Raw genomic sequence first — 46889 nt, 5'->3', positions numbered from 1 at the left:
AAGGCGTGCGCATCTACACCATTGGCATCGGCGCCAACCCCGAGGCCAGCGGCACCCCGGGCCTGCTCGGGCTGAACCCGAGCCTGGACCTGGACGAAGCGTCGCTCAAGGAAATCGCCGACATCACCCACGGCGCCTACTTCCGCGCCCACGACGGCGCCGAACTGGACGCCATCGGCGACACCCTCGACCAGCTCGAACCGGTCGCCCAGCAGCCGACCCAGGCGCGTACCGCCAAAGCCCTGTACGCCTGGCCCTTGGCCCTGGCGCTGCTGCTCAGCGTGCTGCTGGTGGCCGCCGTGCAGTGGCCGGACAACCTGCTGCAACGCGCGCTGCGCCGGCCGCGCTTCCTGCAGCCGCACCCGCAATGGCGCGAGCGCCTCAAACGGCTACGCCTGAGGAAGCGCCGATGATCGACCTCTGGCCACAATGGCTGCGCCCCCTCTGGCTGCTTGCCGTGCCGCTGCTCGCCTGGCTGCTGTTCAAGCTGTGGCACCGGCGCAAACGGGCCGGGCGCTGGCAGATGATCCTGCCGGCGGCCTTCCACCCGGTGCTGCTCGGTGGCGGCAGTGGCAGCAACAGCAAGCTACCCTGGGTAGCCCTGGGCCTGGCCTGGCTGCTGGTGGTGCTGGCCCTGCTCGGGCCGAGCTGGCAGCGCCTGGAAGAAACCCGCCAGCGCCCGGCCGACCCGCTGGTGATCCTGCTCGAGCTGACCCCGCAGATGCTTGCCGAGGACGTTGCCCCCAACCGCCTGGAACAGGCCCGGCGCAAGATCCTCGACCTGCTCGAACACCGTAGCGAAAGCCAGACCGCCCTGGTCGTCTATGCCGGCAGCGCCCATACCCTGGTGCCGCTGTCCGACGACCTGGGCACCACGCGCAACCTGCTCGAAGCGATTGACCCCTCGATCATGCCGCAGCCCGGCCAACGCGCCGACCTTGCCGTGCAAAAGGGCCTGGCGCTGCTGGCCCAGAGCGGGCTGGGCCAGGGCCGCCTGCTGCTGATCGGCTCGGAGCTGAGCGCGCCGGAGCGCCAAGGTATTGTCCAGGCCCTCGGCCGCCAGGGGCCAAGCCTGCTGATGCTGGGCATCGGCAGTGCCGAAGGCGCACCGGTGCGCCAAGCCAATGGCGAATTCCTCAAGGACCCGCAAGGCGGCATTCTGGTGCCGCGCCTGGACAGCCCGGGGCTCAAGGCCTTCATCAGCGGCACGGGCGGTCGCTACCGCCATGCCCGTATCGACGACCTCGACCTGCGCGGCCTGGGCCTGTTCGACAACCCGCGCAGCCTGCGCAACGACGGCCACAACGTGCAGCTCGACAGCTGGGCCGACCAGGGTTACTGGCTGCTGATCCCCCTGCTGCTGCTGGCGGCCTGCGCCGGCCGGCGGGGCTGGCTGTTCTGCCTGCCACTGCTGCTGGCGCTGCCGCAGCCCAGCCAGGCGTTCGAGCTCAACGACCTGTGGCTGCGCCCCGACCAGCAGGGCCAGCGCCTGCTCGAGCGCAATCGCCCAGCCGACGCCGCACGCCACTTCCAGGACCCGCAATGGCTGGGCATGGCTCTGTACCAGGCCGGTGACTACGCCGGCGCCGCCAAGGCATTTGCCCAGGGCAACAGCGCCGAGGCCCACTACAATCGTGGCAATGCCCTGGCCCGTGACGGCGAGCTGGAAGCGGCCCTGGACGCCTACGAACAGGCCCTGGAGCGCCAGCCTGACCTGCAGCCGGCCCTGGCCAACCAGGCGCTGGTGCAGCAGTTGCTGCAGCAGCGCGAGGCGCAAGCCGAGGAACAACCGACCAACAGCGATGCCCAAGGCACGCCCGGCAGCGAAACCGAGGGCAACAGCAGCTCGGCCAGCAGCCCGGCCCAGGGCACACCCGGTCAAGAGCAACAGGCCAGCGCCGAACAACCCGGCGAAGGCAACAACGACAGCCAGGCAAGCCCCGGCAACCAGGCAGGCGACGACGACAGCGTGACCCAGCCGCCCCAGCGGCCGGTCTCGACCAGCCTCGATGCCGAACAACGCCAGGCCCTGGAACAATGGCTGCGGGAGATCCCGGACAACCCGGCCGAGCTGCTGCGGCGCAAATTCTGGTATGAACAGCAATTGCATCAGGAAACCCCACGATGAGTCGCCTCGGCGTCTTGCTTCTCAGCCTGCTGTGGGCCGCCCTCGCCCAGGCCGAACCGACCCTGCAGGCCAGCGTCGACCGCTCCCGCCTGGAAGCGGGCGAAACCCTGGAACTGACCCTGGAAAGCCAGGACGTCACCCAGTTCGGCAAGCCCGACCTGCGCGCGCTGGAAGGTGACTTCGAGGTGCGCGGCACACGCCAGCTCAACAGCCTGCACACCCTCGACGGTGAAACCCGCGCCAGCACCCGCTGGATCATCACCCTGCTGCCACGGCGCAGCGGCACCCTGCGCATCCCTGAGCTGCAGCTGGGCCAGTCGCACAGCCAGGCCATCGAGCTGCAGGTGCTGCAGGCCGATGCCAACCGCCAGGACAGCGCCTCGCAGGTGTTCGTCGAAGCCACCCTGGACAGCAATGAGGTGTACGTCCAGGCCCAGGCCGTGCTGACCCTGCGCATCTACCATTCGGTGTCGCTGTACGACGACAGCAGCCTCAGCCCGCTGCAGCTGGAGAACGCCAAGGTCGAGCCACTGGGCGAGTCGCGCACCTATGAAAAGGAAATCAACGGCGTGCGCCATGGGGTGATCGAGACCCGCTACGCGCTGTATCCACAGCAAAGCGGCAGCCTGGGAATCCCGCCCCTGACCTTCACCGCCACCGCCGCCGACAACCCTCAGCCGTCCGCCGGCAGTGGCCGGCAGACCGGCCGCCAGGTGCAGGTCAGCTCGCTGCCGCTGCGCCTGGCGGTGCGCCCCATCCCCGCCGACTGGCCGGCCGGCGCGCCCTGGCTGCCGGCGCGCAGCCTGACCCTCGAAGAACACTGGAGCCCCGACCCGAGCACCCAGCAACCGCAGATCGGCGACTCCCTGACCCGCAGCATCACCCTGCGCGCCAAGGGCCTGTCGAGCACCCAGCTGCCGCAGTTGCCGGCCACCGAGATCGTCGGCCTGCGCCGCTACCCGGACCAGCCGCTGCTGCGCAACGAAATCAGCGAGCGCGGCATGACCGCCAACCGCGAGGAGCGCGAGGCGCTGGTGCCGACCCACAGCGGCAAGCTGGCCCTGCCGGCGCTGGAAGTCACCTGGTGGAACACCCGCGAAGACCACCTGGAACACAGCAGCCTGCCCGCGCGTACCCTGGACGTGCTGGACAACCCGGCCCTGAGCGCGGAATCCCCCGCCGACGACAGCGCCGGCGTCAGCCACCTGCTCTGGCCCTGGCAGCTGGCCACCCTGCTGTTCGCCCTGACCACCGCGCTCGGCTTCGCGCTGTGGTGGCGCGCCCGCTCGCAACCGGCCGTACTGCGCGCCGCGCAGAATGGCCCAAGCCCCCGCACTCTGCTCGACGACCTCAAGCGTGCCTGCCTGGCCAACGACCCGCAGGCCACCCGCCAGGCGCTGGATGCCTGGGCGCGCCAGCAGCCGGAAACCCTGGCCGAGATGGCGGCGCGCTTCGTGCCGCTGTCCGATGCGCTGGATGGGTTGAACGGGGCGCTGTACAGCGAGAGTGGGCAGTTTTGGCAGGGCGAGGATCTGTGGCGAGCGATCGGCACCATTCCACCGGCAGAGCAGGTGCTGTTGCCGGCGGGTGAGAGTGGCAGCTTGCCGCCGCTTTATCCCAAGTAACGCACTGCCTGTTCGAGCCTGATCGCCGGCGATCGGGCCCGGGCAAACTGCACAACCTCCAGGGTTGGGTTACCATACCCGCCTTCGCGAAGCCCACCCTTCAAGTCAAGCCCTGCGCTTGCCTGACTCGACACCAACAGGTCATCCATGCGTCTGTTTCACACCTCCGACTGGCACCTGGGCCAAAGCCTGCACGGCCAGGAACGCGACTTCGAACACGCCTGCTTCCTCGACTGGCTGCTCGGCCAGCTGCGCCTGCGCCAGCCTGATGCGCTGTTGATCGCAGGCGACATCTTCGACACCGTCAACCCGCCGGTCAAAGCCCAGGAGCGGCTCTACGACTTCATCGTCCAGGCCCACGAGCAACTGCCGAAACTGGACATCGTGATGATCGCCGGCAACCACGACTCCGGCTCGCGCATCGAACTGCCCGCAGCGCTCATGCGCCGCCTGCGCACCCACGCGCTGGGCCGGGTGCACTGGCTCGACGAAGGCCAGCTGGACGCCGAACGCCTGCTGATCCCGCTGACTAACGGGCGCGGCAAGGTCGCGGCCTGGTGCCTGGCCCTGCCCTTCCTGCGCCCGGCCGAGGTCACCGGCCCACAGCTGGGCGACGACTACCTGCAAGGCATCACCCAGGTGCACCAGCAACTGATCGGCGCCGCGCAAAAAAAGCGCAAGAAGGACCAGGCACTGATCGCCATCAGCCATGCGCACATGGCCGGGGGCGCGGTGTCGGAGGACTCCGAGCGCAGCCTGATCATCGGCAATGCCGAAGCATTGCCGGCCAAGCTGTTCGACAAAGACATCAGCTACGTCGCCCTGGGCCACCTGCACAAGCCGCAGAAGGTCAACCGCGAAGCGCGCATCCGCTACAGCGGCTCGCCGATTCCGCTGTCGTTCGCCGAAATCAACTACCCGCACCAGGTGCTGGAAGTTGAACTGCAAGGCAGCGAGCTGCTCAGCGTCGAAGCGCGCCCGGTGCCCCGCGCCGTGGCCCTGCAGCGCCTCGGCCCGGCGCCGTTGGGCGAGCTGCTCGTAGCGCTTGCCGAGCTGCCGGTGATCGACCTGCTGGAAGACCCCAACCGGCAACCCTGGCTGGAGGTGCGCGTGCAACTGGACGAACCGCAACCGGACCTGCGCCAGCAGATCGAGACGGCCCTGCAAGGCAAGGCGGTGCGGCTGGTGCGCATCAGCGCCGAGTACGCCGGCCGTGGCGGCCAGGACGATGACGAGCAGGCCTTCGTCGAACTGTCGCAGATGACCCCGCAGGACCTGTTCAGCCGCGCCTGGGAGCAGGCCTACGGCAACCCCGCCGACGAGCAGGCCCTGGCCGACTTCGCCCTGCTGCTGCAGGACGCCCAGCAGCAAGAGGAGCAGCCATGAAGATTCTCGCCATCCGCCTGAAGAACCTGGCATCCCTGGCCGGCCCGGTCGATATCGACTTCACCGCAGAGCCCCTGGCCAGCGCCGGCCTGTTCGCCATCACCGGGCCCACCGGCGCCGGCAAGAGCACCCTGCTCGACGCCCTGTGCCTGGCCCTGTTCGGCACCGTGCCGCGGCTCAATGACATCGGCCGCGAAGCCAAGGTACCGGACGCCGACGGCGACATCCCCACCTACGACCCGCGCAACCTGCTGCGCCGCGGCACCGGCAGCGGCTTTGCCGAGGTCGATTTCGTCGGCATCGATGGCCATCGCTACCGGGCGCGCTGGGAAGCCAACCGCGCCCGCGACAAGGCCAATGGCAAGCTGCAGAACAGCCGCCAGAGCCTCTATGACCTGGACAGCGAACAGTTGCTGGGCAGCGGCAAGCAGGAATACAAGCAGCTGGTCGAGGCGCGCCTGGGCCTCAACTTCGAGCAGTTCACCCGCGCGGTGATGCTGGCCCAGAGCGAATTCGGCGCTTTCCTCAAGGCCGACGACCGGGAGCGCAGCGAGCTGCTGGAAAAGCTCACCAACACCGCCATCTACACCCGCCTGGGCCAGCGTGCCTTCAGCAAGGCGCGGGAAACCGGCGAGGCCCACAACGCCCTCAAGGAACGCGCCAGCCACCTGCTGCCGATGCCCGCCGAGGCGCGTGCCGAGCTCGACCAGCGCCTGGAGCAGGCGCTGGCGCAGTTCAAGGCCGACCAGGCCAACGAGCGCCAACTGGAACAGCAACGCAACTGGCTGAACGAGCAGTGCCAGTTGCAGGCCCAGCATGCCGAGGCCGGCCAGGCCCTGGCGGCAGCCGAGCAGAACTGGCAACAGCTGGCCGAACAGCGCCTGGACCTGCAGCGCCTGGAACGCCTGGCACCCCAGCGCCACCAGTTCCATCGTCAGCAGCTGCTGAGCGCGCAACTGGCCCCCTTGGCCGCGACCATCAGCGAACAGCAGCGCCAGCAAACCGAGCTGCAGGCACGTACCGGCGAACTGGAGCAGGCGCTGGAGGCGGCGCGCCAGGCACTCGTTCAACACCAGGCCGAACACGGCGAACAGGCCCCGCGCGTGCGCCAGGCCTTCGCCGCCCAGGACAGCCTGGTGCGCCTGGCGCAAGAGCAGCAAGCGCAACACAGCGCCAGCGCGCAGGCCGACCAGCAGGTGGTCGACGGCCAGCAGCAACTGCAGCAACTCGAAGAACACCAGCAGCGCAGCCTGCAGCAGCTCGCCCAGATCGACAGCGCCCTGGCCGACAGCCAGCACCTGGAAGGCCTGGCCAATGCCTGGCAGGCCTACCTGCCGCAACTCAAGCAGGTGATGCTCACCGGCGGGCGCCTGGCCAAAGGCCGCGAAGAGCTGCCCGGCTTGCAGGCCCAGGCCAGCCAGGCCAATGCCAAACTGCAGGCCGAGCGCGACGCCTTCGAGCTGTTGTTCCAGGAAGCCGGGGCCGAGCCCCAGGCCCTGGCCGAGCAGATCGACCTGCTCGGCAACATGCTGCAGGACAACCGCAAGCAACAGCGTGCCGTCGAGGAGCTGTCGCGCCTGCATGGCCGTGAACTGGAATTGCGCCAGCAGTTCGAGGCCCTGCGCCAGCGCCAGCAACAGGCCATGCAGCAGCGCCAGCAGCTGATTGGCGAAGGCACCGCGGCCAAGGCGGACCTGGAAGCCGCCGAGCAGGCGCTGAACCTGACCCGCCAGTTGCTGGCGCGCCAGCGCCTGGCGCGCAACACCAGCGTCGAGGAACTGCGCGCCCAGCTGCATGACGGCGAGCCGTGCCCGGTGTGCGGCAGTGCCGAACACCCGTTCCACCAGCCTGATGCCCTGCTGCAGAGCCTGGGCCGCCATGACCAGGCCGAAGAAGATGCCGCGCAAAAGCAGGTGGAGGCGCTCAACAACAGGTTGGTGGACCTGCGCACCCAGCTCGGCGTGGTCAACGCCCAGCTCAAGGACTACCAGCAGCAACAGGCCCAGCTCGGCGAGCAGCTGCAGCCGGTTCAGGCCCAGGTGCAGGCCCACGCCCTGTGGCCGGCCCTCGCGGCCCAGGATGACCCGGCGCGCAGCGCCTGGCTCGACAGCCAGCTGCGCCGGCTCTTGGCTGAAATCAGCCAGGACGAGCAGCGCCAGAGCGCCCTGCTCACCCTGCAAAAGGACGCCGCCCGCCTCACCCAGCAGTTGCAGGCGGCGCAGCACGCCCAGCAGCAGGCGCAGCAGCAGCTCGATCACCAGCACCAGGCGCTGGCCAACGATGAGCAGCAACTGCAGCAAGGGCTCAACGACCTCGCCAACGTTCTGCCCCAGGATGTGCTCAAGGCCCTGAGCGACGACCCGGCCCACGCCTTCCTCGCCCTCGACCAGCAGATCGCCCAGCGCTTACAGCAGCTGGAGCAACGCAAGGACGAGCAGCAGGAACAGCAGGCGCGCCAGGTACAGCTGGACAAGCTGCGCGACCAGCAGCAGGTACGCCTGCAGGCGCAACAGCACCTGCAGCAGCAACTCGCCGCGCTGCAACAACAGCACCAGCAGGCCCGCACGGCGCTCGACGAACTGCTTGGCCAGCACAGCAGCGCCGAGGCCTGGCAACAGCACCTGGACACGCAGCTCGAGCAAGCCCGCGCCCTCGATGCCGACACCGCCCAGCGCCTGCAGGACCTGCGTACCCAAGGCGTGCAGCTGGCCAGCGAGCTGAAGGCCAACACCCAGCAGCAACAGGCCCTGGACAGCGAATGCCAGCAGTTGCAGGGCGAAATCGCCCAGTGGCGCGCAGCGCACCCGGAGCTGGACGACGCCGGCCTCGACCGCCTGCTGGCGATGGACGATGCCCAGCTCAATGCGTTGCGCCAGTGCCTGCAAGGCGCCGACCGGGCCATCGAACAAGGCCGGGTGTTGCTGCAAGAGCGCGAGCAGCGCCTGCAGCAGCACACCGCCCAGATGGCCGTGGAAACCTCGGCCGAAGGCCTGGAGCAGGCCCTCGGCGCGTTGCGCGAGCGCCTGGCCGGCCATGAACACCAGTGCGCCGAGCTGCGCGCCCAGCAGGCCGACGACCAGCGCCGCCAGCAGGCGCACCAGGCGCTGGCCGGCGAAATCGAGCAGGCGTACCAGCAATGGCAGCGCTGGGCACGCCTGAATGCCCTGATCGGCTCGGCCTCCGGCGATGTCTTCCGCAAGATCGCCCAGGGCTACAACCTCGACCTGCTGCTGCACCACGCCAACGCGCAACTGCGCCAGCTGGCACGCCGCTACCGCCTCAAGCGCGGCGGCAGTGCCCTGGGGCTGCTGGTGATGGACACCGAAATGGGCGACGAACTGCGCTCGGTGCACTCGCTGTCCGGTGGCGAGACCTTCCTGGTGTCGCTGGCGCTAGCCTTGGGCCTGGCGTCGATGGCATCGAGCACCTTGCGCATCGAATCGCTGTTCATCGACGAAGGCTTCGGCAGCCTCGACCCCGAGTCGCTGCAGCTGGCCATGGACGCCCTCGACGGCCTGCAGGCACAGGGGCGCAAGGTTGCGGTGATCTCCCACGTGCAGGAGATGCACGAGCGCATCCCGGTGCAGATCCAGGTCCGCCGCCAGGGCAATGGCTTGAGTGATGTGCAGGTGTGCGGGTGATTCTGTACTCGTTCCGCCGCTGCCCCTGGGCCATGCGCGCGCGCCTGGCGCTGCGCTATGCCGGGTGCGCGGTGCAGATCTGCGAAGTGGCGATGAAGAACAAGCCAGCCGAGTTGCTGGCCGTGTCGCCCAAGGGCACGGTGCCGGTGCTTGACACCGGCGCCGGGGTGCTGGAGGAAAGCCTGGACATCATGCGCTGGGCACTGCAGCAGCACGACCCGGATGACTGGCGCCTGCAGGCCGACCCCGCTGCCGCGCAGCAGGCCGAGGCACTGATTGCGCGCAACGACACGGCGTTCAAGGCGCAGGTGAACCTGTACAAGTATGCCGAGCGCTACCCTGAGCATTCACGCGAGCAGTATCGCCAGCAGGCCGAGCCTTGGCTGGCGACGCTGGAACAACTGCTCGAAGGCCGGCCTTACCTGCTGGCCGACCACCCAAGCCTGGCCGATGCCGCGTTGCTGCCCCTGATGCGCCAGTTTGCCGGGGTCGAACCGCAGTGGTTCGCCGAGGCAGCTTATCCGCGGCTGCGGAGCTGGCTGGAGGGGTGGTTGGCATCGGAGCTGTTCAAGGGCGTGATGGCGCGCTGAACGCTGTTTGCCGCCTTGGCCCTATCGCCGGCAAGCCGGCTCCCACAGGCACTCCACAGGCTTTGAGCATTGTGCTGTAGCTGTGGGAGCCGGCTTGCCGGCGATAGGGTCATGGCAGGCTTCAATGGCTGTGCTTGGCACTCAGCGCCGCATGGTAATGGGCGCTCTGGCGCAGGTACTGCTCGGTGTAGCTATGGGTGCCGGACGCCTTGGGGCTGGTGTCGGCATGGGCATGGGCCGGCAGCACCACGGAGGCGGAAATGGCGGATGCGGCAATGACCGGGAAGAGATTGAAGTTCATCTGGGCAGACCTCGACGGCGGTGGTTTGACGTGAGCCCCTGTGGGCCTTGGTTCAAACTTACGCCGCTGAGCGCGCCTGCAGAAATTCATTGCGCTGCTAAGGATTATCACGCGTATCGATAGTCACTCGATGAACTTCAGGTCCGATGGGGCGGCCTGGTCCATCGTCTGCACCGTCTCGCCCAGCTTGCCGCTGCGCGGGTCGCGGCGGATGACCACGATCTGGTTGCTCTTCTGGTTGGCCACCAGGAGGAAGTTGTCACTCGGGTCCAGGGCGAACTCGCGCGGGTGGTCGCCCTCCACCGTGCGCCGCTGCAGGAAGGCGAGCCGGCCATCGTCCTTGCCCACGCTGAACACCACGATCTCGTTGGCCGTGCCGCGGTTGCTGACATACAGGAAACGCCCATCGGCCGACAGGTGCAGGCCGCCGGCGGCCTTGGCAGCGGCATCCTGCTGGTCGGTCAGGGGCAGGCGCTGGCGTTCGAGCAAGGCATCGTTCTCGACATCGAACATCACCACTTCAGCGTTCATTTCCAAGGTCAGGTAGGCATGCCGGCCCTTGGCGTCGAACAGCAGATGGCGCGGCCCGCTGCCAGGCGGCAGGTCCACCGCTGCAGGGATTGCCGGGGTCAGCGGGTGGTCGGCGCTGGCGCCGTCGTAACGGTAGATGAACACCTTGTCGGCGCCCAGGTCGCAGGCATAGACGTGCTGGCCGTCCGGCGACAGCACCAGCGAATGCACATGGGCGCCGGCCTGGCGCTCGGGGTTCACGCCACTGGGCTTGTGCCGCAACTGCTGCACCACGTCCTTGAGCTTGCCGTCCTTGGCCACCGGGATCACCACCAGGCTGCCACCGGGGTTGGGCGCGACCGAATAGTTGGCGACGAACAGGTAGCGCTGGTCGCGGCTGAGGCTGGCGTGGGTCGGCTCGTCGCCGCGGGTGGCGACCTGGTTGAGCGGCTTGATCTGGCCGTTGCTGGCGACGCTGAAACTGCTGGCATGGCCTTGCACGCTTTCATTGACCACGAACAGCTGGCGCTGATCGGCCGAAAGCACCAGCCACGACGGGCTGACGCTCTTGACCACTTGCTGCGGCGCAGGGTCGATATGCCCGCTCTTGCTGTCGAACGCGTAACGGTAGATGCCCTGGCTGGCGCCATCGGTGTAACTGCCGACCAGCAGCGTGGCGGCGTTGGCAGTGAGGGTCAGGCTCATCAGGCTAGCGGTCAGCAGGCTCGTCCAGATCCGGTTCATCGTCGTCTTCATCCGGGGCGCGAAAGGCACTCATACAGACTAGACGATGCTCGCCCTGGGAATCGCCCACTTGCCATTCTTCACCTGCGCCGGTGGCGGCGGCGACTTGCTCGGGGGTGAACGACCAGCGGCGCAGCTGGCGGCCATCCATGCATTCGACCGTGAGGCCGGTTTCGTCGTAGGTGAAGTCGAAGGCGTGCAGGCCATCGATCAGGAGCATGTCGCAGGATGCGAGGGCGGTGGCGAGGGAAGACATGGAAGTACTCATCTTGAATGAGCCGGCATTATAGCCTTGGGGCTGCTCTGCGGCCCAATCGCTGGCAAGCCAGCTCCCACAGATACAGCACTATGTTCAGGCTTGTGCGGTACCTGTGGGAGCTGGCTTGCCAGCGATTGGGCCGCAAAGCGGCCCCTGACCCCTCAATGGGCGAAGATCGAGCCCCCTTCCTTGCCCACCATCTTCTCGGGCTTGATCAAAAACCGCGCCAGTGCCGGCAGCAGCCACAGGGCGCCAAACATGTTCCACAGCAGCATGAAGGTCAGCATCAGCCCCATGTCGGCCTGGAACTTGATCGCCGAAAAGATCCAGGTGCACACCCCGATGGCCAGGCACAGGCCGGTGAACAGCACCGCCTTGCCGGTGGAACGCAGGGTTTCGTAGTACGCCTCCTGCAACGGCAGGCCGGCACGCAGGAAGCTTTCCAGGCGGCTGTAGATGTAGATGCCGTAGTCCACACCAATGCCCACGCCCAGCGCCACCACCGGCAGGGTGGCGACCTTCACGCCGATGCCCATGAACGCCATCAGCGCGTTGCCCAGCACCGAGGTCAGGACCAGCGGCAGCACGATGCACAAGGTGGCGGCGAAGGAGCGGAAGGTAATCAGGCACATCACCGCCACGCAGATGTAAACCAGCACCAGGATGGTCAGCTCGGCCGACTTGATCACCTCGTTGGTGGCCGCCTCGATCCCGGCATTACCGGCCGCCAGGAGGAACTGCAGGCCGTCCTTGTTGTGGCTGTCGGCGAACGCCTTGGCCACCTGGGTGACCCGCTCCAGGGTTTCGGCCTTGTGGTCGTTGAGGAACACCAGCACCGGCGCCAGCGAGCAGTCGCCGTTGTACAGGCCGTCGGCGCGGGCGATGGAGTTGTTGAGCACATCCGGGTTGCGCGACAGGGTTTCCCACTTCAGGTTGCCCTCGTTCATGCCCTTGATCACCTGCTTGGACACGGTGACCAGGGAAATCGCCGACTGCACCCCCGGGGTGTTCTCCATGGTCCACATCAGCTCGTCGATCGGCGCCATGGTGGAATGGATCGAACAGCTTTCCGCCGGCGTCTTGACCATGATCACCAGCACATCGGAGCTGGTGGAGTAGTTGCTGATGATGAAGTTGTTGTCCTGGTTGTAGCGCGAATCGGGGCGCAGCTCCGGTGCGCCCTGGTCGAGGTCGCCGATCTTCAGGTTCTGGCTGTACCACAGGCCGCCACCGAACATCACCAGTGCCAGGATGACCGACACCGGCGCCACCTTGGCGCTGGCGAAGTTCGACAGCAGGCGCCAGAACGGGTGCTCGCGGGTGGCGTCCTTCTTGCTGCGCTCGACGGCCTTCTTGCTGATGCCGACATAGGAAATCGCCACCGGCAGCAGAATCAGGTTGGTGAAGACGATCACCGCCACGCCGATCGAGGCGCCGATGGCCAGCTCGCGGATCACGCCGATGTCGATGATCAGCAGGGTGATGAAGCCCACCGCGTCGGCGAGGATGGCGATCATCCCCGGCAGGAACAGTTGGCGGAAGGTGCGCCGGGCGGCGGTCAGGGCGTTGTCGGCGCCACTGGACTGCAAGGCGATGCCGTTGATCTTCTGCACCCCGTGGGAAATGCCGATGGCGAAGATCAGGAACGGCACCAGCATCGAGTAAGGGTCCAGGCCGAAGCCCACGGCATGCATCAGGCCCAGCTGCCAGACCACCGCCACCAGGGTGGTGATGAGCACGGCGATGGTGCTGCGGATGCACCAGGTGAACCAGTACAGCAGGATCCAGGTGATGACCAGGGCCACGCCGAAGAACATCGCCACCATCACCAGGCCGTCGATCAGGTCGCCGACTTTCTTGGCGAAGCCGACGATGTGAACCTTCACGTTGGGGTTCTGCGCCTGGAACTTGTCGCGGATCTGCGCTTCGAGCTGGTGCGAGAACTTCTGGTAGTCGAGCTTGACCTGCATGCCCGGGTCCTGTGGGTCGGGGAAGCTCTCCAGCAACGGGATATCGACGATGCTGGACTTGAAGTTGTTGCCCACCAGGCGCCCGACCTGGCCGGACTTGAGGACGTTGTCGCGCAGGGTGTCGAGGCTTTCGGCCGAGCCGTTGTAGGTATTGGGGATCACCTCGCCGCCGGAGAAGCCCTCCTCGGTCACCTCGCTCCAGCGCACGCTGGGGCTCCACAGCGACTTGAGCCCGGCGCGGTCGACGCCTGGGATGTAGAACACCTCGTCATGGATCTGGCGCAGCGTCTCCATGTAGTTTTTGTCGAAGATATCGCCGTTGACCGCCTCGACCGAGATGCGCACGGTGTTGCCCAGGTTGGCCAGGTCGTTACGGTGCTCCATCATCTGCTCGATGAAGGGGTGCTGCAGCGGGATCATCTTCTCGAAACTGGTCGAAGGGCGGATCTGCGTGGCCTGCCAGAACAGGAAAATGCTCACCAGCAGGCACAGGCCAATGACCACCGGGCGGTTGTTGAAGATCAGGCGCTCGAGCAAGGTGGCCTTGTCCTGGTGGTGCGGGTGCATGGTAATGCTCTCCCTGCTGGTCATGGACGCGGCTCCTTGTTGGCTTGGTCGGCACCTTCGGCGGTGGCCACATGCACGCCACCCTGCCCCACCAGCAACAGGCCGCCATCGGCCAGGCCACTGACCCCGGCCAGGGCGATGCGGTCGCTGCGGTTGTAGACACTGAACGTCTGCCCATCGTCATGGCTGCGCAGCACGCTGCCGCCATTGCCGACCAATACCAGGCTGCCATCCTCCAGAAGCGTAGCGCTTGCCAGGCCGAATTCGAGGTTGCCGCGGGCGGCCTTGAGCTCGATGGGCTGCCAGCTGTCGCCGAAATCGGTGGAGCGGAACAGGTTACCGCGCAGGCCGTAGGCCAGCAGCGTGTGGGCACTGGCGGTGCCGATCACACCGAACAGCGAGCCCTCGTAGGGGCCTTCGAGCCTGGCCCAGGTCTGGCCGTTGTCACTGGAGCGGTACATGCTGCCCTGCTCGCCGACGATGAACAGCCCGGCGTCCTTGACCACGGCGATGCCGTTGAGGTGGAACTGGTCGGGGTTGTCCAGGCGCTCGCCGACGTCTTGCCAGTGCTGGCCGCCATCGGTGGTTTCCAGCATCGCGCCATAGGCACCGACGGCAAAGCCGTGGTGGGCATCGAGGAAGGCGATATCGAGCAACGGCGCTTCACGGGAGAGGTCTTCGAACTGCTTGGTCCAGGTGGCGCCACCGTCGTTGCTGGTGAGCACCTGGGCGTCGTGGCCGACCGCCCAGCCGCGCTTGTCGTCGAGGAAGAACACGGCGGTGAGCAGTTGCCGGGTGGGTACCCGGGCCTGAGTCCAGGTCTTGCCCTGGTCGTCGGAGAACAGGATGTGGCCGCGATCGCCCACCACCACCAGGCGTGAGCCGGCATGGGCGGCTGCGATCAGCAGGCTCTGGCTGGCCCTGGCCGATTCGCTGGAGTATTCGTCGGCGCCCGCCGCTTGCGCGGTGTCTGCCCAGATGCCCAGCGCCAGCGCCAGCATCGCGCCGGCCGCCAATGGCCAGGCGCTGCGCCTGGCCTGCGTCGTTACCCGCTCCCTCATGACCGCCCCCTGTTTGTTCTTGTTAGTGGGTCTGTGCCTTGCAGGTATTGCGAAAAGCTCGTGGTAGAGGCCTGCAATAGCTTGTGGCCATCGTATCGGGGGGGATTGAGAGATTACAACGCACGCTGCGTTATGTTTTGTTAACCAATAAAAAGCTTCGCGGGGCAAGCCCGCTCCCACAGGGCCTGCACTGCTCTCTTGAGCGGTGACGATCCTGTGGGAGCGGGCTTGCCCCGCGAAAGGGCCAGCTCAGGCTAAGCAGAACTCAAGCCAGGCTCTTGCTCACCACTTCATACACATCGCTGGACAGCGCCCCAGACGCCAGAATCCGCTCCAGCTCCGCTTTCATCAGCGCCTGGCGCGCAGCGTCGTACTTGCGCCAGCGCGTCAAAGGCGCCAACTGCCGCGAGGCAATCTGCGGGTTCAGTGCATTGAGCTCGATCACCAGGTCCGCCAGGAAGCGATACCCCGAGCCATCGGCCGCATGGAAGTTGACCAGGTTCTGCCCGGCAAACGCGCCAACCAACGCCCGCACCTTGTTCGGGTTCTTCAAGGTGAACGCCGGGTGCTGCATCAGCGCCTTGACCCGCGCCAGCCCGCCCGGCAAGGCGCTGGCGGCCTGCACGCTGAACCACTGGTCCATCACCAGCGGGTTGTCCTTGAAGTGCTCGGCAAAGCTTTCCAGCGCCTTGGCGCGTTCGGCTTCGAACGGCGAGTTGACCAGCACCGCCAGCGCCGTCAGGCGCTCGGTCATGTTGTCGCACTGGTCGAACTGCTCCAGGGTCGCTTGCAGCACCTGCGCCTTGCCGCTGAGCATCAGGTACGACAGGGCGATGTTCTGCAGGCTGCGGCGGGCGAAGTGCTCGGCGGCGGCCACGTAGGCGGTGTTGCGCGACACCTCGCGGTTGGCCTGGTAGCGCGCCCACAGGGCATCGAACAGTTGCTCGGCGATCTGCCGGCGGGCGAACTCGCGGGCGGCGTGGATGGCATCGACATCCGCCACCTGGCTGATCTCGGTGAGGTAGGCCTCGCCCGGCAGCGACAGCATCTCGGCCACCATGGCCGCGTCCAGCGCCTCATTGGCCAGCACGGTGCCGAGGGCAGTGATCAGGCGCGGGTCGAGCTTCAGCGCTTCACCGCGCTGGTGCTGGCCGATCAGCTCCTGCAGCACCTGCACCGACAACTGCTGCCCCGCTTCCCAGCGGTTGAAGCCGTCGCTGTCGTGCTGCATGAGGAACATCAGCTGGTCGCGGTCGTAGGGGAAGCTCAGCTTCACCGGCGCGCTGAAACCGCGCAGCAGCGACGGCAGCGGCTTGGCACCGATGCCTTCGAAGGTGAAGGTCTGCTCGGCCTCGGTCACCGACAGCACGCGGCTGCTGCCGGCAGCGGCCGATTCACCCACCAGGCGCAGCGGCAGGTCGTTGCCCTGGGCGTCCAGCAGGCCCAGCTCCACCGGGATCACGAACGGCAGCTTCTCGGCCTTGTCCGGGGTCGGCGGGCAGCTCTGGCGGAAGGTCAGGCTGTAGGTCTGCGCGGCGCTGTCGTAGGCCTCGCTGACTTTCAGGCGCGGCGTGCCGGCCTGGCTGTACCAGCGCTTGAACTGGGCCAGGTCGACGCCGTTGGCATCTTCCATGGCCTTGATGAAGTCATCGGTGGTCACCGCCTGGCCATCGTGGCGCTCGAAGTACAGGTCGCTGCCCTTGCGGAAGCCCTCGGCCCCCAGCAGGGTGCGGACCATGCGCACCACTTCGGCGCCTTTTTCATACACGGTCAGGGTGTAGAAGTTGGAGATCTCGATGAAGCTGTCCGGGCGCACCGGGTGGGCCATGGGGCCGGCGTCTTCGGCGAACTGGTGGGTACGCAGGTAGGCCACGTCCTCGATGCGCTTGACCGTGCGCGAGTTCATGTCGGCGCTGAACTCGGCGTCACGGAACACCGTGAAGCCTTCCTTGAGCGACAGCTGGAACCAGTCGCGGCAGGTCACGCGGTTGCCCGACCAGTTGTGGAAGTACTCGTGGGCGACCACCCCTTCGACGCGCTGGTGGGCAGCATCGGTGGCGGTTTCGGCGCGGGCCAGCACGCAGCTCGAGTTGAAGATGTTCAGGCCCTTGTTTTCCATGGCGCCCATGTTGAAATCGTTGACCGCGACGATCATGAAGATGTCCAGGTCGTATTCACGGCCGTAGACCTCTTCGTCCCAGCGCATGGACTTCTTCAGGCTGACCATGGCGTGGTCGCACTTGTCGATGTTCTCGGGCTCGACGTAGATGCGCAGGGTCACGTCGCGGCCGGACTGGCGCACGAACTTGTCTTCCACGCACCAGAGGTCACCGGCCACCAGCGCGAACAGGTAGGCCGGCTTCATGAACGGGTCTTCCCAGGTCGCCCAGTGGCGGCCGTCTTCGGCCGGGCCGCTGCCGATCGGGTTGCCGTTGCTCAACAGCACCGGGTAGCGATGCTGCTCGGCGATCACCGTGGTGGTGAAGGTGCTCATCACATCCGGGCGGTCGAGGTAGTAGGTGATCTTGCGAAAACCCTCGGCCTCGCACTGGGTGCAGAACATCTTGCCGGACTTGTACAGGCCTTCCAGCGCGGTGTTGCTTTCCGGGTGGATCTTCACGCTGGTGTCGAGGGTGAAGCGCTCGGCTTTGGGCTGCACGGTCAGGCTGTCAGCTTCGAGCTGGTAGTCGCTGGCCTGCAGCTCGGCATCGTCCAGCGAAGCGCGCAGCAGCTCCAGCGCCTGGCCATCGAGCACCAATGGCGGCAGGCCGGCACCGCGTGCCGGGTTGCGGCGCATGACCAGTTGCGCATGGACCAGGGTGTGGTCCTCGAACAGCTCGAAGGTCAGGTGCGTCTCGTCGATCAGGTACTCGGGCGCCTGGTAGTCCTTGAGGTAGATCACTCGCGGTTGTTCGGTACGCATGTGCAGGTCCTTTTTACTGGAGTACGGCCAACTGGTAGGCCGTGTACTTGCGAATGTTGATCACGCCGGTGTCGAAGATCAGGTACTGGCCCTTGATGCCCAGCAGCGTGCCTTCCACCACCGGGTCCTTGTCGAGGTTGAAGCTGACGATCTTCTTCGGGTAGGCCTCGACCGGGTATTTCATCTGCACCACTTCGGCGTCCGGCAGCGGCTGGATCGCCTGCAGGCCAAAGCGCCCCTGCAGCTCGCGCAGGCGCTCGGCGCAGGCGTCGAAGATCTGTTCGCGAATGGCCACCAGGTCGAGCACTTCGGCGTCGCCCTTGAGCAGTGCGCGCCAGTTGGTGCGGTCCGGCACCTGGCTGCGCAGCACGTCTTCGACCAGGCCCGATTGCTGGCGGGTGGCCACGCGCATGATCGGCAGCGCCTGGCTGGCACCCTGGTCGAGCCAGCGGGTGGGCAGCTGGGTGGCGCGGGTGATGCCGACCTTGATCCCCGACGAGTTGGCCAGGTAGACCACATGGTCGGTCATGCAGAACTGTTCGCCCCAGGACGGTTCGCGGCAGGTGCCGGCGTCGTAGTGGCATCTTTCCGGGGCCATGATGCACACGTCGCACTGGGCCAGCTTGGTCATGCACGGGTAGCAGTAACCCTGGCTGAAGCTGGTCTTGGTGCGCTTGCCGCAATGGCTGCAGTGGATGGCGCCAAGGTACTCCAGGCGCAGGCGCTGGCCGATCATGGGGTTGACCGGCACCTGGGTGTCATCCAGGCGCAAGTTGTACTGCACCAGCGGCGCCTGCAGGCTGACCGCCATCTTGCTCAAAGAGCCACGAGCGAGTTCGATCAATGTACCGAGTCCGACTTGAACAGGATGTTGGCAATCGGTGCGGACTTCGAGGCGCACTCCTGCGGGCCCATGTAACCGGTGCGCTGGTCTTCGGGCAGGTTCTTCATCTCCCAGGCGATCACCGCCTGCAGCGACAGCTCTTTCTGCTCGGCGGTGAGCTTGCGGCCATCGGACCATTTGCCGATTTCCACCGCCGTTTTCAGGCTCTGGTAGATTTCCGGGGTGATGTTTTCGATCATTTGCGTGAACGTGGACATAGCGTCTCCTAAATCAAGCGGACAGTTTACGCCGGGCCAGCGCCCCGCCCAAGAGGCCCGTCAGGCATCCGATGAGCAGCCCGCCGACGTGGGCGGCGTTGGCGATCTGGCCGAAGCCGAGCTGGCCGACCACACCGGTCAGGCAGATGACCAGCCAGACCAGCATCATCACCAGCACGCCCTTGGGCAGGCTGAACAAACGGTTGGGCGCCAGCCACTGGTACAGCCAGACGTGGCCGAGCAGGCCGTACAGCACGCCGGACAGGCCGCCGAACAGGCTCGGCCCGCTGGTGTAGTGCTGGGCCAGGTTCGACACCAGGCTGAACAGCAAGGTCAGGCCCAGCAGCATCCAGGGGCCCTGGCGCAGTTCGATGCGCTTGCCCAGCTCCCAGTACCACAGGCCGTTCATGGCCAGGTGCAGCACGCCGAAATGCAGCAGCATCGGCGACACCAGGCGCCACCACTGGCCTTCGGCCAGGCTCTGGGCCAGCGGGGTGAAGTGCAGGTATTCGCCCTGGACGCGGAAGTCGAGGAAGGTGAACCAGCTGATGGTGGCGAGGTTGTCGCCCAGGCTGGTGAGGCCGGCGACGACCAGGCAGAGCACCAGGATGAAGGCGGTGACCTTGCAGGCTTTTGCCTGCTCGGCCAGGGTCGGGCCTTGGGCCGGCAAGCCGGCTGCCACAGAGGGCGCAGCGGCTTCGATGTCGGCATTGCCGTCGGGGTAGCGCTGGTACAGCTGGAGCACATCGGCCACCAGGGTGTCCGGGGCCCAGAGCACCTGGACCTCGCCCTCTTCACTGACCCGGTGGGGCACCTGCAGGCGCTGCAGCAGGTGGACGAAGCCGCTGAGGTCAACCGACAGCGGCAGGCGCATCACTTCGACGATATTCATTGGCTGGCCTGTGGGCGGTCAACGTCGACCCAGACGAACTTGTGCGGGTCGATACGGGTTTCATCATCCAGCCGATAGGCCGCCAGCTTGCCGTACAGCACCGCGCTGTAGTCGAGGCAGGCCAGGTTGCCACGAATCGGCGCCGGTCGGCCGCTACGCCAGTAATGGCCGACGAACAGCAGCGGCTCGTCCTCGGCATAGCGTAGCAAGGCATTCTTCTCGGTGTGGCTCAGGGGCGTGCGCGCCACATCGTCCGGCAGCGCATCGGGCTGGAAGACGATGTCGCCATAGGTTTGCGGGTCTTCTTCCCAGAACTTGGTGCGGAAGAAGGCGCGGGTCAGGCCGTCGCCGCCGGTCAGCGTCAAGCCGTCCGGCAGGCGCATGTCGGTGCCGCGCAGCAAGCGGTTGCACACGGTGGCGGCGAAGCTGCCGGGCACTGCCGAGGCCTGGATGAAATGCTCATCGATGCGCCCGTCGGGGTACTGCTGGCGCAACGGCGCGATCAGCCGAGGGTCCCAGCAGGCATGCACCAGGCGGAAACGCCCGGCGTCGACGAACAGCGGCATGTCGTAGAACCACTGGAGGAAATCGTGCCAGTCGCCTGGGTGATGGGCGAACTGGGTCAGGGTTTCGTCGATCAGCCGGGCATGGCGCGGGGTGTGCTCGCGCACGAAGGCCTTGCCGCTGCCGGGCAGCGCCGGGGTGACCCAGCCCAGGGCGTTGTATTCGTGGTTGCCCATGATGCAGAACGCCTGGCCGGCCTCGACCATGTCGTGGACGATGTGCAGCGCCTCGCGGATGCGCGGGCCGCGGTCGACGATGTCGCCGAGGAACAGCGCCTGGCGCCGCGGGTGGCGCCACACGCCGCCGACACGCTTGTAGCCGAGGGCGTCGAGCAGGCGTTCGAGGGTCAGTGCACAGCCATGCACGTCGCCGATGATGTCGAAACTTCGCGCCGGATCGAGCATCAGTCGTCCCTGCCTCCCAGGCGGCTGCCCCAGCCGAGCTTGGTGCGGCAAACCTCGTAGTAATTGTGGTCGAGCGGGTGGATCAGGCGCAGCTTCTGCGGCTTCTTGCTCACCGTGATGGTGTCGCCGGGGGCGCAGGTGAAGTGGTTCTGGCCGTCGCAGGACACTTGCGGGTAGATCTGCAGGTCCTTGGACACCACGATCTTCAGCTCGCTGTTGCCGTCGACCACGATCGGCCGGCCCGACAGGGTGTGCGGGTACATCGGCACGATGACGATGGCGTCGAGCTTGGGATGCATGATCGGGCCGCCCGCCGACAGCGCGTAGGCGGTGGAGCCGGTCGGGGTGGCGACGATCAGGCCGTCGGCCTTCTGGCTGCAGACGAACTGGCCGTCGATGTAGATCTCGAACTCGATCATCCGCGTCGACTTGCCCGGGTGCAGGACCACGTCGTTGAGCGCATCGCCCTGGCCGATGGCCTCGTTGTGGCGGCGCACCTCGGCCTGCAGCAGGAAGCGGTTTTCCACCAGGTAGTGGCCGTCGAGCACCTCGGCGACTTTTTCTTCCAGCTCGTCGGGGCGGATGTCGGTGAGAAAGCCCAGGTTGCCGCGGTTGATGCCGAGCACCGGGATGTTGTGCCGCGCCAGGGCGCGAGCGGCGCCCAGCAGGCTGCCGTCGCCGCCGACGACGATGACCAGGTCGCAGACCTCGCCCAGCAGCTTGCGCGTGGAGGTCTGCAGGCCGTGGCCGGGCAGCACTTCGGCGATGGTGTCCTCGAGGATCACGTGCAGGTGGCGATCGAGGAGGAATTTTTTCAGTCGGCGAATGGTGTCGAGCACCTGGGAGCTGCCAAGGCGGCCGATGATACCGATATTGCGAAATTGCTCCATGGGGCTCCTGGGAGGCTCTGCGGCGGGGTGACAATGCCGGGATTATGGGCGAAACGACCGGCCAGCGGCAAACCGGCTATGCTCGCAGCATGATGCCTTTCGCCGAGCTGCACGCGCTGCCCCGCCAATTGCGCTGCCCGGCCGTGCGCGACCTGGCCTGGGTGCTGTTGTCGCCACCGCTGCTGAGCGCCCCACCCTGCCCCCAGCGCCATCCGCTGGCGGGCAGCGCCTGGGCGGCGGACCCTGGGCGCCTGAAGAGCTGGCTGCAGGCATTGGACAGCGACCCGCAGCCGCTGCGCCAATGGCTGGCCAAACTCACCAGCCGGCGCCTGGGGCTGTACTACGAAAGTCTGTGGCAGTTCGCCCTGCGCCACGCGCCCGGTGTCGAGCTGTTGGCCGCCAACCTGGCCATTCGCGACCAGAGCCGGACATTGGGCGAGCTGGATATCCTGCTGCGCGACGGCGATGGCACCCATCACCTGGAGTTGGCCATCAAGCTCTACCTTGGGCCAGTCGACGGCGCGGGGCATGACCCGGCGCAGTGGCTGGGGCCTGGCTGCCATGACCGGCTGGGCATCAAGCTGGCGCACCTGGCCGGGCATCAGCTGCCGATGTCGGGGCAGGCGCACAGCCGCGAGGCGCTGGCTGGGGTCGGGGTGCAGCAGCAGGTGCAGGCCCACCTGTGGCTTGCGGGTTACCTATTTTACCCCTGGCCCGGGCATGCCCAAGCGCCTGAAGGGGCCAACCCGCAGCACCTGCGTGGGCGCTGGATAAGGCGGCGGGATTGGCTTGTGACCGCGACTGAACATTGGCAGCCACTGCCCCGCCATGCCTGGCTGGCACCGGCGCGGGTCGAGGCGGATGAGTGCTGGGCGCCGCTGCAGTTCGCGCACTGGTTGGCGGAGCTGGATTCGCAGGCGCCGGCGCAGATGCTGGTGAAGCTCGAGCCCGACTCGGCGGGTGATTGGCATGAAGCCGAGCGGGTATTCCTGGTGTCCGATAGCTGGCCGCAATTGCCCGGCTTTTAGGTCGCCTGCCCCGGCCCTATCGCCGGCAAGCCGGCTCCCACAGGTAACTCACCGATCCCTTTTACAAGACTTGGCGCAAAGCTTTATTCACTCCAGGCAGTTAGAGTTGACGATGAGCGCCACCAAGAGCGCCACCCAATGACCTGATGACGAGGACCGCCCATGGTTTCATCCACCTCCGCGAACCACTATTCGCGCCTGTCCATCGCCCTGCACTGGCTGATGCTGGTGCTGCTGGCCGCCGTCTACGCCTGCATCGAGCTGCGCGGCCTGTTCCCCAAGGACAGCGCCGAGCGCAACCTGATGAAGGACCTGCACTTCATGCTCGGCCTCAGCGTGTTCGTGCTGGTGTGGCTGCGCCTGGCCGTGCGCCTGTTGCGCCCTGCCCCGCCCATCGTGCCCAAGCCGCCGGCCTGGCAGACCGGCCTTGCCCACCTGATGCACCTGGCGCTGTACCTGCTGATGATCGGCCTGCCCCTGGCCGGCTGGCTGATTCTCAGCGCCGCCGACAAGCCCGTGCCCTTCTATGGCCTGGAATTGCCGCACCTGATCGGGCCAGACCCGGACCAGGCCAAGTTCATCAAGGGCTGGCACGAGCGCGTGGCCACCTGGGGCTACTGGCTGATCGGCCTGCATGCGCTGGCCGGGCTGTACCACCACTATGTGCAGCGCGACAACACGCTGCTGCGCATGCTGCCCTACAAGTAACCGCGTCGGCCCTGCAGCCCTCCGGTGTGCAGGAAGATCAGGCGAGTACCGGGCGCGAACAGCCCGGCCTCGACCTGATCGCGCAGGGCCAGCAGGGCTTTACCGGTGTAGAGCGCCTCTAGCGGGACACCCGTGTGGGCTTCGGTTTCGGCGATGAACGCCAGCAGTTGCTCATCGACCTTGGCGAAGCCGCCCCGGCACGCCTCATGCAATTGATAGCCACGCGTACCTGCCAGCGCTGTCACCGTCTCGGGCACGCCATGATCCCCTGGCACCGCCAGCGCCCCATGCACGCCATGCGCCCCGGCCTCGGCCAGCACCAGGCCAGCCAAGGTGGTACCGGTGCCAGCGGCCAGCCACCAGGCGTCATAGTCCGCCCAACCCAGCGCCGCCAACTGCGCCCGGGCCTGTTCGACGATCACTGCACACCCCTGCGCCCCCGCCACGCCGCCGCCGCCTTCCGGGATGCAGTGCCATTTGGCGTAGCGCGCCTGCCAGGGCGCCCAGAAGCCGTCCTGGTGACGGGCGCGGTAGCCGCCGTAGCCGAGCCAGTGCAACTCCATGCCCAGTGCCTGCAGGTCACGTACCGTCGGAGTTTGCTGGGGGTGGCCACGCAACAGGCCGACGGTGGCGAAACCGAAGCGCTTGCCTGCGGCGGCCAGGGCGTGAAGGTGGTTGGAGTGATTGCCGCCGAGGCTGATCAGCCCTGGGGCGCCGGCTTCTTGGGCTTGCTGCAGGTGGTGGCGCAGCTTGAACCATTTGTTGCCGCTGATCAGCGGGTCGATCAGGTCCAGGCGCAGGATGGCAGCTTCTATCCCGGCGGTTGCCAGCCAGGGCAGGTTCAAGGGTTGCAGAGGGGCTTGGGGGAGGTCTTGGAAGTGCGTGGTCATGGGCAGCAGTTTACAGGGAAATCCAGGGGGCGCTTTGCGCCCCATTCGCGGGGCAAGCCCGCTCCCACAGGTGGTAAGTACCCTGCAGCTCTTTGAACTGTGGGAGCGGGCTTGCCCCGCGAATGGGCCGCACAGCGGCCCCTGGCTACCTCAAAGCTCGGCTGCCAGTCGCGACCCCTGGTTGATCGCGCGCTTGGCATCCAGCTCCGCCGCCACATCCGCACCACCAATCAGGTGCACCGACTGCCCGGCCGCCAGCAGCCCTTCATGCAGCTCGCGCAGCGGCTCCTGCCCGGCGCAGATCACCACGTTGTCCACCGCCAGCACCTGCGGCTCGCCTTCGCCTACACGAATGTGCAGGCCCGCATCGTCGATCCCCAGGTACTCGACGCTGTTGAGCATCTGCACGTGCTTGTTCTTCAGCCCCGTGCGGTGGATCCAGCCGGTGGTCTTGCCCAGGCCATCGCCGACCTTGGACTTCTTGCGCTGCAGCAGGTAGACCTGGCGCGCCGGCGCATGCGGCTGGGCCTTGACCCCCGCCACGCCGCCGCGCGCCTCCAGTTGGGTGTCGATGCCCCACTCCTTCCAGAACGCCTCGCGGTCCTGGCTGGTGGCCACACCCTGGTGCACCAGGTACTCGGACACGTCAAAACCGATACCGCCAGCACCAATCACCGCCACCGCGTCGCCCACCGGCTTGCGCTGGAGCAGCACGTCCAGGTAACTCAGCACCTTGGCATGCTCGACACCTGGAATGGCCGGCGTGCGCGGGGCAATGCCGGTGGCCAGGATGATTTCGTCGAAGGCGCCATCCACCAGCGCCTGCACGCCCACCCGGGTATTCAGGCGCAGGTCGACCCCAGTACTTTCCACCTTGTTGCGGAAATAACGCAGGGTTTCGAAGAACTCCTCCTTGCCCGGTACGCGCTTGGCGACATTGAACTGCCCGCCGATCTCACTGGCCGAATCGAACAGGGTCACCGCGTGGCCGCGCTCGGCAGCCACCGTGGCCGCCGCCAGGCCGGCCGGGCCGGCGCCAACCACGGCAATGCGCTTGACGCTGCGCACCGGCAGGTAGTTGAGCTCGGTTTCATGGCAGGCACGCGGGTTGACCAGGCAGCTGGTCAGCTTGCCGCCGAAGGTGTGGTCCAGGCAGGCCTGGTTGCAGCCGATGCAGGTGTTGATGGTATCGCTGCGCCCGGCAGCGGCCTTGTTGACGAAGTCCGGGTCGGCGAGGAACGGCCGCGCCATCGAGACCATGTCGGCATCGCCCTCGGCCAGTACCGCTTCGGCCACTTCCGGGGTGTTGATGCGGTTGGTGGTGATCAGCGGGATCTTGACCGCGCCACGCAGCTTGGCGGTGACCTTGCTGAAGGCGGCCCGTGGCACCTTGGTGGCGATGGTCGGAATACGCGCTTCGTGCCAGCCGATGCCGGTGTTGATCAGCGTGGCGCCGGCCTGCTCGATGGCCTTGGCCAGCTGGACGATCTCGTCCCAGCTGCTGCCGCCTTCGACCAGGTCGAGCATCGACAGGCGGAAGATGATGATGAACTCGGGGCCAACGGCCTCGCGCACCCGGCGCACGATCTCCACGGCCAGGCGCATGCGGTTCTCGTAGCTGCCGCCCCAGCGGTCGGTACGGTGGTTGGTATGGGCGGCGAGGAACTGGTTGATGAAGTAACCCTCCGAGCCCATCACCTCGACCCCGTCATAGCCGGCGCGCTGCGACAGCACGGCGCAATTGACGAAGTCGGCGATCTGCTTCTCGATGCCCGCCTCATCCAGCTCCTTGGGCTTGAACGGGTTGATCGGCGCCTGGATCGCGCTTGGCGCCACCTGCCGCGGGCTGTAGGCGTAGCGCCCGGCATGCAGGATCTGCAGGCAGATCTTGCCGCCGGCGGCATGCACGGCCTCGGTGACGATGCGGTGCTTGTCGGCTTCTTCCTCGGTGCTCAGCTTGGCCGCGCCGGAATACACGCCACCTTCATCGTTGGGCGCGATGCCACCGGTGACCATCAGGCCAACACCGCCTCGGGCACGCTCGGCAAAATATGCCGCCATGCGCTCGAAACCACCCGGGCGCTCCTCCAGGCCGGTGTGCATCGAGCCCATCAGGGTGCGGTTGCGCAAGGTGGTGAAGCCCAGGTCGAGCGGGGCCAGCAAGTGCGGATAACGTTCGGCAGCCATGGAAGGGTTCCCCTGGTGGCATGATCACGGAATGCGGGTGCCTCGGCGGGCCCCGTCGTTTATGTCAGCGACATTAAACAGCCGTTTGAATGCGCTCAATGATCGAAACTGACAACTTATTGATCCTCCCGCACAGCAGGACTACCCTAGGAAACCTTTGTACTTACAGGCGCTGTACCGCTGCATGCGAAAACTCCTGGCAGGCGCCCTGGCGCTGGTGATGATTGCCGCTATCTGCGGCTACGGCTTCTGGACTCAACAACGCCCGGAGGGCCACTACCTTTCCGACTTGCGCATCGAACTGGCGCTCAACCACGGCGTGCCTGGCGATCATGGCAACCTGCTCGGCGTCGAGCCGTTACTGTTCCCCAGCGACTACCAGAACCTGCAACGTCTGCACCGCAAGCTTTCTGCCTACCTGGAACAAGCACGCGCCCAGGGCCTGGTTGGCCCGCGCACGGTTGTTGTTCTGCCGGAACACATCGGCACCTGGCTGTGGGCCCGTGGCGAAAAAAAGGAGCTGTACCAGGTCACCCACAGCCGCGAAGCCGAGCAGTGGCTGGAGCTCAGCAACCCGCTGCGCTACGGGCTGGCCATGATGCAGGCCAGCGGCGATGACCGACGCGCCGATGCGCACTTGCGCATGAAGGCCAAGCAGATGGCCAGCGACTACCAGCAGCTGTTCGGCGGCCTGGCCCGGGAATTCGGCGTCACCCTGGTGGCCGGCTCGATCGTGCTGCCGGCCCCCTATGTCGAACAGGGCGTGTTGCATGCCGGCAATGGCCCGCTGTTCAACAGCAGCCTGGTGTTCGCCGCCGATGGCTCGTTGCTGGGCCAGCCCCAGCGCCAGCAGTACCCCGACAGCGAAGTGCGGCGCTACATCCACCACGGCCGGCACTTCCCGCTGCAAGTGCTGCAGACACCGGCCGGGCGCCTTGGCGTGCTGATCGGCAGTGACAGCTGGTACCCGGAGAACCAGCAGCAGCTTGAGCAGCAACAGGTGCAACTGGTGGCCAACCCGGTATTTCTCAGCGGCAAGGGCAGCTGGCAAGCGCCATGGCGTGGCAACCGCCACCAGGACGCCACGGCCGAGCTGGCCCTGCAACGCGGCGAAGTCAGCGAACAGGCCGCATGGCAGCAACTGACCCAAGCGGCCGGCAGCCAGGTGAGCAGCATGAGCGTATTCATGCGCGGGCAGTTCTGGGAACAGGGCAGCGACGGCCAGGGCTTTGCCCACCAGGCCGGCGAGCTGCTGGCGGGCCCGCCCAGCCACGGCGCGCGCCTGCTGAACCTGTGGTTGTAGGGCGATGCCTCGCCCCCGTGTGCGCCTGGGTGAGCTGTCGGTAGGGTTCGTCCAACCCCTGGCCGAAGCCTTGTGCGCCCTGGGCCACGATCCGGCCCCCCTGCTGCGCCGCTACGGCCTTGACCCCACGCGCCTGGCCGAAGCCGGCGCACGCCTGTCGATCCCGCGCTACATGCACCTGGGGCATGCTGCCATCGCCTTGTGCGGGGAGCCTGCGCTGGGTTTGCACATGGGGCGCCTGAGCCGGCTGGCCCAAGCCGGCCTGGCGGGCGTCACCGCGGCCCAGGCGCCCACCTTGGGAGAAGCTGCACGCACCCTGCTGCGCTTCGAGCCGCTGTACGCCGCCAATTACCGAGGCCATTCGAGCTTTCTGGAAGACCCCCAAGGCGCCTGGCTGCGCTTCTATTCCATCAGCCCCTACAACACCTACAACCGCTTCGTGGTCGACTCGCTGCTGGCCGGCTGGCTGGCTCAATTGGGTGCGCTGGCCGGCGCCCCGCTGCAGGCCGAGCGGCTGGAAATGGAGTTCGAAGCGCCGGACTACGCCAGCCATTATCAGCCGCTGTGCAGCAGTGCCGTGCAATTTGGCGCCAGCGGCAACCAGCTGCGCCTGAGCCGCGCCACCCTGGAGCTGCCCAACCCGCAACACTGCCCGAGCACCTGGCAGCACTTGCTGCAACTGTGCGAAGCAGAAATGCTCCAGCGCACGCGGGTGCGCAGCCTGGGCGAACGCATCACCCATCTGCTCGGCCCGCTGCTCAATGGCGGCCGTGAACCGGACCTGGAAGAAGTGGCACTGCACCTGCAACTGCCCACCTGGACCTTGCGCCGCAAACTGGCCGAAGAAGGCACGCGCTTTCGCAACCTGCTCAACGACACACGGCGCGACCTGGCCGAGACCTATATCCGCGATACGGAACTGGCCTTTGGCGAGATCGCTTATCTGTTGGGGTTTGCATCGGCAGAAGCCTTCCAGCGCGCATTCAAGCGCTGGACGGGCGTCACGCCGGGGGAGTTTCGCCGCAGCCAGCGGCGGGTAGGCTAAAGCTCGGTGGCGTCGTCGGCTGGCTCCGGGGTGTCCAGCTCATAGGCCTGGTATTCGAGCAACTCTTCCTGATAGTCATCCATCGCCTGCGTCCTCTTCACGCTTTGTCTACGTTTGTCATGCCTCCACGCTAGGCGAGCGGGATGAAGGCATGATGACAAGCACATAAGTGGTAAACGTAGCAGGTGGCAGGGAAGTTATCCCCCGCTCATCTGTAACACCGGATGTTTGCGCGCTTCACGGCGAAGGTGGCGCGGCTTCGGCGGGCGGTGCGTCCTGCTGCACCTGAATCGGCGCAGCCTCCGACGGCGGCGCAACTGGCTGCGAGCCCTGGCTGTCATCCACCGCCGGTGCTGGCACTGCCTCGCTCGCGGGCGCGGCTGGCGCAGGGGCCGGCTCGGGCGCGGCGGGGGCGGCAGGTGCGGGGGCAGCTGGCGCTATCGAGGCCTGCTCGGGCAAGCCCAGGTCAGGCGCAGGTTTTTCCGGCTTCGGCGCAGGGGCCTCGACCTTGGCTTTGCTGACCTTCTTCGGCTTGGGCAGGTAGCTTTCCACCAGGGCAAAATAGCGCTCGTAGAACTGCGGTGCGGTCACCGTTTCGCTGGCGACCTTGACCATGGAGTCGTCGCTGGAACCGATCGGCATCGACACCGACCCCAGGATGCCCACGCCCAAGCTGGCCGAGGTATTCGACTTCTTGAGTGCATAGCGATCCTGCAGGGCATTGGCGAACACCGTCGAGCGCTGCTCGTCGCTGCTGTCGGGTGCGCAGGTCACGCTGAAGCTGATCTGCAGGTGGTTCTCGTTGTTCTGCTGGAAACTCTTGTTACCGGCAATCTGGTTGGCGCCACTGCTGGTGATGATGTAGCCCTGGCTCAACAGCGCGCGGCGCGCGGCCTCGCAGGAGCCTGCCTCGGTGACGGGGAAACTGCGCGAGTAGGTGCCCGAGTCATCGAAGTTCTCGTGCTCGTAGATCGCCGCTTTTTTCGAGGAGCAACCGGTCACGCCCGCCAGCACCAGGGCCAGCCCGAGCGCACCAAAGACGGATGATCTGGTCATTGCCAATTCCGGGTATGTCGAGAGGTGCCTATTGTGCATCACTGCACCCGATCACTGAAACCGTTCATCAGTGAAGAGTCTGTCAGCTTCGTGTAAAAGTGGCCTGGGTGGCCCGGAAACGAAAAAAGCGACCCTAAGGTCGCTTTCTCGTTGTGCTTCGAGGCGTTCAAGGGGCCTCGAGGCGAAGATGGCGCAGCGGACGGGACTCGAACCCGCGACCCCCGGCGTGACAGGCCGGTATTCTAACCGACTGAACTACCGCTGCGTATCATCCAGGCTTGCGCCCGGTTGAAACCTGGGGCTGCCCTTGCGGCTCGATGGCCTCGGGGCAGGCACAAAAAAAGCGAAACAGGTTCGCTTCTTTTGTGTGTGCTTCAAGGCGTTCATGGTGCCTCGAAGCGAAGATGGCGCAGCGGACGGGACTCGAACCCGCGACCCCCGGCGTGACAGGCCGGTATTCTAACCGACTGAACTACCGCTGCGTATCGTTCAGGCTTGCGCCCGATTGAAACTGGGATCAGCCTCAGGCATGTTTGCCCTTGGCTTCAGACCGGTGCCAGGCACCCATCTGTTACAAAAAATGGCGCAGCGGACGGGACTCGAACCCGCGACCCCCGGCGTGACAGGCCGGTATTCTAACCGACTGAACTACCGCTGCGCAGTGTGGACTTGCGTCCTGTTCCTCTCTGGCGTTTGGCTTCTTGCGAAACCGCCTGCGTCAGGAACAACCTCAGGAAGTGGTGGGTGATGACGGGATCGAACCGCCGACCCTCTGCTTGTAAGGCAGATGCTCTCCCGGCTGAGCTAATCACCCTCGCGATGTTGCTTGTTGCGTTTGCTTCGCTGAGGCCGCGAAATTTACGCAGGTACCGATGCTAAGTCAATAGCCCCGTTGAATTTTTTTCAAAAAGACTGAAAAAAGAAAAGGGACCTCGCGGTCCCTTTGCTCACAGCTGGCAACTCAGGTGTAGATCATCTTGCGGGTCATGCCGCCATCGACCACAAACTCCTGGCCAGTGACGAACGCCGCCTGGCGCGACAGCAACCAGGCGACCATGGCCGCCACATCTTCCACGGTCCCTACCCTGCCCGTCGGATGCTGGGCATGGTCGGCCTCACTCAGCGGCTCGGCGCGGCGCTGGGACGGATCACGCGCATCGATCCAACCCGGGCTCACCGCATTCACGCGAATCTCCGGGCCCAGGCTCATGGCCAGGGCATGGGTCAAGGCCACCAGGCCACCCTTGCTCGCCGCATAGGCCTCGGTGTCCGGCTCGGACTGCCGGGCGCGGGTCGAGGTCAGGTTGACGATCGCGCCATTGTGCGCCCGCAGGTACGGCGCGCAGTGCTTGGCCAGCAGCATCGGGCCATTGAGGTTGACCGCCAGCACCCGGTTCCATTGCGCCAGGCTCAGGCTTTCCAGGGTCTGGTTGTGCGGGTTGGCGATGGCTGCGTTGCACACCAGCGCGTCCAGCCGCCCAAACTGCCCGAGCACTTGCGAAACACCGGCGCTGACCTGGGCCTCGTCGGCCACGTCCATGGTGATGAACCAGGCATTGTCGCCCAGGGCCTTGGCCACCTTGGCGCCGCGCGGGCGGTCAAGGTCGCTGAGCACCACCTGCCAGCCTTCGCAGATCAGCCAGGCGGCGATGCCCAGGCCGATGCCGCGGGCGGCACCGGTGACCAGGGCAACCCGGCCATTATGGCCCGGCACACCGCCCCTGATTTCCATCACAGCACCGCCAGCCCACGGGCGAGGTCCGCCTGCAGGTCGGCCACGTCTTCAAGGCCCACGGCAACCCGGATCAGGCTGTCGCGAATCCCCGCAGCCTCACGCTCCTGCGGCGTCAGGCGGCCGTGGGAGGTGGTGGCCGGGTGAGCGATGGTGGTCTTGCTGTCGCCCAGGTTGGTGGTGATGGAGATGACCCGCGTGGCATCGATGAAGCGCCAGGCGCCCTCTTTGCCACCCTTGACCTCGAAGCTGACCACCGCACCGAAACCGCTCATCTGGCGCTTGGCCAGTTCGTGCTGCGGGTGGCTCGGCAGGCCGGCGTAATGCACCTTCTCCACGCCTTCCTGCTGCTCCAGCCATTCAGCCAGCAACTGGGCGCTCTCGCAGTGGGCACGCATGCGCAGCTTCAGGGTTTCGAGGCCCTTGGTGAAGATCCAGGCATTGAACGGGCTGAGCGTAGGGCCTGCGGTACGCAGGAAGCCCACCACTTCTTTCATCTGCTCGGCGCGCCCTGCGACTACACCGCCCATGCAACGGCCTTGGCCGTCGATGAACTTGGTGGCCGAGTGGAACACGATATCGGCACCGAGCTTGAGCGGCTGCTGCAAGGCCGGGGTGCTGAAGCAGTTGTCGACCACCAGCATGGCGCCGCGGGCGTGGGCGATTTCGCTGAGCGCGGCGATATCGACCAGTTCGGCCAGCGGGTTGGACGGCGATTCGACGACCAGCAACTTGGTGTTGGCCTTGATGGCCTTTTCCCAACCGTTGAGGTCGACCAGCGGCACGTAGTCCACCTGCACGCCAAAGCGCTTGAAATACTTTTCGAACAGGCTGATGGTCGAGCCGAACACGCTCTGCGACACCAGCACATGGTCGCCGGCGCTGCACAGCGACATCACCACGGCCAGCAGCGCCGCCATGCCGGTGGAGGTCGCCACGGCCTGCTCGGCACCTTCCATGGCAGCCAGGCGTTCTTCGAACACCCGCACCGAGGGGTTGGTGTAACGCGAATAGACGTTGCCCGGCGTTTCGCCGGCAAAGCGCGCAGCCGCATCGGCGGCCGTGCGGAACACATAGCTGGAGGTCAGGAACAGCGCTTCGCTGTGCTCTGCCTCCGGTGAACGGCCCTGACCGGCGCGCACCGCGAGGGTGTCGAAACCGACACCTTCGAGGTCACTGTCCAGTCGCCCGGCATCCCATTGATCCGTCATGCCGCTGCTCCCTGATCAGTTGTTGTAGAGGTCGATGATCGCGCTGACGGCCTGGTTCTTCACCTTGGCCAGGTCGTTACGGGCCTGCTCGATGCGATCGAGGTAGGCTTCGTCGATGTCGCCGGTGACGTATTCACCGTTGAACACCGCGCAATCGAAATGCTCGATCTTGATCTTGCCGCCACCGACCGAATCGATCAGGTCAGGCAGGTCCTGGTAGACCAGCCAGTCGGCGCCGATCAACTCGGCCACCTGTTCGGTGGTGCGGTTGTGGGCGATCAGTTCGTGAGCGCTCGGCATGTCGATGCCGTAGACGTTGGGGTAGCGCACCGCGGGGGCCGCGGAGCAGAAGTAGACGTTCTTGGCACCGGCTTCACGGGCCATCTGGATGATCTGCTTGCAGGTGGTGCCGCGCACGATCGAGTCGTCGACCAGCATCACGTTCTTGCCGCGGAACTCCAGCTCGATGGCATTGAGCTTCTGGCGCACCGATTTCTTGCGCGCGGCCTGGCCGGGCATGATGAAGGTACGGCCGATGTAGCGGTTCTTGACGAAGCCTTCGCGGAACTTGACGCCCAGCCGGTTGGCCAGCTCCAGCGCGGCGGTGCGGCTGGTGTCCGGGATCGGGATGACCACGTCGATGTCGTGCTCCGGGCGCTCGCGCATGATCTTGTCGGCGAGTTTTTCGCCCATGCGCAGACGCGCCTTGTACACCGAGATACCGTCAATGATCGAGTCAGGGCGGGCCAGGTAGACGTGCTCGAAGATGCAGGGCTGCAGTTTCGGGTCTTGCGCGCACTGCTTGGTGTACAGCTGGCCTTCTTCGGTGATGTACACCGCTTCGCCCGGCGCCAGGTCGCGGATCAGGGTGAAGCCGAGCACGTCCAGGGCCACGCTTTCCGAGGCGATCATGTATTCCACGCCTTCGTCGGTGTGGCGCTGGCCGAACACCACCGGGCGGATGCCGTTGGGGTCACGGAAGCCGACGATGCCGTAGCCGGTGACCATCGCCACCACCGCGTAGCCGCCTACACAGCGGCTGTGCACGTGGGAAACCGCAGCGAACACGTCGTCTTCGGTCGGCTGCAGCTTGCCACGCACCGCCAGCTCATGGGCGAACACGTTCAGCAGCACTTCGGAGTCGGAGTTGGTGTTGACGTGGCGCAGGTCAGACTCGTAGATCTCCTTGGCCAGCTGCTCGACGTTGGTCAGGTTGCCGTTGTGCGCCAGGGTGATGCCATATGGCGAGTTGACGTAGAACGGCTGGGCTTCGGCCGAAGTCGAGCTGCCCGCGGTCGGGTAGCGCACGTGGCCGATACCCATGTGGCCCACCAGGCGCTGCATGTGGCGCTGCTGGAAGACGTCGCGCACCAGGCCATTATCCTTGCGCAGGAACAACCGGCCGTCGTGGCTGGTCACGATACCGGCAGCGTCCTGGCCGCGGTGCTGGAGGACCGTAAGCGCGTCATACAGCGCCTGATTGACGTTCGACTTACCGACGATACCGACGATGCCACACATGCGACGCAACCCCTACATTGATGAAACTTGAACGAAAGGTACTCAAGGCCTTGCAGGCCCGAGCAGCTGTTCCTTGAACGGAAGATCAGCCGGAGTGCTGATCACCCCACTGGACATCCACTGGCTGGTGAAACCCAGGATCAGGTTCTTCGACCAGTCAGCGACCAATAGAAACTGTGGTATCAGGCGCGATTCCTGCCACCAGGTATCTTGTTGCACCGGCCCCAGGCTGAGCAGGCCGATGGCCACCACTACCAGCAAGGCACCGCGTGCGGCGCCGAAGGCCATGCCGAGGAAACGATCGGTGCCGGACAGCCCGGTCACGCGGATCAGTTCTCCGACCAGGAAATTGACCATGGCCCCCACCAGCAAGGTGGCGACGAACAGAATGGCGCAGCCGGCGATGATGCGCATCGACGGGGTCTGGATATAGCTTTCAAGGTACACCGAGAGCGACCCGCCGAACATCCAGGCGACTGCACCGGCAATGATCCAGATGAGCAGGGACAGGGCTTCCTTGACGAAGCCGCGTTTTAGACTGATCAGTGTGGAAACGGCGATGATCGCGATGATCGCCCAATCAACCCAGGTAAATGCCACGGTGCTGCCTGCAGACGTTTGAGGCGGCGCATTTTACCAGAGCGGCGGGCTGGGGGTAAGCAGAATGTCAGCTCGTTTGACAGCGCCCGTTGGCGGCGCGAGCCCGCTCCCACGGGCTTTTCGTGGACTTTGAAGTCAAGAAAACCCAGCGGGAGCGACGCCGTGAAGATTTGCCTGAGGCCTCAGCCGCGCTCCGGCTGGAAGCGCACCACGATACCCTTGAGGTTCTGCTGCCGATTGATCACATCGCGAAGCCTTTCCGCCTCGCTACGTTCGATCAACGGGCCGACATACACCCGATTCAGGCCTCCTGCCGAACGGATATAGGCGTTGTAGCCCTGGCTGCGCAGGGTCTTCTGCAAGCTTTCGGCACCCGCCCGGTTGGACAGGCTGGCCAGCTGGATCGACCAGCTCACCGGCAAGCCGTTGGCGTCGATCTTCGACGGCGCACTGGCGGTAGCCGCTGGTGCAGACGTTACAGCCGGTCGCGTTTCGGCCTTGGCCGCCGGCGCAGGAGTAGGCACCGGCGTCTGCGGCTTGGGCTGGACCTGTGCCTGGGTCTGTGGCGACGGGGTGATCGGCTGGCTCGGCGTGGCCACCGGTGCGCTCGATTCGTTGACCACCACCGGCGGCTGTTGCGGCTCTTCCGGCAGTGGCTGCGGCTCGGGCACGGCAACCGGGTCCACCTTGACCTCAGGCAGGCTCGGCATCGCCGGCGCCTGCGGGGCCTCGACGCGCACCTGGCGCATCTCGTCCTCGCGGGTGAACAGCATCGGCAGGAAGATCACCGCCAGCGCCACCAGCACCAACGCACCCACCATGCGCTGTTTCATCCCTTTATCCAGCACTGCCATCTACTCACCCCTCCAGGGCCTGCCGCTCCAGCCACTCCAGGGCCTGGGCGACACAGAAAAACGAACCGAACAGCAGGATCTGGTCATCCGCCGTCGCCTGCGCGCATTGCCCTTCGAGGGCGGCGTCGACGCTGGCATAAGACTTCACCGAGGCACCACAGTTCGTCAAGGCACTGGCAAGCTCAGGGGCCGGACGGCTGCGCGGCGTGTCCAGCGGCGCGACCGCCCAATCGTCGACCAGTGCCTGCAGCGGCGCGATGACGCCCTCCAGGTCCTTGTCGGCGAGCAGGCCGAACACCGCCAGGCGGCGGCCCTGCAGCGGGCGCGCTGCCAACCGCCGCGCCAGGTATTGCGCAGCATGGGGGTTGTGCCCGACATCCAGCAGCAGCTCCACCTGCTTGCCCTGCCAGTGCACCACGCGCCGGTCCAGGCGCCCGGTGATGCGGGTGGCAAGCAACGCCTGGCGCAACTGCGCGGCATCCCATGGCAGCCCCATCAGCAGGTAGGCCTGAAGCGCCAGGGTGGCGTTTTCCATCGGCAGGTCGAGCAATGGCAAGTCACGCAACTGCACCGCGGTTCCGTCCTGGGTGACCCCACGCCAGTGCCAGACGCCCTCTGCGCTTTCCAGGTCGAAATCACGCCCGCGCAGGAACAACGGCGCAGCCAGCTCGGCTGCCTTGTCCAGCAGCGGCTGGGGAGGATCGAGGTCGCCGCACAGCGCAGGCTTGCCCGGGCGGAAGATGCCGGCCTTCTCGAAAGCCACCAACTCGCGGGTATCGCCCAGATAATCGACATGGTCGACGCCGATGCTGGTCACCAGGGCAAGGTCGGCATCGACCACATTGACGGTATCAAGCCGGCCGCCAAGGCCCACTTCAAGCACCACGGCATCCAGCTGGGACTGTTGGAACAACCAGAACGCCGCCAACGTGCCCATCTCGAAATAGGTCAGGGAAATCTCGCCCCGCGCCGTCTCGACGGCAGCAAAGGCTTGGCACAGGCGCTCATCGCTGGCTTCCTGGCCGTCGATCAGCACCCGCTCGTTGTAACGCAGCAGGTGAGGCGAGCTGTACACGCCCACCTTGAGGCCCTGGGCCCGCAGCATCGACGCCACGAACGCACAGGTCGAGCCTTTGCCGTTGGTGCCGGTGACGGTGACCACACGTGGCGCCAACTTGCCCAGCGCCAGCCGGGCAAGCACCTTCTGCGAACGCTCCAGGCCCATGTCGATGGCCGACGGATGCAATTGTTCGAGGTAGGCGAGCCACTCGCCCAGGTTACGCTCCGTCATCACGCGACCGCAGCCGCCTCACGCGCCTGCTCTGGCGTTTCCTGGCCGGTCATCTGTGCCAGCAGGCGGGCCAGGCGCGGGCGCAGTTCGCTGCGCGAGATGATCAGGTCGATGGCGCCGTGCTCCAGCAGGAACTCGCTGCGCTGGAAGCCTTCTGGCAGTTTTTCGCGCACGGTCTGCTCGATCACGCGCGGGCCGGCGAAGCCGATCAGCGCCTTCGGCTCACCGACGATGACGTCGCCGAGCATCGCCAGGCTGGCGGAAACACCACCGTAGACCGGGTCGGTCAGCACGGAGATGAACGGGATGCCTTCTTCACGCAGGCGCGCCAGCACGGCCGAAGTCTTGGCCATCTGCATCAGCGAGATCAGCGCTTCCTGCATGCGCGCGCCACCGGAGGCCGAGAAGCAGACCATCGGGCAGCGGTTTTCCAGGGCGTAGTTGGCGGCGCGCACGAAGCGCTCGCCGACGATGGCGCCCATCGAGCCGCCCATGAACGAGAATTCGAAGGCGCTGACCACGATCGGCATGCCCATCAGGGTGCCGCTCATGGAGATCAGCGCGTCCTTCTCGCCGGTCTGCTTCTGCGCAGCGGTCAGGCGGTCCTTGTACTTCTTGCCGTCGCGGAACTTCAGGCGGTCGACTGGCTCCAGCTCAGCGCCCAGCTCGGCACGGCCTTCCGGGTCGAGGAAGATATCGATACGTGCACGTGCGCCGATGCGCATGTGGTGGTTGCACTTGGGGCAGACATCCAGGGTCTTTTCCAGCTCCGGACGATACAGCACGGCCTCGCAGGATGGGCACTTGTGCCACAAGCCTTCTGGCACCGAGCTCTTCTTCACCTCGGAACGCATGATCGAAGGGATCAGTTTGTCGACTAACCAGTTGCTCATGCTTTATTTCTCCAGTATTGGCGGGCGGGGACCGGTCTGGCCGGCCAAGCCCTGCCCTTTGAGCTCAAATTCTTCTATGAAACGATGACGGCCCGGCCGCAGGGGCTGCCTGCGCAGCGCGCCGTCTTCAATGTGTGCGCTGGCTGCCTGGCACGCCGGCAGCCGCCCCGCAGGGCTGCGATAGCTATGGACGATGGCGCGCAGCCAGCCGTCACATCTGCTGTCACGCCTGTTTCACCGCGCGCATGAATGCCTCGATCCGGGCGGCATCCTTGATGCCCTTGGCCTGCTCCACGCCGCCACTGACATCCACCGCATAGGGCCTTACCTGGGCGATCGCCTGGCCGACGTTATCGGCCGACAAGCCACCGGCAAGGATGATCGGCTTGCTCAACCGCGCCGGCACCAGCGACCAGTCGAAGGCCTCGCCGGTGCCTCCCGGCACGCCGGCCACGTAGGTGTCGAGCAGGATGCCACGGGCACCGGCATAGTGCTGGCAGGCGGCTTCCAGATCGTCACCGGGGCGTACCCGCAGCGCCTTGATCCAGGGGCGATGGTAGCCCTCGCAGTCGGCCGGGGTTTCGTCGCCGTGGAACTGTAGCAGGTCCAGCGGCACCACTTCGAGAATCTCGTTCAGCTCGCAGCGCGAGGCATTGACGAACAGCCCGACGGTGGTCACGAACGGCGGCAGCTCGGCGATGATCGCCCGTGCCTGGCGCACGTCCACGGCACGCGGGCTCTTGGCATAGAAGACGAAGCCGATGGCATCGGCACCGGCTTCGGCGGCGGCCAGCGCATCCTCGATGCGGGTGATGCCGCAGATCTTGCTGCGTACGTTGCTCATGGACTGCAAACCCTGAGTGGACAGTGAAAGGCTCGATGGTAGCAAATGCCTTTTCGCCCGTCAGTCGGCCAACGCCTCGTAACCTGTCAGAAAGTGTGGGCCGATGTAACGCTGCGGCAGCTGGAATTCTTCCGGGTACTCCACCTGCACCAGGTACAGGCCATAGGGATGGGCGGTCACCCCACCCTCGCGGCGGTTGCGCCCCTCCAGCACTTCCCGGGCCCAGCTCGCCGGGCGCTCTCCGGCACCGATGGTCATCAGTACCCCGGCGATGTTGCGCACCATATGGTGCAAGAACGCGGTGGCGCGCACGTCCAGCACGATCATCTGGCCATGGCGGGTGACGCGCAGGTGATGGATATGCTTGATCGGCGACTTGGCCTGGCACTGGCTGGCGCGGAAGGCACTGAAGTCATGGGTGCCGAGCAGATACTGGGCGGCCTCGGCCATGCGCTCGACATCCAGCGGGCGATGGTTCCAGGTCACCTCTTCGGCCAGGTGCGCCGGGCGGATCGGGTCGTTGTAGATGACGTAGCGGTAGCGCCGGGCGCAGGCCTTGAAACGGGCGTGGAAGTCGGCCGGCATTGGCCGCGACCAGACCACACTGATGTCGTGGGGCAGGTTGAAGTTGGTGCCCAGGGTCCAGGCGCGCTCGTCGCGCACGGCGCGGGTGTCGAAGTGCACGATCTGGCCGCAGCCATGCACGCCGGCGTCGGTACGGCCGGCGCACACCACGCTGATCGGCTCGTCGGCCACTTTCGACAGCGCTTGCTCCAGGGCCTGCTGGACGCTGGGCACGCCGCTGGCCTGGCGCTGCCAGCCGCGGTAGCGCGAGCCCTTGTATTCCACGCCCAGGGCGATGCGGGTGAAGCCTGCGGCGGCGGATTCGGAGGGGGCGGTGTCGATGATGTCCAAGCGCGTGAAACCTGTGGGCAATACGGAATGGCGGGATTATAACGACAACGGCAGCCTTGTTGGGCTGCCGTTGGTTTTGCGCTGTCGGTACGGGCCTCTTCGCGGGGCAGGCCCGCTCCCACAGGGATTTGCATTCAACCTGTTCGAGGACGCCCTCAGACCAACCGGGAAAGCATCTCCTCGGCTTCCAGGCGCTGGGTGTCGTCGCCATCCTTGACCACTTCATCGAGGATGTCGCGCGCCCCCTGGTGGTCGCCCATGTCGATGTACGCCCGCGCCAGGTCGAGCTTGGTCGCCACTTCGTCGCTGCCCGAGAAGAAGTCGAAGTCCAGGTCGTCCAGCGGCTCCGGCTCCTGGGCGGCATCGGCGGCGGTGAAGTGCGGCTCCAGCGACGGCGACTCGAGGCTCTGCGAGAGCTTGTCCAGCTCGGCGTTGACGTCATCGAGCTCGGAGGCAAAGCTCTTGGCCGCTGGCGACTCGTCGTCCAGCGACAACGACAGGTCGAAGTCTTCCGGCAGCTCCAGTTCGGAAATCGGGTCGAATTCCGGGATTGCGTCGAAAGCGGCCAGCTCGGCGGCGACGTCCACAGGCTCTTCGGGCGCTTCGACCGGGCTGACGGGCTCACCGACGTCCAGGTCGAAATCGGCCAGGTCATCGATGCTTTGCGGCTCGGCCTGGGCCTGGGCTAGCAGGGCTTCGAAATCTTCGTCAGCGTCGGTCTGCGGCGTGGCGTCGATTTCCGGCTCAGGCTCCGGCACAGGTGCCTCATCCAGCACCGGCACCTCGAGCGGGTCGGCTTCCGGCAGCTCATCGCCCAGGCTAAGGTCGAAGGCGCTGTCCAGATCGTGGTCATCCAGCACCGAGGTCTCGACGAAGGCTTCAGCGGCCGCGTCGAGGTCCGGCTCAGGCTCGGCTTCGAGCTCAGGCGCTTCAAGTTCAGGCTCTGGCGCTTGCTCGTCGAGCTCAGGTGCAGGGGTATCGAGCGGGGCCGGTTCAGCCTCGGTGACCGCTGGCAGCTCGGCTTCAGCCGGCGCCTCAGGTTCGTCCTGCAGCAGTTCCTGGACGTACTGGTGGTCCATTTCCGCCGCCAGTGCGGCAGCCCCGAGGCCAGCGGCAGCGAGGCCGAGCATGGCCGGGAAACGTTCCTTGAGCGTGCTGACTTGCGCAACGTTCTCTTCGCTGGCAGGCAGTTTGCGTTCCTGCTCGACGAAGGCGCTTTGATCGCCCTGACGGGCATAGACTTCCATCAGCTTCAGGCGCAGGTCATCTCGCTCGGGCTGCGCGGCGATTGCCGTTTCCAGCAGGTCGGCGGCGTGATTGAGACGCCCGCGCGCCAGGCTCTGCTCCACTTCGGCCAGCAGTTCGGCGTTGGCATCCTGCTCCGGAGCCACAGCAGCCGGGGCAACAGGTTGTTCGGCGGCGACCGCCGCTGCCGCCGAAGCGGCAACCACGGCCGGCGACAAGGTGACGCTCGGCGCGGCAACGTCCAGCTCGTCGAAGCTGCTCGGCGGCAGGTCGAGATCAGGGCTGCGCTCGCCCTCCTCGGCCAGTGCGCGCGCCATGCGCAGGTGCTTTTCAGCTTCCTGCTGGGCTTTGCGCTTGCGGGCCAGCAACAGCAACAGCAGCAACAGCACCAGGAAGGCGGAGCCTGCGATCAGGCCGAGCACCACCGGATTACCCAGCATCTCGTCCACTGCGCTGGGTTTCTGCGCCACAGGTGCAGGTTCGCTGGCCGGGGCCGCTGCAGGTGCGGTATCGGCGGCGGCAGGTGGCGGGGCAATGACCGGCTCGGCCGGTTGCGCCGAGGTATTGTCTGCCGGTTGTGCCGGCGCCGCTTCGCCCGGCAAGGCTGCGGTCGGCGCCTCACCGGCCGCGCCTTGCGCTTCCAGGCGGGCCAGCTGGTCGTTCTTCAGCTGGATCAACTTCTGCAGCTTGTCCAGCTGGCTCTGCAGGTCGGTCATCCGGCTCTTGAGTTCTTCATTGTCGCGACGGCTGGTGTCCAGGCTTTCCTGGGCCACGGCCAGCTTGTCGTTGATCGCCTTGGCGCCGCCAGCGCCTGCCTGGTTGCCCGGGCTGACCAGGCGCAGGTTGTCGCCCTGGGCGATACGCTCGGGCGCCGCATCGGCTGCACCGCGGCGGGTGGCATCGAGCTGGCGGGCACGCGGGCCCAGGCGCCGGCCTTCACGCCAGGCCGCGTACTGCTCGGCCACTTCGCGGTTGGCCTCGCCCTGGGGGATGCTCTGGATCTGCTGCTGGTCGGGCAGGCGCAACACCTGGCCGACCTTCAGCTGATTGATGTTGTTGCCGATGAAGGCATCCGGGTTGAGCGCCTGGATGGCGATCATGGTCTGCTGCACCGAGCCGCCACCCTGGGTATTGCGCGCGGCAATCTGCCACAAGGTATCGCGGCGCTTGGTGGTGTAGCTGCCGGTGACGGCCGGGGTGACATTGCCTGCCCCCGGCTGCTGGCCCTGGGCCTTGGCCTGGTCGAGCAACACGCTGTAGTCGCGCAGCAGGCGGCCCTGGGGCCACATTACCTGGACCAGGAACTTGACCACCGTGCCTGGCAGCGGCTGGCTGGAGGTGACGCGCAGCACGCTCTTGCCGTTGGGGTTGATCACCGGGGTGAAGGTCAGGTCTTCGAGGTAGGTCGGATACGCCACCCCGGCCTTGCTAAACTCTTCCGGCGGCGCCAGGCTCGGCGCCACTTCGGCAGCGGTCAGGTCGCGCACATCGAGCAATTCGATTTCGGCGTCCAGCGGCTGGTTCTGCGCCGACTTGAGCGTCAGCTCACCCAACCCCAGGGCATTCGCCATGCCAGACGACAGCGCCGACGCTGCCGCCACGGCCAGAACCAGTTTGCGAATTCGAAGCATGACCTCTTCCCTTGTATGAATCGTCCCGGAAACCTGCAGGCAGAGCGGGACAAAAGTGCTCGCCAGTATCTTTTACGCTATCTGTTTAATCAACAATTGTGCCACCTGCACGGCATTCAGCGCGGCGCCCTTGCGCAGGTTGTCGGTGGTCAGCCAGAGGTTGAGCTGTTGCTGCTCGTCAATTCCATGGCGCACACGACCAACATAGACCACGTCTTGCCCCACTGCGTCACCGACCGGTGTCGGATAGTCATCACGCTCGACCAGCTCGACGCTGTCGGCGGCCTCGAGGGCGTCGTTGACGGCGGCCAGGTCCACCGGCGCTCGGCTTTGTACCGCCACACTGAAGCTATCGCCGAAAAACACCGGGACTTGAACGCAGGTCACGGAAATCTTCAGCTCCGGCATCTCCAGCAGCACCCGCAGCTCGCTCACCAGGCGCTGCTCCAGAGGCGTATGGCCATGGGCGTCGGCGGCACCGACCTGGGCCAGCAGGTTGAAGGCCACCTGACGGTCGAAGAAGCGTGGCTCCAGCGGGCGGGCATTGAGCAGCTCGGCGGTCTGCCGGGCCAGTTCGTTGACCGCTTCACGCCCTTGGGCAGACACCGCCAGGGCAGCCATGACCTGCACGCGCTCGATGTCCAGCTGGCCTTTGAGCGGCGCCAGGGCGACGGCCAGGGCAACGGCGGCGGAGCTGGGGCTGGCCAGGCGTGCCGGCAGCTGGAGGTTGGCGATGCGCGCGGCATTGGCCTCGGGCACCACGGCGAGGGCATCGTCCAGCCCGCCGGAGAGGTCGATGATGGTGCAGCCGGCCTGTTCGGCCTTGCTGGCGAAGCTGCGGCTGACGGCCGGGCTGGCGGCGAAGAAGGCCAGCTTGACCTGGCTGAAGTCGAAGCTGTCCACCTCGCGGACCTTGATCTTCTTGCCGGCGAACATGACGCTGCTGCCCGCCGATTCCATGCTGGCCAGAAGATGCAGGGTGGCGACCGGGAACTGCAGTTCTTCGAGGATCTGGACGAGGGTTTCACCGACGCTACCGGTAGCGCCGACGACGGCGATGTCCAAGGGTTGGGTCATGGTGGGGATCCTTTTGCTGAAACGGCGGGGGCGGCACTTTACTTGGATTGTAGAGTTTTGTCTGTGCTGGCCCAGCTGTGTTGTTCTCAGTGCGCGAACGACGGCAAGCGCAAGCGCATAAAAAAACCCGCGCTGTCTCCAGCACGGGTTCTTGGCTAGCGCAACGCGATCAACGCTCCAGCAGAATCCGCAGCATGCGACGCAGCGGTTCGGCAGCGCCCCACAGCAACTGGTCGCCAACGGTGAACGCGCCCAGGTACTGGGAACCCATGTTCAGCTTGCGCAGGCGGCCAACCGGCACGTTCAGGGTACCGGTCACCTTGGTCGGTGCCAGTTCCTGCATGCTGATCTCGCGCTGGTTCGGCACCAGTTTCACCCAAGGGTTGTGCTGGCTGATCATGCCTTCGATGTCGGCCAGTGGCACGTCCTTGTTCAGCTTGATGGTCAGCGCCTGGCTGTGGCAACGCATGGCGCCGATGCGCACGCAGATGCCATCGACCGGGATCGGGTTCTTGAAGCGGCCGAGGATCTTGTTGGTTTCGGCCTGGGCCTTCCACTCTTCACGGCTCTGCCCGTTCGGCAGCTCCTTGTCGATCCACGGGATCAGGCTGCCGGCCAGCGGCACGCCGAAGTTCTCGGTCGGGAACGCATCGCCACGCATGGCTTCGGCGACCTTGCGGTCAATGTCGAGGATGGCGCTGGCCGGGTTGGCCAGGTCATCGGCGACTGCCGCGTGGATGCCGCCCATCTGCTTGATCAGCTCGCGCATGTTCTGCGCGCCGGCGCCGGACGCCGCCTGGTAGGTCATGGCGCTCATCCACTCGACCAGGCCCGCTTCGAACAGGCCGCCCAGGCCCATCAGCATCAGGCTGACGGTGCAGTTGCCGCCGATGTAGTTCTTGGTACCGGCATCGAGCTGCTGGTCGATCACCTTGCGGTTGACCGGGTCGAGCACGATCACCGCGTCGTCCTGCATGCGCAGCGACGAGGCGGCGTCGATCCAGTAACCCTGCCAGCCGGCTTCACGCAGCTTGGGGAAGACCTCGTTGGTGTAGTCGCCGCCCTGGCAGGTCAGGATCACGTCGAGGGTCTTGAGCTCTTCAATCGAATAAGCGTCCTTGAGCGGCGCAATATCCTTGCCCACGTTCGGGCCCTGGCCACCGACATTGGAGGTGGTGAAGAACACCGGCTCGATAAGGTCGAAGTCCTGCTCCTCCAGCATCCGCTGCATGAGCACGGAACCGACCATACCGCGCCAACCGATCAGACCTACACGTTTCATCGCAACTACACCTTTGCTAAAAGTGGGCCGCCACCGACCAAAAACGGTGGCGGGCCAGAGAGATTACAGATTCCGCAGCGCTGCGACTACTGCGTCGCCCATTTCCTGCGTGCCAACTTTGTTACAGCCCGCCGACCAGATGTCACCGGTGCGCAGGCCCTGGTCCAGCACCAGGCTCACCGCCTGCTCGATGGCTTCGGCCGCGGCGTGCTGGTTGAAGCTGTAACGCAGCATCATCGACACCGACAGGATGGTCGCCAGCGGGTTGGCGATACCCTGCCCGGCGATGTCCGGCGCCGAACCGTGGCACGGCTCGTACATGCCCTTGTTGTTGGCATCCAGCGAGGCCGAAGGCAGCATGCCGATGGAACCGGTGAGCATGGAAGCTTCGTCCGACAGGATGTCACCGAACATGTTGTCGGTCACCACCACGTCGAACTGCTTGGGTGCGCGCACCAGCTGCATGGCAGCGTTGTCGACGTACATGTGGCTCAGTTCGACGTCCGGGTAGTCCTTGGCCACGCTTTCGACCACTTCACGCCACAGCTGGCTGGAGGCAAGCACGTTGGCCTTGTCTACCGAGCACAGCTTCTTGCCGCGCACGCGGGCCATGTCGAAGCCGACGCGGGCGATGCGGCGCACTTCGCTTTCGCTGTAAGGCAGGGTGTCGTAGGCCTGGCGCTCGCCACCTTGCAGCTCGCGCTGGCCGCGCGGGGCACCGAAGTAGATGCCGCCGGTCAGTTCACGGACGATGAGGATATCCAGGCCCGAGACGATTTCCGGCTTCAGCGAGGAAGCATCGGCCAGTTGCGGGTAGAGGATGGCCGGGCGCAGGTTGGCGAACAGGCCCAGTTGCGAACGGATCTTCAGCAGGCCGCGCTCGGGGCGGATGTCACGCTCGATCTTGTCCCATTTCGGGCCACCGACCGCGCCCAGCAGCACGGCATCGGCCTGGCGCGCACGCTCCAGGGTCTCGTCGGCCAGGGGCACACCGTGCTTGTCGATGGCGGCGCCACCGATCACGTCGTGCGCGAGGCTGAAGCCGAGCTGGAACTTGTCGTTGGCCAGCTCCAGCACCTTGACCGCTTCGGCCATGATTTCCGGGCCAATGCCATCACCTGGGAGAATCAGAATCTGCTTGCTCATGCTTTCCTCTATTCATTCAAGCGGCGCGGCCGGCTCGGCCCCACCGTAAAAAAACTCAGCGCTCGGCCCACAACACGATGACATCGGTGCTGAACGAGCCATCGGCCTCGATCTGGTAATACTGCCGCACTTCCTCGCCCATGGCCTGCTGCAACTGGCGAATCGCCACGCGCAATGGCTCGGGCGTGCGCATGCGCTCCACCCAGGACGCCCACTCCAGGCGCAGGCGCTGGCGCGAATGGCTGCGCACGTGCAGGCCGGCTTCACTCACCAGGCGCTGCCACTGGGCAGCAGAATAATCGCGTACATGGCTGGTGTCGCGCAGCACTTCCACCGACTGCAGGTAGGTGTCGAGCAGCGGGCTGCCCGGCGCCATCACGTCGATGAACGCGGCTACACCACCCGGATTGAGCACCCGGCGCACTTCGCGCAGGGCCAGGCCCACATCGCTCCAGTGGTGCGCCGAATAGCGGCTGAACACGAAGTCGAACGAGGCGTCGCCGAACGGCAGGCGCTCGGCGGCGCCGTGGGCGGTCTTGACGTTGCCCAGGCCACGCTCGGCCGCGGCGCTGGCGACCACCTCGAGCATCGCTTGCGACAAATCGTAGGCAACCACTTCGGCGACCAGCGGTGCCACGTGGAAGCTGACGTGACCGGCACCACAGCCCAGGTCCAGCACGCGGGCGCTGCCCTGCCCTGCCAGCTGCGCCTGGAGCAGGGCGAATTCGCTGCCCTGGGCATGCACGGCGCTGCTGAGGTAGGCATTGGCCTGTTCGCCGAACTGGCGTTGGACCACATCGGTATGGGTGGTGCTGGTCATGGGCTGTTCCTTCTGGTTTCGGGGTGCTGGTACGGCCGCTATCGCCGGCAAGCC

At 66.0% G+C, this 46889-nt stretch carries 37 protein-coding genes, 4 tRNA genes and 1 pseudogene; 10 read left to right on the top strand and 32 right to left on the bottom strand.

The features are described 5' to 3' along the window. The 6 genes and pseudogenes from B3E94_RS07260 to B3E94_RS07235 form a co-directional block, all read left to right on the top strand. A pseudogene (locus B3E94_RS07260) lies at positions 1-413 on the top strand (BatB protein); the annotation flags it as partial. Then, the gene (locus tag B3E94_RS07255) at positions 410-2128 is read left to right on the top strand and encodes a tetratricopeptide repeat protein (protein WP_286912911.1); all 1719 of its coding nucleotides are present in this window, start codon (positions 410-412) and stop codon (positions 2126-2128) included. The pseudogene B3E94_RS07260 and the gene B3E94_RS07255, both read left to right, overlap by 4 nt. Continuing rightward, on the top strand, positions 2125-3753 hold the full coding sequence (locus tag B3E94_RS07250) for a BatD family protein (protein ID WP_286912910.1): 1629 nt from the start codon (positions 2125-2127) through the stop codon (positions 3751-3753). The genes B3E94_RS07255 and B3E94_RS07250 overlap by 4 nt, the downstream gene beginning before the upstream one ends. A 147-nt stretch (positions 3754-3900) precedes the next feature. Next, on the top strand, positions 3901-5139 hold the full coding sequence (locus tag B3E94_RS07245; protein ID WP_286912909.1) for an exonuclease SbcCD subunit D C-terminal domain-containing protein: 1239 nt from the start codon (positions 3901-3903) through the stop codon (positions 5137-5139). Continuing rightward, positions 5136-8780: an AAA family ATPase gene (locus B3E94_RS07240; RefSeq protein ID WP_286912908.1), complete on the top strand. Its 3645-nt coding sequence runs from the start codon at positions 5136-5138 to the stop codon at positions 8778-8780. The genes B3E94_RS07245 and B3E94_RS07240 overlap by 4 nt, the downstream gene beginning before the upstream one ends. Further along, positions 8777-9370, top strand: a complete 594-nt coding sequence (locus B3E94_RS07235) for a glutathione S-transferase (protein ID WP_176511861.1) — start codon at positions 8777-8779, stop codon at positions 9368-9370. The genes B3E94_RS07240 and B3E94_RS07235 overlap by 4 nt, the downstream gene beginning before the upstream one ends. Positions 9371-9491: 121 nt before the next feature. Here the strand turns inward: B3E94_RS07235 and B3E94_RS07230 are convergent, their stop codons facing one another. The 11 genes from B3E94_RS07230 to B3E94_RS07180 form a co-directional block, all read right to left on the bottom strand. Further along, complete coding sequence (locus B3E94_RS07230) at positions 9492-9671, bottom strand: hypothetical protein (RefSeq protein WP_286912907.1); 180 nt, start codon at positions 9669-9671, stop codon at positions 9492-9494. Between the two features lie 123 nt (positions 9672-9794). Further along, on the bottom strand, positions 9795-10925 hold the full coding sequence (locus B3E94_RS07225; RefSeq protein ID WP_286912906.1) for a lactonase family protein: 1131 nt from the start codon (positions 10923-10925) through the stop codon (positions 9795-9797). Then, the gene (locus tag B3E94_RS07220) at positions 10891-11181 is read right to left on the bottom strand and encodes a DUF5629 family protein (protein WP_176511864.1); all 291 of its coding nucleotides are present in this window, start codon (positions 11179-11181) and stop codon (positions 10891-10893) included. Before B3E94_RS07220 ends, B3E94_RS07225 begins: the two co-directional genes overlap by 35 nt. Before the next feature lie 164 nt (positions 11182-11345). Continuing rightward, complete coding sequence (locus tag B3E94_RS07215; RefSeq protein ID WP_286912924.1) at positions 11346-13721, bottom strand: efflux RND transporter permease subunit; 2376 nt, start codon at positions 13719-13721, stop codon at positions 11346-11348. Between the two features lie 20 nt (positions 13722-13741). Then, complete coding sequence (locus B3E94_RS07210; RefSeq protein ID WP_286912905.1) at positions 13742-14782, bottom strand: YCF48-related protein; 1041 nt, start codon at positions 14780-14782, stop codon at positions 13742-13744. Between the two features lie 265 nt (positions 14783-15047). Next, the gene (gene pepN / locus B3E94_RS07205) at positions 15048-17705 is read right to left on the bottom strand and encodes an aminopeptidase N (protein WP_286912904.1); all 2658 of its coding nucleotides are present in this window, start codon (positions 17703-17705) and stop codon (positions 15048-15050) included. 13 nt (positions 17706-17718) lie between these two features. Next, positions 17719-18549, bottom strand: a complete 831-nt coding sequence (locus tag B3E94_RS07200) for a DUF2797 domain-containing protein (protein WP_176512283.1) — start codon at positions 18547-18549, stop codon at positions 17719-17721. After that, positions 18546-18806, bottom strand: coding sequence for a YeaC family protein (locus B3E94_RS07195; RefSeq protein ID WP_176512282.1), 261 nt, complete (start codon positions 18804-18806; stop codon positions 18546-18548). The genes B3E94_RS07200 and B3E94_RS07195 overlap by 4 nt, the downstream gene beginning before the upstream one ends. 13 nt (positions 18807-18819) lie before the next feature. Next, on the bottom strand, positions 18820-19698 hold the full coding sequence (locus B3E94_RS07190; RefSeq protein WP_176512281.1) for a rhomboid family intramembrane serine protease: 879 nt from the start codon (positions 19696-19698) through the stop codon (positions 18820-18822). Further along, positions 19695-20669: a metallophosphoesterase gene (locus tag B3E94_RS07185; RefSeq protein WP_176512287.1), complete on the bottom strand. Its 975-nt coding sequence runs from the start codon at positions 20667-20669 to the stop codon at positions 19695-19697. The genes B3E94_RS07190 and B3E94_RS07185 overlap by 4 nt, the downstream gene beginning before the upstream one ends. After that, on the bottom strand, positions 20666-21556 hold the full coding sequence (locus tag B3E94_RS07180) for an NAD(+) kinase (RefSeq protein WP_176512280.1): 891 nt from the start codon (positions 21554-21556) through the stop codon (positions 20666-20668). Before B3E94_RS07180 ends, B3E94_RS07185 begins: the two co-directional genes overlap by 4 nt. 44 nt (positions 21557-21600) lie before the next feature. Here B3E94_RS07180 and B3E94_RS07175 point away from each other — a divergent pair, with 44 nt between their 5' ends. After that, positions 21601-22584 carry a DUF1853 family protein gene (locus B3E94_RS07175; protein ID WP_286912903.1) on the top strand — a complete coding sequence of 328 codons (984 nt, stop codon included), beginning with the start codon at positions 21601-21603 and terminating at the stop codon, positions 22582-22584. 162 nt (positions 22585-22746) lie between these two features. After that, complete coding sequence (gene cybB, locus B3E94_RS07170) at positions 22747-23292, top strand: cytochrome b561 (protein ID WP_176512278.1); 546 nt, start codon at positions 22747-22749, stop codon at positions 23290-23292. On the opposite strand, the gene B3E94_RS07165 is transcribed toward cybB, so the two are convergent. Next, positions 23283-24182 carry a 1-aminocyclopropane-1-carboxylate deaminase/D-cysteine desulfhydrase gene (locus tag B3E94_RS07165; RefSeq protein WP_286912902.1) on the bottom strand — a complete coding sequence of 300 codons (900 nt, stop codon included), beginning with the start codon at positions 24180-24182 and terminating at the stop codon, positions 23283-23285. The genes cybB and B3E94_RS07165 overlap by 10 nt on opposite strands. A gap of 150 nt (positions 24183-24332) precedes the next feature. Next, complete coding sequence (locus B3E94_RS07160) at positions 24333-26369, bottom strand: NADPH-dependent 2,4-dienoyl-CoA reductase (protein ID WP_176512276.1); 2037 nt, start codon at positions 26367-26369, stop codon at positions 24333-24335. A gap of 184 nt (positions 26370-26553) precedes the next feature. On the opposite strand from B3E94_RS07160, the gene B3E94_RS07155 reads away from it, so the two are divergent. Both B3E94_RS07155 and B3E94_RS07150 read left to right on the top strand, forming a co-directional pair. Then, positions 26554-27672 (top strand): nitrilase-related carbon-nitrogen hydrolase, encoded by a 1119-nt coding sequence (locus B3E94_RS07155; protein WP_286912900.1) that lies wholly within the window; start codon positions 26554-26556, stop codon positions 27670-27672. Positions 27673-27676: 4 nt separating this feature from the next. Continuing rightward, the gene (locus tag B3E94_RS07150; RefSeq protein ID WP_286912899.1) at positions 27677-28717 is read left to right on the top strand and encodes an AraC family transcriptional regulator; all 1041 of its coding nucleotides are present in this window, start codon (positions 27677-27679) and stop codon (positions 28715-28717) included. Between the two features lie 237 nt (positions 28718-28954). Here the strand turns inward: B3E94_RS07150 and B3E94_RS07145 are convergent, their stop codons facing one another. The 19 genes from B3E94_RS07145 to B3E94_RS07055 form a co-directional block, all read right to left on the bottom strand. Beyond that, on the bottom strand, positions 28955-29773 hold the full coding sequence (locus B3E94_RS07145; RefSeq protein ID WP_286912898.1) for a DUF2242 domain-containing protein: 819 nt from the start codon (positions 29771-29773) through the stop codon (positions 28955-28957). 188 nt (positions 29774-29961) lie between these two features. Next, a tRNA-Asp gene (locus B3E94_RS07140) sits at positions 29962-30038 on the bottom strand. Positions 30039-30178: 140 nt separating this feature from the next. Then, positions 30179-30255: transfer RNA gene (locus tag B3E94_RS07135), tRNA-Asp, on the bottom strand. A 99-nt stretch (positions 30256-30354) separates the two neighbouring features. Next, positions 30355-30431: transfer RNA gene (locus tag B3E94_RS07130), tRNA-Asp, on the bottom strand. An 80-nt stretch (positions 30432-30511) separates the two neighbouring features. After that, positions 30512-30587, bottom strand: a tRNA-Val gene (locus B3E94_RS07125). Between the two features lie 147 nt (positions 30588-30734). After that, positions 30735-31505, bottom strand: a complete 771-nt coding sequence (locus B3E94_RS07120) for an SDR family oxidoreductase (RefSeq protein WP_176512272.1) — start codon at positions 31503-31505, stop codon at positions 30735-30737. Next, on the bottom strand, positions 31505-32716 hold the full coding sequence (locus B3E94_RS07115) for an O-succinylhomoserine sulfhydrylase (protein WP_286912896.1): 1212 nt from the start codon (positions 32714-32716) through the stop codon (positions 31505-31507). Before B3E94_RS07115 ends, B3E94_RS07120 begins: the two co-directional genes overlap by 1 nt. A 15-nt stretch (positions 32717-32731) precedes the next feature. Continuing rightward, positions 32732-34237 (bottom strand): amidophosphoribosyltransferase, encoded by a 1506-nt coding sequence (purF, locus tag B3E94_RS07110; RefSeq protein ID WP_176512270.1) that lies wholly within the window; start codon positions 34235-34237, stop codon positions 32732-32734. A gap of 42 nt (positions 34238-34279) precedes the next feature. Next, a complete protein-coding gene (locus B3E94_RS07105) occupies positions 34280-34837 on the bottom strand; it encodes a CvpA family protein (RefSeq protein WP_176512269.1) in 558 nt (185 codons plus the stop codon). 182 nt (positions 34838-35019) lie between these two features. Then, entirely contained in the window at positions 35020-35691 is a 672-nt protein-coding gene (locus B3E94_RS07100) for an SPOR domain-containing protein (RefSeq protein ID WP_286912895.1), read from the bottom strand. A 4-nt stretch (positions 35692-35695) separates the two neighbouring features. Next, positions 35696-36982, bottom strand: coding sequence for a bifunctional tetrahydrofolate synthase/dihydrofolate synthase (gene folC / locus B3E94_RS07095; protein WP_286912894.1), 1287 nt, complete (start codon positions 36980-36982; stop codon positions 35696-35698). Beyond that, complete coding sequence (accD, locus tag B3E94_RS07090) at positions 36982-37875, bottom strand: acetyl-CoA carboxylase, carboxyltransferase subunit beta (RefSeq protein WP_176512266.1); 894 nt, start codon at positions 37873-37875, stop codon at positions 36982-36984. Before accD ends, folC begins: the two co-directional genes overlap by 1 nt. 223 nt (positions 37876-38098) lie before the next feature. Next, positions 38099-38719 (bottom strand): phosphoribosylanthranilate isomerase, encoded by a 621-nt coding sequence (locus B3E94_RS07085; protein ID WP_176512265.1) that lies wholly within the window; start codon positions 38717-38719, stop codon positions 38099-38101. A 60-nt stretch (positions 38720-38779) separates the two neighbouring features. Continuing rightward, the gene (gene truA, locus B3E94_RS07080) at positions 38780-39634 is read right to left on the bottom strand and encodes a tRNA pseudouridine(38-40) synthase TruA (protein WP_176512264.1); all 855 of its coding nucleotides are present in this window, start codon (positions 39632-39634) and stop codon (positions 38780-38782) included. A gap of 155 nt (positions 39635-39789) precedes the next feature. Next, complete coding sequence (locus B3E94_RS07075; RefSeq protein WP_286912892.1) at positions 39790-42510, bottom strand: FimV/HubP family polar landmark protein; 2721 nt, start codon at positions 42508-42510, stop codon at positions 39790-39792. Between the two features lie 72 nt (positions 42511-42582). Further along, a complete protein-coding gene (locus B3E94_RS07070) occupies positions 42583-43587 on the bottom strand; it encodes an aspartate-semialdehyde dehydrogenase (protein ID WP_286912890.1) in 1005 nt (334 codons plus the stop codon). Positions 43588-43756: 169 nt separating this feature from the next. Further along, on the bottom strand, positions 43757-44869 hold the full coding sequence (gene asd, locus B3E94_RS07065; protein WP_176512261.1) for an aspartate-semialdehyde dehydrogenase: 1113 nt from the start codon (positions 44867-44869) through the stop codon (positions 43757-43759). A gap of 63 nt (positions 44870-44932) precedes the next feature. Further along, positions 44933-46015, bottom strand: a complete 1083-nt coding sequence (gene leuB / locus B3E94_RS07060; protein ID WP_236235525.1) for a 3-isopropylmalate dehydrogenase — start codon at positions 46013-46015, stop codon at positions 44933-44935. A 55-nt stretch (positions 46016-46070) separates the two neighbouring features. After that, complete coding sequence (locus tag B3E94_RS07055) at positions 46071-46835, bottom strand: class I SAM-dependent methyltransferase (protein WP_286912888.1); 765 nt, start codon at positions 46833-46835, stop codon at positions 46071-46073. Positions 46836-46889: the final 54 nt, after the last annotated feature.

Origin of the sequence: Pseudomonas sp. UBA6315 (assembly GCF_002438125.1) — a bacterium.
Classification (GTDB): Bacteria; Pseudomonadota; Gammaproteobacteria; order Pseudomonadales; family Pseudomonadaceae; genus Aquipseudomonas; species Aquipseudomonas faucium.
Note: the sequence above shows the minus strand (reverse complement) of the source record. Positions and strands in the feature narration are given on the sequence as shown.

What these genes read in the sequence shown, in the direction of transcription:
- B3E94_RS07225 (WP_286912906.1), bottom strand. Translation starts at nt 10,925, where the DNA reads ATGAACCGGATCTGGACGAGCCTGCTGACCGCTAGCCTGATGAGCCTG.
- B3E94_RS07245 (WP_286912909.1), top strand. Translation starts at nt 3,901, where the DNA reads ATGCGTCTGTTTCACACCTCCGACTGGCACCTGGGCCAAAGCCTGCAC.
- B3E94_RS07100 (WP_286912895.1), bottom strand. Translation starts at nt 35,691, where the DNA reads ATGGCAGTGCTGGATAAAGGGATGAAACAGCGCATGGTGGGTGCGTTG.
- accD (WP_176512266.1), bottom strand. Translation starts at nt 37,875, where the DNA reads ATGAGCAACTGGTTAGTCGACAAACTGATCCCTTCGATCATGCGTTCC.
- B3E94_RS07195 (WP_176512282.1), bottom strand. Translation starts at nt 18,806, where the DNA reads ATGTCCACGTTCACGCAAATGATCGAAAACATCACCCCGGAAATCTAC.
- B3E94_RS07155 (WP_286912900.1), top strand. Translation starts at nt 26,554, where the DNA reads ATGCGAAAACTCCTGGCAGGCGCCCTGGCGCTGGTGATGATTGCCGCT.
- B3E94_RS07180 (WP_176512280.1), bottom strand. Translation starts at nt 21,556, where the DNA reads ATGGAGCAATTTCGCAATATCGGTATCATCGGCCGCCTTGGCAGCTCC.
- B3E94_RS07190 (WP_176512281.1), bottom strand. Translation starts at nt 19,698, where the DNA reads ATGAATATCGTCGAAGTGATGCGCCTGCCGCTGTCGGTTGACCTCAGC.
- folC (WP_286912894.1), bottom strand. Translation starts at nt 36,982, where the DNA reads ATGACGGAGCGTAACCTGGGCGAGTGGCTCGCCTACCTCGAACAATTG.
- B3E94_RS07145 (WP_286912898.1), bottom strand. Translation starts at nt 29,773, where the DNA reads ATGACCAGATCATCCGTCTTTGGTGCGCTCGGGCTGGCCCTGGTGCTG.
- purF (WP_176512270.1), bottom strand. Translation starts at nt 34,237, where the DNA reads ATGTGTGGCATCGTCGGTATCGTCGGTAAGTCGAACGTCAATCAGGCG.
- B3E94_RS07120 (WP_176512272.1), bottom strand. Translation starts at nt 31,505, where the DNA reads ATGGAAATCAGGGGCGGTGTGCCGGGCCATAATGGCCGGGTTGCCCTG.
- B3E94_RS07220 (WP_176511864.1), bottom strand. Translation starts at nt 11,181, where the DNA reads ATGTCTTCCCTCGCCACCGCCCTCGCATCCTGCGACATGCTCCTGATC.
- leuB (WP_236235525.1), bottom strand. Translation starts at nt 46,015, where the DNA reads ATGAGCAAGCAGATTCTGATTCTCCCAGGTGATGGCATTGGCCCGGAA.
- pepN (WP_286912904.1), bottom strand. Translation starts at nt 17,705, where the DNA reads ATGCGTACCGAACAACCGCGAGTGATCTACCTCAAGGACTACCAGGCG.
- cybB (WP_176512278.1), top strand. Translation starts at nt 22,747, where the DNA reads ATGGTTTCATCCACCTCCGCGAACCACTATTCGCGCCTGTCCATCGCC.
- B3E94_RS07055 (WP_286912888.1), bottom strand. Translation starts at nt 46,835, where the DNA reads ATGACCAGCACCACCCATACCGATGTGGTCCAACGCCAGTTCGGCGAA.
- B3E94_RS07085 (WP_176512265.1), bottom strand. Translation starts at nt 38,719, where the DNA reads ATGAGCAACGTACGCAGCAAGATCTGCGGCATCACCCGCATCGAGGAT.
- B3E94_RS07210 (WP_286912905.1), bottom strand. Translation starts at nt 14,782, where the DNA reads ATGAGGGAGCGGGTAACGACGCAGGCCAGGCGCAGCGCCTGGCCATTG.
- B3E94_RS07250 (WP_286912910.1), top strand. Translation starts at nt 2,125, where the DNA reads ATGAGTCGCCTCGGCGTCTTGCTTCTCAGCCTGCTGTGGGCCGCCCTC.
- B3E94_RS07160 (WP_176512276.1), bottom strand. Translation starts at nt 26,369, where the DNA reads ATGGCTGCCGAACGTTATCCGCACTTGCTGGCCCCGCTCGACCTGGGC.
- B3E94_RS07175 (WP_286912903.1), top strand. Translation starts at nt 21,601, where the DNA reads ATGGGCGAAACGACCGGCCAGCGGCAAACCGGCTATGCTCGCAGCATG.
- B3E94_RS07150 (WP_286912899.1), top strand. Translation starts at nt 27,677, where the DNA reads ATGCCTCGCCCCCGTGTGCGCCTGGGTGAGCTGTCGGTAGGGTTCGTC.
- B3E94_RS07215 (WP_286912924.1), bottom strand. Translation starts at nt 13,721, where the DNA reads ATGCACCCGCACCACCAGGACAAGGCCACCTTGCTCGAGCGCCTGATC.
- asd (WP_176512261.1), bottom strand. Translation starts at nt 44,869, where the DNA reads ATGAAACGTGTAGGTCTGATCGGTTGGCGCGGTATGGTCGGTTCCGTG.
- B3E94_RS07165 (WP_286912902.1), bottom strand. Translation starts at nt 24,182, where the DNA reads ATGACCACGCACTTCCAAGACCTCCCCCAAGCCCCTCTGCAACCCTTG.
- B3E94_RS07070 (WP_286912890.1), bottom strand. Translation starts at nt 43,587, where the DNA reads ATGACCCAACCCTTGGACATCGCCGTCGTCGGCGCTACCGGTAGCGTC.
- B3E94_RS07255 (WP_286912911.1), top strand. Translation starts at nt 410, where the DNA reads ATGATCGACCTCTGGCCACAATGGCTGCGCCCCCTCTGGCTGCTTGCC.
- B3E94_RS07240 (WP_286912908.1), top strand. Translation starts at nt 5,136, where the DNA reads ATGAAGATTCTCGCCATCCGCCTGAAGAACCTGGCATCCCTGGCCGGC.
- B3E94_RS07115 (WP_286912896.1), bottom strand. Translation starts at nt 32,716, where the DNA reads ATGACGGATCAATGGGATGCCGGGCGACTGGACAGTGACCTCGAAGGT.
- B3E94_RS07075 (WP_286912892.1), bottom strand. Translation starts at nt 42,510, where the DNA reads ATGCTTCGAATTCGCAAACTGGTTCTGGCCGTGGCGGCAGCGTCGGCG.
- B3E94_RS07230 (WP_286912907.1), bottom strand. Translation starts at nt 9,671, where the DNA reads ATGAACTTCAATCTCTTCCCGGTCATTGCCGCATCCGCCATTTCCGCC.